Below are 55,299 nucleotides of genomic sequence, written 5' to 3' on the forward strand. Positions count from 1 at the left end.
GGCGGTTTGGGGGTATGCGGTGGGGTCGGGTTGGCGGTGGGGTCGGGGTTCGCCGTGGGGTCGGGGTCCGCGTCGGGTCAGTGGCCCATGCCGAGGCCGCCGTCGACGGGGACGACCGCCCCGCTGATGTAGGCCGCGTCGGGACCGGCGAGGAAGCGCACGACGCCCGCCACCTCGGCCGCGGTGGCGAACCGGCCCGCGGGGATGCCGGACAGGTAGGTCTTGCGCAGGTCGTCTGAGAGCTGATCGGTCATCTCGGTCTCGATGAAGCCCGGGGCGACGACGTTGGCGGTGATGCCGCGCCCCCCCAGCTCGCGGGTGATCGAGCGGGCCAGCCCGACAAGGCCGGCCTTGGACGCGGCGTAGTTGGTCTGTCCCGGTGAGCCGTACAGCCCCACCACGGAGGAGATGAGGATGATGCGGCCGGCACGGGCCCGGATCATCCCCTTGACCGCGCGTCGGGCGCAGCGGAAGGCGCCGGTGAGGTTGGTGTCGACGACGCTCTCGAAGTCCTCGTCGCTCATCCGCATGAGCAGCGTGTCCTTGGTGATGCCGGCGTTGGCCACCAGTACCTCCACCGGACGGCCCAGGATCTCCTCTGCGTCGGTGAAGGCCTGGTCGACGCTGTCGCTGTCGGTCACCTCGCAACGGACGCCGCGCAGCCCCTCCGGCGGCTCCCCGCCGCGGTGGGTGATCACCACGTCATCGCCCGCAGCGACGAAGCTGCGGGCGATGGCCAGCCCGATCCCCCGGTTGCCCCCGGTGACGAGCACCGCCTTGGGTCGGTCCGCCTCGGGTCGGTCCGCGTCGGACCCCGGCTCGGAGTGCGCACTCAGGAGGGAGGTGTCGTTCACGAGGGCCAACCTAGTCGTATCGTGGGTTGGTGCCCACCATCTCCCGTCCCGGACCGGCGCGTCGTTCCGCGCAAGCGGTGACGACCGCGCGTCCCTCCGTCGAGGAGGACCGGCACAAGCGGATGCGCAACTACCTGGTCGCGATGGGGTTGCGCACGGTGTCCTTCCCGATCGCCATCTGGGCCTTCGTCACCGACCACCTGGTCATCGGGTGGATCTTCGTGACGGCCGCCGTGCTCATCCCGTCGGTCGCTGTCGCGGTGGCCAACGCGGTCGACCGCCGGGGCACGTCGACACAACCCCCGCCCCCGTCACCCGTGCGTGGGCTGGCCCCTGCGGACCCCACCGACGCGACCACCACGTCCGGCCCGTCCCCGCTGATCGTCGGGACGGTCGTGACCAGCCGGGACACGCCATACCCAACACCGGACAGCACGCCGCACCCGGACGAGCCGGGCCGGGCTGCCTCGTGACGTCGTCGCCACCGCAGCGCCTGGTCTGCAGCGCCAAGGCGTGCCGCGCCCGCGCGACCGACGCGGTCGTCTGGCGCAACCCCGCGCTGCACGCCGCGAGCCGGCGCAAGGTCTGGCTGGCCTGCCAGGAGCACCGTGAGCACCTGCGCGACTTCGTGCAGCTGCGCGGCTTCCTCCTCGAGGTGGTTCCGGTCGACCAGCTCACCGAGGCGGACGGCTGAGGTGCTCGGCGTCCTGCGGCGACCCCGGTGGATCGCCTACCTGCTCCTCGCTGTCCTCTTCGGGGTCGCGACGGCCAACCTGGGGCTGTGGCAGTACCACCGGCACGAGGAGAAGGTCGAACGTCGGGACCTCGTCGAGGCCAACTACGACCGGGCTGCCGTGCCGCTGTCCGAGGTGCTCGACGGCGCGACCGACGAGCTTGAACCGGATGAGGAGTGGCGGCGGGTCTCGGCCACGGGCACCTACGACGCGGAGGCGCAGCACCTGGTGCGCAACCGGCCGCACCAGTCCGTCTACGGCTACGAGGTGCTGATCCCGCTCGTCCTGGACGACGGGTCCGTTCTCGCCGTGAACCGAGGGTGGGTGCGCAACGCCGAGACGGCCGCCACCCTCCCGGACGTGCCGGGTCCCCCGGTCGGCCCGGTGACGGTGACCGGCTGGCTGCGGCCGTCCGAGCCAGACCTCGGCCGGGACCTGCCCGACGGGCAGCTGGCCTCCATCGACCTGCCGGAGCTCGCCGAGGCGACCGGTCACAACCTCGTGGACGCCTACCTGGTGATGGAGACCGAGGCCCCCCCGGCCGAGCGCCCGGCAGTCCTGGACCGTCCGGACACGTCGCTCGGGTCTCACTTCGCCTACGCCCTCCAGTGGTGGCTGACCGTCCCCGTCGGCTTGATCCTCGTCCTGGTCATGGCGCGCCAGCTCGCTCGCGAGGAGTCGGGAGCAACGCGTGGTTCGACGACGAGGGCTTCAGCGTCTCGCCCCTCCCGCCCCAAGAAGGTCCGGATCTGGGACGAGGAGGACGAGTGACCTGGAGCGCGCGGGGCCATGGGACTAGAACGGCGGGGGGTCGTCGCGTCGCATGCGGGTCGCCCACGGTTGATCGTCTCCTCCCGACGCTGACCCGGACTCGGCTTGCGCCGAGGAGCCGGTGTCAGCTTGCTCCGAGGACCCGGGGTCGGCTTGCTCTGGGCCCCGCGCGGTGCCACCGTCGTGCCGCTCCCCTGAGGCTCGGTGCCGGGGTGGTGGGGCAGTCGGCATGCCGAGGAGTTCTTCGGGGGTCGGCTGGTCGCGAGGGCCTCCGTTGCGGACCGTGCCGTCCTTTCCGCGGTGGGTGATCCACGCCCATCCTGCGAGGTCGATCACGCAGTCCTCGGCCTCGGGAAGGTCGTCCTCGGACCGGGCCGACTCCCCCGGACGGCGGTGCACGATCGCGGCGTAGAGCACCTGGTCGGCGAGGTCTCGACGGTGGGCGAGGTCGCAGCGGTCCCGCTCCTCCTCTGACTGCTCGACCAGCACCCCGCCCTCCTCGGTCCCTTCTGCGTCGCCGCTGGCGGCGGCGTCCTGGTGGGTCCGGCGGGCGCAGACGTCGTTCAGCGCGTCGAGGTACTGACGGTAGTCGTGGCAGCGGGTGCCGACGACCTGCCCGAGCAGGGTCGTCCACGTGACGTCACGACGCGGTGTCATCACCGTGCGCCACAGCTTCTTGCTCTTCAACCAGTGCTCGCGCTTGTTCTCGCCGTTCAGGTTCACCTCCGAGGTATGGCCGCCGTCCTGCCACTCGACCTCGTGGTCCAGCTCGCACGCGCCCATCGGGGTGCGGGAGCCGGGTCCCCTGCTGTAGACGTCCGCCGCCCAGATCTGCCGCCGCATCTGCACGTCTGGACGGTAGGCCTTGATCGTCCGCTCGACGCAACGCCCGTCGGCCGGGCTCACGAGGAGTCGGTGGAACACCGTCCCGGGCTGCAGCGCCAGCTCGCGCACGTGCTCCCGTGACAGGAACGCCGGGTGCCACCCCAGCAGCTCTGCCACCGGACCGCACCTGCGCGGCGACGACCCCGGGCCGGCACCGTCGGTGGCGCCCCCACCACCGCCAGTCGAAGCCTGTCCAGGGACGACTCCCCGCCTGCAGGAGGGGCACACTGCCTCGCCCAGGAGCGCGTCCCAGGGCACCACGACCTGCAGCGCGACTGCGGGGGTGGCGTTCATGACGGCCGCCAGCGACTGGATGTCCTCGGGTGTGATCAGCTCGGCGACGTCCACGTCCGGCAGGTCGACCCGTCCGTGGAGCAGCAGCGCCGCGCAGATGTCGGCCCTCAGCTGGGCCAGCGTCCGATCGTCCCCACCCTTGCGTGCCTTGCGCGCCGCGGCGTCGATCCGCTGGTAGATGGCCACCGCCGTGGTCAGCGGTCCTGAGAAGGTGATAGCGGCGGTGCCGACGTCCTCCACGCGCATCGAGGTCCCCCGGCCCGCGTAGGCCGCCTGCCGACGTCGACGCGCCGACTCCACGTCCGTCCCCTCCGCACGAGCGACCTCCCGCTCCAGCGCAGCTGCGTAGTCCTTCTGCTGCCACGACCTTTCCGACAGGTCACCCTCCGGGGTCAGCCGCTCAGGGGCGACACACCGCGGGTCGGTCCCGAACAGCGCCTGCGCCATCTGGCCCGCCAGCTGAGTGTCCAACCGGCCCGCCTTCTGCCAGAAGGCGCGCACCAGCGCCCACGACGCCTCCCCCCGACGCAGCGCCCCCAGCACGGGCTCTCGCACGGCGGCGGGCGCACAGGCCACACCCACCAGGTCACGCGCCTCCCCGACCCGCACCCCCCAGGACCAGCTGCAGCTCCCCAGCCACGCACGACTTCGCCTCGCGCCGCCACAGCGACCGGGCCGTCACCGACAGAGCCTCTGCGTCGACCACGCCCCGCTCGTCCAGGAGCCGCCGACCGGTCATCAGCATCAGCTCCTGCACCGCGACCACCAGGTCCGCGTCCAGACGGCAGCGGGTGCTCGCCATCGCCCGCACGCCGTGCAGGACCAGACATGGAACCGGCACATCCGGCAGGCTTCCGCGATGACGCGCGGCCGCCACGAGCGCCGCGCTCAGCTGCTCCCGCTCCCTCTCCTCGAACCCCAGGTCCGCGAGCACACTCTCGAGGTGCGGCACCGGCGTGTCTCGCACCGGCCCCAACCCCTGCCACCACGGCTCGTAGTCCTCCCAGTGCTGTTCTCCGTCCGGCGGCGGCTCCCACGGCTGCGCATCCGCCGTCCTCTGCTCCGTCCACACCAGGCTCATCCGGTCCACCTCCCCGCCGGTCAACTGTTCGCGACAGGTCTACCTTAGAACACATGTACGACATACCCGAACGTCTGTCCACAAGCACCGCAGAGAAACCTCAGTGCACCGCGGATGGGCGCAAGATAGGGGCATGGACCTCGGACTGGCCGGACGCGCCTACGTGCTCAGCGGAGCCTCACGCGGGCTCGGCTTCGCCACGGCGGAGCATCTCGTGCGCGACGGGGCCGACGTGGTGATCGCCTCCCGCACGCGCGACTCCGTCGACGCGGCAGCCGAGCAGCTCGACAGCACCGGGCCGGGCAGCGCCGTCGGGCTCACCGCCGACCTGGCAGACCCGCAGAGCGCGCACGCGCTCGTCGACGCCGCCCACGAGCACTACGGACGGCTCGACGGGGTGGTCATCAGCGTCGGCGGTCCGCCCGGAGGCACTGCCTCAGGCGCGACCGACGACCACTGGCGCTCAGCGTTCGAGAGCGTCTTCCTGGGATCCTTGCGCCTGGCCCGGACCGCGCTGGAGGAGGCCCGCGCACCGCTCGCGGTCACCTTCGTGCTGTCCACGTCGGTGCGCGCACCGCTCGCCGGCCTGGCCATCTCCAACGGGCTCCGGCCGGGACTGGCCATGGTCGCCAAGACGCTCGCCGACGAGCACGGCCCGCACGGTCACCGGGTCAACGTCGTGCTCCCGGGGCGCTTCGAGACGGCCAGGGTCCGCGAGCTCGAGGCGGGGGTCGACGACCCGAGCGCCCTGCGAGAGCGCATCATCGCCGGGATCCCGCTTCGCCGCTACGGGCAACCCGAGGAGTTCGGGGCCGTCGCGGCCTTCCTCACCTCGCCGATGGCGTCGTACATGACCGGCTCGGTCGTCACCGTGGACGGGGGGTCGACCCGAGCGCTGTAGAGCGCCGCGTCACTCCCTGCGCCGCGTCGCACCCTGTCTCATCAGACGCGCCCTGCCTGGCGGGCGGCCTCGAGCACACCGACCAGGGTCTCGGTGTCCCACGGACCGGTGTGCCGGCGCTCAGCGACGAAGAAGGTCGGCGTGCCTCGTGCGCCGCTGGCCTCTGCGCTGGCCACGTCGTCGCGGACCCGCTGGTGCACGTCCGGATCGTCGAGGTCGCGCATGAACTCGTCGACGTCGAGCCCGAGGTCCTGGGCGTAGCCGACGAGCTCCTCCTCTGCCAGCGCGTCCTGGTGCTGGAAGAGAAGGTCGTGCATCTCCCAGAAACTGTCCTGCCGGTCTGCCGCCAGTGCGGCCCGGGCGGCGAGCTCGGCACTCGGGTGGACGTCCGCCAGCGGGAGGTGACGAAAGACGTAGCGCAGCTCGTCCCCGAACCGTTGACGCAGCTCGCGGGCCACCCCGGTCGTCTGGGCGCAGAAAGGGCACTCGAAGTCGCCGTACTCCACCAGCGTCAGCGGCGCGTCGACGGGTCCCAGCACGTGGTCGACGGCCGGGTCGACCGCACGGTCGAGGAACCGTGGCAGGTCGGCGTCACCCTCGCCCCGGAGGACCGCCGCCGCCCGGAACACCGCCCATCCGACGACGGTGGCGATGACCGCTGCCAGCAGCACGCCCACCGTGGCCTGCTCACGCAGGCGCTCGTCCTCGAAGGCCAGACCGGCCACGAGCAGGGACACGGTGAAGCCGATGCCCGACAGCGCCGCGCCTCCGACCACGTGCCCCATCCCGACCCCGGCGGGGAGACGGCCCGCCCCGAGGCGTACGGCCGCCGCTGCCGTCACGCTGACGCCGAGGGTCTTGCCGACCACGAGCCCGACCACGACGGCCCAGGTGAGCCGGGACGTCAGGGCATCCTGCAGCACCCCGTCCCTCAGGTCCACGCCGGCGTTGGCGAGGGCGAAGACGGGCACGACGAGGAAGGCGGACCACGGGTGCAGCGTCGACCGGAGCCGGTCGTTCACGGAGATCGCGCGGTCCAGACCCGCCCGCGCCTGCCGCCCCACCGCGACCATCGGTGACTGCCGGAAGGCCCGGAACCGCTCGGCAGCCCCCTCCACGACCTCCCGACGCGGCGCGGTGGCGCCGACCAGCAGGCCGCCCAGCATGCCGGCGATCGACGCGTGCAGCCCGGCCTCCACGGTGACCAGCCAGAGCGCGGTGCCGAGGACGGCATAGGGCGCGATCCGCCACACCCCCAGCCTGGACAGGGCCCCCAGGCCCACCCCGAGGAGGACCATGAGCAGCAGCGGCCCCGTTCGGACGTTCCCGGAGTAGACGAGCCCGATGACGCTGACGGCGACGATGTCGTCGATGACCATCAGGGTCAGCAGGAGCACGCGGAGCTGGGTGGAGAACGCCGGACCCACCACCGCGAGCGCCCCCAGCAGGAAGGCGGTGTCGGTACCGATCACCATCGCCCACCCGCGAGCTGACTCGCCCCCGGGCACCACCAGGAGGTAGAGCAGGACCGGCACCACCATGCCGCCCACGCCGGCGAGGAGCGGGATGGTGGCCCGGCGCCGGTCGGTCAGCTCTCCGACGGAGAACTCGCGCCGCACCTCCAGACCGATGACGAAGAAGAACAGCGCCATCAGTCCGTCGTTGACCCAGTGCTGGAGGTCCATGACGAGGTCGACGTCGCCGACGACCACCCCGGCCCGGGTGTCCCACAGCGCCTCGTAGGCCCCGGACCACGGGGAGTTGGCCCAGACCAGGGCGACCAGGGTCGCCAGGAGGAGGAGGGTGGCGCCGCCGGCCTCGGTGGACAGGAAGCTCCGCAGGGGGTCGGACAGCTGACCGAGCAGGGCTCGGCGCGGCGCCGGTGTGTGGTCCGGGCGGCCGCCGGACGGACCGCCGCGACGCACCCACGTCCTCATCGGCTGAACTGGGTGTCGTGCAGCGTCTTGTACAGCCCTCCCGCAGCGAGCAGCTCCCCGTGGGTGCCCCGCTGCACCACGCTTCCCCGGTCCATGACGAGGATCAGGTCGGCGTTGCGCACCGTCGAGAGCCGGTGGGCGATGACGATGGACGTCCGCCCGGACAACGCCTCGTCGAGCGCCCGCTGCACCGCCTTCTCCGACTCGCTGTCCAGGTGAGCGGTCGCCTCGTCCAGCACGACGACCGACGGGGACTTCAGCAGCAGCCGGGCGATCGCCAGCCGCTGCTTCTCACCACCGGACAACCGGTGACCGCGGTCCCCCACCACGGTGTCGAGCCGGTCGGGCAGCCGTTCGACGAGAGCCTCGATCCGGGCCGCGCGCAGGACCGCCCACATCTCCTCCTCGGTCGCCGACGGCCGGGCATAGAGCAGGTTGGCGCGGATCGAGTCGTTGAACATGTGCGCCTCCTGCGTCACCACCCCGACGGTGGCGCGCAGCGAGGACATCGACGCCTCCCGCAGGTCGACGCCACCGACGCGGACGACCCCGCCGGTCGGGTCGTACAACCGGGAGACGAGCGAGGTGAGGGTCGTCTTCCCCGCCCCCGAGGGGCCCACGAGGGCCACCATCGACCCCGCGGGTATGTCGACGTCGAGAGCGTGCAGGACGAGGTGCCCGTCCATCGTCTCGGCCTCCGGACGCTGCTCGAGGGAGGCGATCGAGACCTCGTCGGCCGCGGGGTAGGCGAACGACACGTCCTGCAGGCTCACCCCCACCGGTCCGGACGGGATGTCGCGGGGCTCCTCCGCCTCCCGCACCAGCGGCCGCAGGTCCAGCACCTCGAAGATCCGCTCGAAGGACACCAGCGCCGTCATGATGTCGACCCGCACGTTGGACAGCGCCGTCAGCGGGGCGTAGAGCCGGGACAGCAGTGCGGCCATGGCCACCAGCGTCCCCACCGACAGCTCGCCGGCGACCGCCATCAGGCCACCCATGCCGTAGACGAGCGCGGTCGCGAGCGAGGCGACCAGGCCGAGCCCGGCCATGAACACGACCCGGTTGGCCGCGATGCTCACGCCCGCGTCCCGCACCCCGCGAGCGCGATCGGCATACTCCCGGTTCTCCTGGTCCGGGCGCCCGAAGAGCCGCACGAGCAGCGCACCGGCCACGTTGAACCGCTCGGTCATCCGGGTGTGCATGTCGGCGTTGAGGGACATCTGCGTGCGGGTCAGCGCCGACAGGCGGGCGCCCATGAAGCGGGCGGGGACGAGGAAGACCGGCAGGAGCATGAGGGCGAGCAGGGTGATCTCCCAGCTCATCGACAGGAGCGCGGCCAGGATCAGCACCATCTGGACGAAGTTGCTCACCAGCCCCGACAGGATCGAGGTGAAGGCCATCTGCGCCCCGATGACGTCGCTGTTGAGCCGGCTGACCAGAGCCCCCGTCTGCGACCTCGTGAAGAACGCGATCGGCTGCCGCAGCACGTGCCCGAAGACCTCGGTCCGCAGGTTGAGGATCAGGCCCTCCCCGATCCGCGAGCCGAACCAGCGGGTGAACACCGTCACCACCGACTCGACCACCGCGATCGCGGCGACGACCAGCCCGAGGCGGATGACGACCTCGCGCACCTGCGGCACGACGCCGTCGTCGATGATCCGCTGCAGCAGGAGCGGTACTGCCGTGACCAGGACACCGCTGACGATCGTCAGGACCAGGTAGACCACGATGTCGGGCACGAACGGCTGGCCGTAGCCGGCCACCCGACGGGCCGTGCCGGCACGCAGCTTGTGGTCCTTGACCGAGGCGTCCTTGGAGAAGCTGCGCACCGAGGCTCCCCGCATGCCGCCGACCATCGTCATCTGCGCTCCTCCTTGGGCCGACGCCTCACGCCAGCTCGATCAGGTCCTCGTAGTCGCGGCCCCACAGGTCCTCGACCCCGTCGGGGAGCAGCAACACCCGTTCCGGCTCGAGGGCCCGGACAGCGCCATCGTCGTGGCTGACGAGGACGACCGCACCCTCGTAGGAGCGCAGCGCGGCCAGGACTTCTTCCCGGGAGGCCGGGTCGAGGTTGTTGGTCGGCTCGTCGAGCAGGAGCACGTTGGCCGCCGAGACGACGAGGATCGCCAGCGCCAGCCGGGTCTTCTCCCCGCCGGAGAGGACCCCCGCCGGCTTGTCGACGTCGTCGCCGGAGAAGAGGAACGACCCCAGCACCTTGCGGGTCTCGGTCTCGCCGAGGTCGGGTGCGGCGGTCTTCATGTTCTGCAGGACGCTGCGCCCCGTGTCGAGCGTCTCGTGCTCCTGCGCGTAGTAGCCCAGCTTGAGCCCGTGCCCGGCGATCACGTCCCCGGTGTCCGGCTCGTCGATCCCGGCGAGCAGGCGCAGCAGCGTGGTCTTGCCCGCGCCGTTGAGCCCGAGCACGACGACCCTGGAGCCGCGGTCGATGGCCAGGTCGACGTCGGTGAAGATCTCCAACGAGCCGTAGGAGCGCGACAGGCCCTCGGCGGTCAGGGGTGTCTTCCCGCAGCTCGCGGGGCTCGGGAAGCGCAGCTTGGCGACCTTGTCGGACTGCCGTTCCCCCTCGAGACCGGCGAGCATCCTCTCGGCGCGGCGCGCCATGTTCTGCGCCGCGACCGCCTTGGTGGCCTTGGCCCGCATCTTGTCCGCCTGCGCCAGCAGGACCGCAGCCTTCTTCTCGGTGTTGGCGCGCTCGCGGTGGCGTCGCCGCTCGTCGGCCTCACGCTGGGTGAGGTAGGCCTTCCACCCCATGTTGTAGACGTCCATGACCTGGCGGTTCGCGTCCAGGTAGAACACCTTGTTGACCACGGTCTCGATGAGTGCCACGTCGTGGGAGATGACCATCAGCCCACCGCTGTAGCTCTTGAGGTGCTCGCGCAGCCAGACGACCGAGTCGGCGTCCAGGTGGTTGGTCGGCTCGTCGAGGAGCAGGGTCTGGGCGTCGGAGAAGAGGATCCGCGCGAGCTCGATCCGGCGGCGCTGGCCACCGGAGAGGGTGTGGAGAGGCTGTCCGAGCACGCGGTCGGGCAGCCCGAGCGAGCTCGCGATCGAGGCGGCCTCCGCCTCTGCGGCATACCCGCCCCTGGTGGTGAACTCCCCCTCCAGGCGGGTGTAGCGGCGCATCGCCTTCTCGCGCGCCTCGCCGTCGGCGGAGCCCATCCCCTCCTCGGCGGCGCGGAGCCCGCGGATCACCTCGTCGAGGCCGCGCGCGGAGAGGATCCGGTCGCGGCCGAGGACGTCGAGGTCCCCCGTCCGCGGGTCCTGCGGCAGGTAGCCGATCGCGCCGGTGCGGGTGATGGTGCCGGCCGCCGTCTCCCCGCCACCGGCAAGGATCTTGGTCAGGGTGGTCTTGCCGGCGCCGTTGCGCCCGACGAGCCCGACCCGGTCGCCCGGCCCCACGCGGAAGGTGACGTCCTCCATGAGGAGGCGGGGGCCCACGCGGATCTCGACGCCGGAGGCAGTGATCATGCGGGAGCTCCTCCGGGTGTATGGGGTGCGCCCGGCCCGGCGTGGTGCAGCGGGGTGGGCAGAGTGACTAGTCTACGCGCTAGGTGTGTGGTCGACCGACCGCCGCCGGGACCTGCGGAGGCGGAGACAGCATGACGTTTCGGGAGAACGCCAACATCGGCTCTGGGCGGGCGAGCCGGGGCGGGCGCGGCGGCGGGGGTGGCGGACTCGCCGTCGGCGGGGGCATCGGCACGCTGCTGCTGGCGCTGGTCGTGATGATGTTCGGCGGCAACCCGGGCGATCTCCTCGGTGGGGACGGCGGGTCGACGCAGTCGACCGCGCAGAACGTCGATCTGGCCGAGTGCCAGACCGGCGCCGACGCCAACGAGAACGTCGACTGCCGGATGAAGGCCACCATGCTCTCCCTGGAGGACTACTGGACCGGGGTCGCCCCGGACGCGGAGCTCACCCAGGCCATCCTCTTCAGCGGTGCGGTCGACACCGGCTGCGGGCAGGCCACCAGCCAGGTCGGGCCGTTCTACTGCCCCGTGGACGGCACGATCTACCTCGACACCGCCTTCTTCCAGCAGCTGGAGGGCCAGCTCGGCGCCGACGGCGGCAACTTCTCGCAGATGTACGTGCTCGCTCACGAGTACGGCCACCACATCCAGAACTACACCGGAGCGCTCCGCGCCTCGCAGCAGGACGCGCAGGGCCCCGAGTCGGGCGCCGTGCGCGTGGAGCTCCAGGCCGACTGCTTCGCCGGAGCCTGGGCGGGCAACGCCACCCGGACCGAGGACCCCGACGGCAACACGCTGCTCGAGCCGCTGAGCCGCGAGGACATCGAGTCCGCACTGTCGGCCGCCTCCGCCGTGGGTGACGACTCGATCCAGGAGCGCATGCAGGGCCAGGTGACCCCCCACACGTGGACGCACGGGTCGTCCGAGCAGCGCATGGGCTGGTTCATGCGCGGCTACGAGTCCGGCGACCCGAACCAGTGCGACGTCCTCAACGCGGGCAGCGTCGACGACTACTGAGCACCCGCGCCCTCGGCGTTGTGGACCTCGACGCGGACGGCCCGGGCACGCTGGGCCGCCGCGTCGAGCACAGCCCGCCTCGGGTCGGCCAGGTCGGGCAGCTCACGGGAGGGTAGGCCGTGCAGCCGGGTCAGCGGCCCCGTCGCGAGCGCGGCGAGCACCTCTGCCGCCAGGGTGCGGTCACCGCCTGTGACCACTCCCCCGACCGTGCCCGCCGTGGTCTCCCCCTCGCCCAGCACCCGCGCCGCGTGGCCCACCACCGCCCCGACGAGGGCGTCGGCCTGGTGGCCGCGCCGCCGGGCGTAACGCTGCTGGGACCAGCCGCCGGCGGCCGTGCGCGACTGCACGTGGCGGGTCCCCACCTTGTGCGCGACCAGCTCGCCCGACGGGGAGACCACGGCCACGGCATACCCACCCCGCCGCACCAGCAGGAGGAGCAGCGCGGGTGGGAGCGCCCAGACGTCGAAGGGCTCGGCCGCGTCGCTCCAGCCGGTGAGCCTCGCCCAGGACCCGTCGGCGGCGTCCAGCTGCCACGCGACGGGGGTCGCCGAGGGGACGCGCACGCGGGAGAGCCGCCCGTGCGAGGCCGCGAACCGCTCGACCCAGCCGGGCAGGCGCTCGGGAGCGACCTCCACCCGGCCGGCGGTGCTCATCTCAGACGTTGAAGCCGAGGGCGCGCAGCTGCTCGCGACCCTCGTCGGTGATCTTGTCCGGTCCCCACGGCGGCATCCAGACCCAGTTGATGCGGTGGCTGGCGACCAGACCCTCCAGGGACTGGTGCACCTGGTCCTCGATGACGTCGGTCAACGGGCAGGCGGCGCTGGTCAGCGTCATGTCGATGACGGTGTGGGCCTGCGGGTCCACGGTCACGCCGTAGACGAGACCGAGGTCGACGACGTTGATCCCGAGCTCGGGGTCGACGACGTCGCGCAGCGCCTCCTCCACGTCCGCGACGTTGGGCGGGGTGGTGATCTCGCTCATGGGGTTCTCCTCGAGGTGGGGGGTGTCAGGATCTGGTGGTGCGGCCCACGGTGCTGGCGGCAGAGATGTCGACGCCGGCGCGGGCCAGCGCGTCGAGGTAGGCCGACCAGGACAGCAGCGCGCACTTGACGCGGGCCGGGTAGCGGGACACGCCGGCGAAGGCGACGGCGTCGCCGATCTGCTCGGGGTCGCCCGGGTCGGTGCCCCGGCTGGTCAGCATCGCGTGCAGGTGCTGGTAGGTCTCCAGGGTCTCCGCGACGGTGTGACCGACGGACTCGTCGGCCAGGACCGAGGCCGAGGCGATCGAGATCGAGCAGCCGAGGGAGTCGTAGGACACGTCCTGCACGACCGGGCCGCGCCCGTCCTGACCGTCGACCACGTGCACGCGCAGGCTGATCTCGTCCCCGCAGGTGGGGTTGACGTGGTTGACCTCGACGTCGTAGGGCTCGCGCAGCCCCGCGTGCAGCGGACGCTTGGCGTGGTCCAGGATGAGCTCGCCGTAGAGGTCCATCAGACCGCCACCCCGAAGACCTGCGGCACCCGGTCGAGCGACTCGGCGAAGGCGTCGATCTCCGCTGCCGTGGTGTACACGCCGAAGCTGGCGCGGGTCGAGGCCGGCACCCGCAGGCGCCGGTGCAGCGGCCACGCGCAGTGGTGGCCGGTGCGCACCGCCACCCCGGAGTCGTCGAGGATCTGTCCGACGTCGTGAGGGTGCACCCCGTCCACGGTGAAGGCCACCGAGCCGACCCGGTCGGCCGGGTCCGCGGGTCCGAGGACCCGCACCCATGGTCGCTGCGCCAGCACCTCGAGGGTATGCCGCATGAGGGCCTGGTCGTGGGCCTGCACCCGGTCCAGGCCGAGGTCGCTCAGATAGTCGAGGGCGACCGCCAACCCGACGGCCTGGGCGGCCATCGGCACGCCGGCCTCGAACTTCTGCGGCGGAGGCGCCCAGGTCGAGCCCTCCATCCGCACGACCTCGATCATCGAGCCACCCGTGAGGAAGGGCGGCATCGCCTCGAGCAGGCCGCGGCGTGCCCAGAGGACGCCGATGCCGGAGGGGCCCAGCGTCTTGTGCCCGGTGAGGACCAGCGCGTCCACCCCGGAGTCGGGCGCGGTGAGGTCGCTGATGTCCAGGTGCGGCGCGGACTGGCAGGCGTCCACGACGACGAGCGCGCCCACGGCCTGCGCGGCCGCGGTCACCGGGGCAAGGTCCACGTGGGTGGCGACGACGTTGGACACGTGCGTGAGGGCGACCACCTTCGTCCGCGGCCCGACGACCTCCGCGGGGTCCTGGAGGTAGCCGTCGTCGGTGATGCCGATCCAGCGCAGCGTGGCGCCGGTGCGGCGGCACAGCTCCTGCCACGGCACCAGGTTGGCGTGGTGCTCCATCTCGGTCACCACGACCTCATCACCGGGGCCCAGCCGCAGCCGGTCGGCCCACGCGGGATCGGTGCCGTCGAGCGCGCCCGGTGCGGCGGCGTTGGAGAACGCGTAGGCGAGAAGGTTCAGGCCCTCGGTGCCGTTCTTGGTGAAGACCACCTCGCCCCTGTCGGCGCCGAGGAAGCGGGCGACAGACGCCCGCGCCCCCTCGAACGCTTCGGTGGCCTCCTCGGCCAGCTGGTGCGCGCCCCGGTGGACCGCGGCGTTGTGCTGCTCGTAGAAGTCACGCTCCGCGTCCAGCACCATCCTCGGCTTCTGCGAGGTCGCGCCGCTGTCGAGGTAGACGAGAGGTCGTCCGTCGCGCACGGTACGGGCGAGCAGCGGGAAGTCCGCCCGGATCCGGGCGAGCTCCTCGGTGCTGAACGGTCGACCCGTCGTCATGGGTGGAGCCTCAGACCGAGGCGGGCAGGAAGCGGTCGTAGCCCTCGTTCTCGAGCCGGTCGGCCAGGTCGCGGCCACCGGACTCGGCCACCCGCCCGTTGACGAACACGTGCACGTAGTCGGGCTCGATGTAGCGCAGGATGCGGGTGTAGTGGGTGATGAGCATGACGCCCAGCCCGGTGGCCCCCTTGACACGGTTGACGCCCTCGGAGACGACCTTGAGCGCGTCCACGTCGAGCCCGGAGTCCGTCTCGTCGAGGATGGCGATCTTGGGCTGGAGCAGCTCCATCTGGAGGATCTCGTGGCGCTTCTTCTCGCCGCCGGAGAACCCCTCGTTGACGTTGCGCTCGGCGAAGGAGGGGTCCATGCGCAGCAGCTCCATCGCGCCCTTCATGTCCTTGACCCAGTGGCGCAGCTTGGGCGCCTCGCCGTCGATCGCCGTCTTGGCGGTACGCAGGAAGTTGGACACGGTGACGCCGGGCACCTCGACGGGGTACTGCATGGCCAGGAACAGGCCGGCCTGGGCGCGCTCGTCGACGCCCATCGCCAGCACGTCCTCGCCGTCGAGCAGCACCTGGCCACTGGTGACTGTGTACTTCGGGTGGCCGGCGACGGCATACGCCAGGGTCGACTTGCCAGAGCCGTTGGGACCCATGATGGCGTGGGTCTCACCCGAGCTGATGGTCAGGTCGACGCCGCGCAGGATCTCCTTGGCGTCGTCGTCGGCGGCGACGCTGACGTGCAGGTCGCGGATCTCGAGGGTGGTCATGGTGCTCCTTGCGGGAAGATGCGGGGGGTATGGGGTGCGCGTGGGCTCAGCCGGCGAGCGTGACCCAGACCTGGTCGCCGTCCAGCGTCACGGTGTGCACCGCGATCGGCTGGGTGGCGGGCAGGCTCTTGGGCTGTCCGGTCGTCATGTCGAACTGCGAGCCGTGCAGCCAGCACTCGATGAGCTCGCCCTCGACGTCGCCCTCGGCCAGGGAGACGTTGGCGTGCGTGCAGGTGTCGTCGAAGGCGTGGACGTGACCGGCCGAGTCGCGCGCGATCGTGACCCGGCGGCCGTCGATCTCGGCCACCACGGCGCCGACGTCCGGCAGGTCGTCGAGGCTGCAGACGTGGACGGCCTCGTGGACCCGGGCGGTCTCGCTCATGACGACGCCACCGCGGTGGTGAGCGCCAGCTCCTCGTCGATCGCGGCCATGACGGTGTCCACGACCTCCGCGACGCCGATCTTGGCGACGATGTCGGCGAAGAAGCCGCGGACGACGAGGCGTCGTGCCTCGTCCTCGCTGACGCCGCGGGACATGAGGTAGAAGAGCTGCTCGTCGTCGAAGCGACCGGTGGAGCTCGCGTGCCCGGCCCCGGCGATCTCGCCGGTCTCGATCTCCAGGTTGGGGACCGAGTCGGCCCGGGCACCGTCGGTCAGGACCAGGTTGCGGTTGAGCTCGTAGGTCTCGATCCCCTCGGCCTCCTTGCGGATCAGCACGTCGCCGACCCACACGGTGCGGGCGCCGTCGCCCTGGAGCGCGCCCTTGTAGGTGACCAGCGAGGTGCAGCGGGGGGTGTTGTGGTCCACGAAGCTGCGGTGCTCGAGGTGCTGACCGGCGTCGGCGAAGTAGACGCCCAGGAGCGTCGCGCCGCCGCCGGGTCCGGCGTAGCGGACGTTGGAGTTCATCCGCACCACGGCACCACCCAGGGTGACCGCGATGTGCTTGTAGGTGGCGTCGCGACCCACGACGGCCTCGTGCTGCGCGAGGTGCAGGCCGTCGGAGTCCCAGCGCTGCAGGGTGACGACGGTGAGGTCGGCGCCGTCCCCGACGACGACCTCGAGGTTGCCGGTGTGGTCCGCCGCGCCGGTGTGGTCGAGGATGACCATGGCCTTGCTGTGGCGCTGCGCCTCGACGACGTAGTGGGCGTTGCTGCGCCGTCCACGGCCGTTGCCGTGCACGCGCACCCGCAGGGGCGCGTCGTACTCCGCCTCGGCCGGGATGCGCAGGTGCAGCGCCTCGGGGGTGTGGGCGCTGGCCACGGCCGCGCCGCGGTCCTCGGGGACCAGGACGGTCCCGCGGGGGGCCTCGCCCGGGGCGAGCGCACCCAGGTGGACGCCGTGCGGCACCTCCACCGTGAAGGACGCGGCGTGGTCGCCGTCGGTGTCGGTCGGGGTGTCGGACAGCACCGTGCCCAGTCGGTCGACCGGGGTGAAGCGCCACTCCTCCTCGCGGCCCGAGGGCATCGGGAGGTCGGCGACCGCGAACGAGCGCCGGCGCGCGGCCCTGGACTGGTCGGGGACCCGCTCGACCCCGACCCGCGACTGCGGGTCGACGTGGGAGACGGGGTTCTCGGCGTTCTTCTCCAAGAGCAGCGACATCAGCCGACGGCTCCTTCCATCTGCAGCTCGATGAGGCGGTTCAGCTCGAGGGCGTACTCCATGGGCAGCTCGCGGGCGATGGGCTCGACGAACCCGCGCACGATCATCGCCATGGCCTCGGTCTCGGACATGCCTCGGGACATGAGGTAGAACATCTGGTCCTCGGACACCTTGGACACGGTCGCCTCGTGGCCCATCTGCACGTCGTCCTCGCGGACGTCGACGTAGGGGTAGGTGTCGGAACGGGAGATCTGGTCGACCAGGAGCGCGTCGCAGACCACCGAGGAACGGCTGTGGTGCGCGCCCTCGTTGATCTGGACCAGCCCCCGGTAGGAGGAGCGGCCACCACCACGGGCCACCGACTTGCTGACGATGGTGGAGGAGGTGTGCGGGGCGGCGTGGACCATCTTGGACCCGGCGTCCTGGTGCTGGCCCTCGCCGGCGAAGGCGATCGAGAGGGTCTCGCCCTTCGAGTGCTCGCCGAGGAGGTAGACGGCCGGGTACTTCATCGTCACCTTGGAGCCGATGTTGCCGTCGATCCACTCCATCGTCGCCCCCTCGTCGCAGGTCGCGCGCTTGGTGACGAGGTTGTAGACGTTGTTCGACCAGTTCTGGATCGTCGTGTAGCGCACGCGGGCGTTCTTCTTCACGATGATCTCGACGACGGCGCTGTGCAGGCTGTCCGTCTTGTAGATCGGGGCGGTGCAGCCCTCGACGTAGTGGACGTAGGAGTCCTCGTCGGCGATGATCAGCGTCCGCTCGAACTGGCCCATGTTCTCGGTGTTGATCCGGAAGTAGGCCTGGAGGGGGATGTCGACCTTGACACCCTTGGGCACGTAGATGAACGAGCCGCCGGACCACACGGAGGTGTTGAGCGCGGCGAACTTGTTGTCGCCCACCGGGATGACCGAGCCGAAGTACTCGCGGAAGAGCTCCTCGTGCTCACGCAGACCGGAGTCGGTGTCGACGAAGATGACGCCCTGCTGCTCCAGGTCCTCGCGGATCTGGTGGTAGACGACCTCGGACTCGTACTGGGCGGCGACGCCGGAGACCAGGCGCTGCTTCTCCGCCTCCGGGATGCCGAGCCGGTCGTAGGTGTTCTTGATGTCCTCGGGCAGGTCCTCCCAGCTGGTGGCCTGCTTCTCGGTCGACTTCACGAAGTACTTGATCGTGTCGAAGTCGATGCCGGACAGGTCGGCGCCCCACTGGGGCATCGGCTTCTTGCCGAACAGCTTCAGGCCCTTCAGGCGCAGGTCGAGCATCCAGGACGGCTCGTCCTTGCGCCCGGAGATGTCGCGGACGACGTCCTCGTTGAGGCCGCGGCGAGCCGTGGCACCGGCCACGTCGCTGTCGGCCCAGCCGTACTCATAGCGCCCCAGGTCCTTGAGGCCTGGGTTGCGCTCCTCGATGTTGGTGCTCATCGCTGTGCCCTCTCGTCGTCGGCATGGTCGGTCGTGCGGGGGATGACGAAGGGGCGGGCGCGAGCCCGCTCCTCGTCGCTGGGGGGTCCGGAACCGAGGACCCCGGTCGGGACGAACGTGGTGCAGACGTGCTCTCCGTGGGCCAGGGTGGCGAGCCGCTGCACGTGGACGCCGAGGATGCGCGAGATCGCGTCGGTCTCGGCGTCGCAGAACTGGGTGAACTCGGTGGCCACCGAGCGCACCGGGCAGTGGCCCTGGCACAGCTGGATGCCGGCCAGACCGGTGCCGCGCGCCACGGGGCGCGTGCTCGCGGCATACCCCTCCTCGGACAGCGCGGCCGCGAGCGCCGTGGCCCGGGCGTCCACGTCCTCGCGGTCGGCGTCCGTCAGCCGGGCCTCGACGGAGGTGCGCAGGCGTTCCTCCAGGACCGCGACCTGCTGGTCGGCGAAGTGCTCCACCGCCTGGTCGCCGGCCTCGTGGGCGAGGAAGTGCAGAGCCGCCGTGGCGACGCCGTCGTAGGCGGTGCTGAACTGCTCCTGGCCGTGGGCGGTCATCACGTAGGCGCGGGCGGGGCGTCCCCGCCCCCGCTTGCCCCCGGTGCCGCCTGCACGGGTGGCGATGGTGCCGTCCGCCTCGAGCGCGTCGAGATGGCGGCGCACGGCCGCCGGGGTCAGGCCGAGCTCGGCGGCCAGCGTGCTGGCGCTCACCGGGCCCTTCTCCCCCACGGCGCGACGCACCCGGTCCCGCGTGCGGGACTCCCAGTGCACCTCGGACAAATTCACCATCCCATTGTGACGTATTTCCGGACGGGAGTCCAAGACAGGGTGACCTCACCGCGGGGAACGGCTCCCGGGACGCACTAGAGTGACCGGTCGTGAGCACGCGCGCCGACCGCCTCGTCATGAGCGGGGTCACCCGCCGGTTCGGCGCCGCCGAGGCCCTGACCGGCCTGACCTGGGGCGCGCGCGCCGGGGAGATCACCTGCGTGCTGGGTCCCAACGGAGCAGGCAAGACCACCGCCGTCGAGATCGCCGCGGGGCTGCAGCGCCCGGACGCGGGCACGGTGCGGGTGCTCGGCACCGACCCGTGGCAGGCGGACGCGGCGCACCGCGCCCGGGTCGGCGTGATGCTGCAGGACGGTGGGCTGCCGCAGTCGGTGCGACCCGTCGAGCTGCTGCGCCACCTCGCCCGCTTCTGGGCCGCCCCGGCCGACGTGGACGCCCTGGTCCGTCGGCTCGGCATCGACGCCTTCGCCCGCACGACGGTCCGGCGCCTGTCCGGTGGCCAGCGCCAGCGGGTGGCGCTGGCTGCGGCGCTCGTCGGACGGCCCGACGTGGTGTTCCTCGACGAGCCCACCGCAGGTCTCGACCCGCACGCGCGGCGCGAGGTGCACGCGATCGTCGCCGAGACCGCCCACGCGGGCACGGCCACCGTCGTCACGACGCACTCCTTCGACGAGGCGGAACGGCTGGCCGACCGGGTGGTGGTGATCGTCGGCGGGCGGGCCGTGGCCGACGGCACGCTCCAGCAGGTCGCCGGGCCGGAGGGGCTGGAGCACACCTACTTCTCGCTGACCGACGAGGACGCACGATGACGCGGACCACGACGAACGGGACCAGGACCGGACCTGCCCCTGCCGGGACCAGGGTGCTGGCCCAGGCCCGCTTCGAGGCCGCCGGCCTGCTGCGCCACGGTGAGCAGCTCGTCGTCTCGATGGTGCTGCCCCTGATGGCCCTGGTCGGCCTGGCGCTCGTCCCCTACCCGGACCTGACCCTCGGCCCGTGGGCGGGAGCCGAGCGCATCGACGTGCTCGTGCCCGGTGTCCTCGCCCTCGCGGTGCTCTCGACCGCCTTCACCGGGCAGGCGATCCTGCTCGCCTTCGAACGCCGTTGGGGGGTCCTGCGCCTGCTGGGCACCACACCCCTGGGGCGGGGCGGCCTGCTCGCCGCCAAGGCGCTGTCGGTCCTCGTCGTGCTCGCGGTGCAGCTGACCGTCGTCGGGGCGGTCGGGCTCGTGCTGGGCTGGCGTCCCGCCGTCGGAGGGCTGGCCCCGGCCCTGCTCGGCGTCGTGCTCGGGGCGGCCGTCTTCGCGCTGCTCGCGGCCTGCGTCGGTGGCATCCTCCGCGCCGAGGCCACGCTGGCGGTGGCCAACCTCGTCTGGGTGCTCCTGGTCGCCGGCGGCGGGGTGCTGCTGCCCGCCCACGCCTTCCCGGGACTGGCCGGGACGCTCGTGGGGCTGCTCCCCTCAGCTGCCCTCGGGGACCTGCTGAGGACGGCGCTGGTCGACGGTGGGCTCGACCTGGCCGCGGTCCTGGTGCTCGGGGTGTGGGGCGGGCTCGCCGGGCTCGTCGCCCGGCGGTTCCTCAGCTGGTCGGACTGAGCCGCGCGCTCACGGCATACCCGCGGTCCACCACGGTCGCGGCGACGGCCACGAGGACGGCGGCTCCCACGAGGTGCGCCGCCACGGCCACGACCGGGAGCCCGTTGAAGAACTGGTAGTAGCCGATGAGCCCCTGGACGACCAGGACCACCGCGAGCCCGAGGACCGGGCGGCGCAGCGTCCCCGGCCACCCGTCCCGGGCTCCCACCACGACGGCGAGCGCGGTGGTGGCGAGCAGCAGGTAGGCGGGCGCGGTGTGCGCGCGCGTGACCCAGTAGGCGTCGAAGGCGTGCCGAGCCACCTCGCCCGAGTCTCCGGCGTGCGGGCCGGTGCCCGTCACGAGCGTGCCGACGTAGACGACCAGGAAGGTCAGCGCCCCGACGAGCAGCAGCAGGACGCGGAGGCGGCGACCGGCGGCCCCGAGAACCTGGCCGGGGGCCTCGGCGGCCGCTGCAGCGGGCAGCGAGGCCCTGCGGGCCCGGGCCAGGAAGGACGCCGCGAGCGCGATCATGACCGCGGAGAGCACGAAGTGGACGCCGACGACCCAGGGGTTGAGGCCGGTGCGCACGGTGACGCCACCCACGACGGCCTGCACGACGATGCCCAGGCCGAGGACGAGCGTGAGCCAGAACAGGTCGCGGTGCCGCCGGCGGAGCCGCCAGACCGACAGGAAGGCCAGCACCGCCACCGCGGCGAGCAGGAAGGTCAGCAGCCGGTTGCCGAACTCGATCGCCCCGTGCAGGCCCATCGCGGGCGTCGAGGTCCAGGACGCGTCGGTGCACCGCGGCCAGGTGGGGCAGCCCAGGCCGGACCCGGTCAGCCGCACGAGCCCGCCGGTGAGCACCAGGAGGGAGTTGGCCAGGAGAGAGAGCCAGGCGGTCGTGCGCACCCAGGCTCCGGGCACGGTCGGCATGAGACGCCCACGCAGCCCGGGGCCGGTACGCCCGGCGGCCCGGGTCGTCGTCGACGTCGTCATCGCACCAGCGGCAGGTGCAGGAGCGGGTCGACCGCGACCCCGAGGAAGAGCAGGGTCAGGTAGCTGATCGAGTAGTGGAACAGACGCATCGCACCCAGCGCCGGACCGCTCACCCCCCGGCGGGCCCGCCCGTGCAGCCGGTGCGCCTCGACGACGAACAGCACCCCGGCCACGACGGCGACGACCGTGTACACCCACCCCATCGGGGCCACGGGGACCAGCGCCAGCGAGGTGGCGACCGTCACCCACGCATAGATGACGATCTGGCGGCCCACCGCCACGTCCTCGGCGACGACCGGCAGCATCGGCACCCCTGCTGCGGCGTAGTCGTCACGGAAGCGCATCGACAGCGGCCAGTAGTGCGGCGGCGTCCAGAAGAAGACGACCAGGAAGAGGATGACCGCCGACCAGGACAGCGAGTCGGTGACGGCCGACCAGCCGATGAGCACCGGCATGCACCCGGCGACCCCGCCCCAGACGATGTTCTGGCTGGTGCGGCGCTTGAGGATGAGGGTGTAGAAGACGACGTAGAGGGCGATCGCGCCGAGCCCGAGCCAGGCGGAGAACCAGTTGACGAGCAGCCCCAGCCACAGGACCGACGCCACCCCGAGGACCACCCCGAAGATCACGGCGTTGCGCGGGGAGATGACGCCCGTGACGAGCGGACGGTTGGACGTGCGGTGCATCTGGGCGTCGATGTCGCGGTCGAGGAAGCAGTTGAGCACGTTCGCCGAGGCGGCCGCGAGGGTGCCGCCCACGAGGGTGGCGGCGATCAGCCACACCGGAGGGATGCCCCGCTCGGCCAGGAACATGACGGGGAAGGTGGTCACGAGGAGCAGCTCGATGATCCGCGGCTTGGTCAGCGCGACGTAGTCCCGGAGCACCTGACGCCGGCCGCGTGCCGCCCCCTGCAGCGGCACCGCTCCCCCGTCACGGACGTCGGCGGGGCCGTCGGGCGCGTGGCGCGGGTCGAGCGTGGTCACGGTGTCCTTCGCGAGGGGGCTGTCGTCGGTTCGGCGCGGACGCCGGCGTCCCTCGATGGTACTCCGTGACGGGGGCGCGACCGGCACGGCGACGGCCGCCGGGCAGGTCCGTCCGGTCCGGGGGCAAGAGGTGGCAACGGGCGCGCCCACGGACCCGAGGCACTAGGGTCGGGGTATGCCGTCGGGCCCGCGGGCACCGGCGCCCACACCCCCCGACACGCACCCGTAGGAGATCTTCGTGAGCGACACCTCCCCCTCCCCCACCGCCTCCCGGGACGGGAGCCTGACCCGGCCGGTCGCCGACGTGGTGGGGTGGACCGACATGGACGTCCGCGCCGTCGACACGGTCCGCGTGCTCGCCGCCGACGCGGTGCAGAAGGTGGGCAACGGCCACCCCGGCACCGCGATGAGCCTGGCGCCGCTGGCCTATCTGCTCTACCAGAACGTCATGACCCACGACCCCTCCGACCCGCACTGGCTGGGCCGTGACCGGTTCGTGCTGTCCGCCGGCCACTCCAGCCTGACGCAGTACATCCAGCTCTACCTCTCCGGCTACGGCCTGGAGCTCGACGACCTCAAGGCGCTGCGCACCTGGGGCAGCGCCACCCCCGGCCATCCCGAGGTGCACCACACCACCGGTGTCGAGATCACGACCGGCCCCCTCGGCTCCGGGTTCGCCTCCGCCGTCGGGATGGCGATGGCCCAGCGCCGGCAGCGTGGCCTGCTGGACCCGCACGCGCCCGAGGGCGGGTCCCCCTTCGACCACCACGTGTGGGTGATCGCCTCCGACGGCGACATGATGGAGGGCGTCTCCTCCGAGGCCAGCTCGCTGGCGGGGCACCAGGAGCTGTCGAACCTCACGGTCGTCTACGACCAGAACTTCATCTCGATCGAGGACGACACCGACATCTCCTTCAGCGAGGACGTCGGGAAGCGCTACGAGTCCTACGGCTGGCACGTGGAGACCGTCGACTGGCGCGGCGAGCAGGGTTACACCGAGGACGTCGACGCCCTCTTCGCGGCGCTCGAGGCCTCGAAGGCGCGCACCGACCGCCCGACCCTGGTGATCCTGCGCACGATCATCGCCTGGCCCGCCCCCGACGCCCGCGACACCGGCGCCTCGCACGGCTCTGCCCTGGGTGGGGAGGAGGTCGCGGCGACGAAGCGGCTGCTCGGGTTCGACCCCGACGAGACCTTCCCGGTGACGGACGAGGTGCTCCAGCACGCCCGCGCCGTCGTCGGCCGGGGCCAGCAGGCGCACGCCGCGTGGCAGGAGCGCTTCGACGCGTGGGTCGCCTCGAACCCCGACGGCGCCAGGCTGCTCGAGCGGCTGCGGGCCCACGAGCTGCCCGCGGGCCTCGACGACGCGATCCCGACGTTCGAGGCCGACCCCAAGGGCATGGCCACCCGCAAGGCGTCCGGTGAGGTGCTGTCCGCGCTCGCCGGCATCATGCCCGAGCTGTGGGGCGGCTCCGCCGACCTCGCCGGCTCCAACAACACCACGATGAAGGGCGAGCCGTCCTTCGTCCCGGACGCCAAGGCGACCGAGATGTTCCCCGGCCACCGCTACGGCCGCACGCTGCACTTCGGTGTCCGCGAGCACGCCATGGGGATGATCCTCAACGGGATCGCGCTCGAGGGCCTGACGCGGCCCTACGGCGGCACCTTCCTCGTCTTCTCGGACTACATGCGCCCGGCGGTCCGGCTGGCCTCCATCCAGCAGCTCCCCGTCGTCTACGTCTGGACCCACGACAGCATCGGCCTGGGCGAGGACGGACCCACCCACCAGCCGGTCGAACACCTGGCCGCCCTGCGGGCGATCCCCGGGCTGGACGTGATCCGCCCCGCGGACGCCAACGAGACGGCCGTCGCCTGGCGCACCGTCCTGGCGAGCGTCGACCACCCGGCTGCCCTGGCCCTGACCCGGCAGAACGTCCCCACCTTCGACCGCTCGGTCATGGGGGCGGCCGAGGGCACCGCCCGCGGCGGCTACGTTCTCGCCGAGGCCGAGGGTGGCCAGCCGCACGTGATCCTGCTCGGCACCGGCTCCGAGGTGCAGCTGGCGGTCGAGGCCCGCGACACCCTGCAGGCCGAGGGCGTCCCGACCCGGGTCGTCTCGATGCCGTGCCGGGAGTGGTTCGGGGCCCAGGACCGCGCCTACCGCGACGAGGTGCTCCCGCCGCAGGTCCGGGCGCGCGTCTCCGTCGAGGCCGGCATCGCCCAGGGGTGGCGCGAGCTCGTCGGCGACGCCGGCCGGATCATCAGCCTGGAGCACTTCGGTGCGTCCGCCGCCTACGAGACCCTCTACGCCGAGTTCGGCCTCACGGCGCAGGCCGTCGCCGACGCGGCCCGCGAGTCCCTGGCCGCTGCCGCCTCCGGAGCGGACGCACCAGGCACCTCCACCCCGCACGAGCCGACCGACGAAGAGAGCACCCTCGGCGACGCCGGCGAGGGTGGGACCCGTTCCACCGACGAGACCCAGAAGTGAGCGAGACGACCATGAGCAACCGCACCGAGAACGACCAGACCGACGGCAAGCCCACCCCCTCCCCCGACCAGGGAGCCACCGCGGACGCGCAGCAGACCCGCACCACCCTGCACGAGCTGTCCGATGCCGGCGTCTCGGTCTGGCTGGACGACCTCAACCGGCCGATGATCGCCGACGGCGACCTCACCGCCTACATCGACCGCGGGGTCCTCGGCGTGACGACCAACCCGACCATCTTCGCGGCGGCACTGGCCGGGGGCGAGGCCTACACCGAGCAGGTCTCGGGCCTGGCGGGATCGGACGTCGACGAGGTCGTCCACGCGCTGACGACCGAGGACGTCCGCAACGCCTGCGACGTGTTCCTGCCGATCTACGCGCGCACGGGCGGGCAGGACGGCCGGGTCTCCATCGAGGTCGACCCGCGCCTGGCCAAGGACACCGCTGCGACCGTGGAGATGGCCCGACGACTGTGGACCGAGATCGACCGGCCCAACCTGCTCGTCAAGATTCCCGCGACCGTGGAGGGTTTGCCCGCGATCAGTCAGGCGCTCGCCGAGGGCATCAGCGTCAACGTCACCCTCATCTTCAGCCTCGACCGCTACCGCGGCGTGATGAACGCCTACCTCACCGGCCTGGAGCAGGCGCGCGAGCGGGGGGGAGACCTGTCCAGCCTCCGCTCGGTCGCCTCCTTCTTCGTCTCCCGTGTGGACAGCGAGATCGACAAGCGGCTCGAGACGATCGGCACCGAGGAGGCGCTCGCGCTGCGCGGCAAGGCCGGGCTGGCCAACGCACGGCTCGCCTACCAGGCGTTCGAGGAGGTCTTCTCCACCCCGCGCTGGCAGAACCTCGCCGACGACGGGGCTCACGTGCAGCGTCCGCTGTGGGCGTCCACCGGGGTCAAGAACCCCGACTACCCCGACACCCTCTACGTCACCGAGCTGGTGGCGCACGACACCGTCAACACGATGCCGGCGGCCACGCTCGAGGCCGCCGTCGACCACGGCCAGATCGGTGGCGACACCATCACGGGCGGGTATGCCGAGGCCCAGCAGGTGCTCGACTCGCTCGAGCGGGTCGGCGTCACCTACACCGAGGTGGTCGAGCTGCTGGAGACCGAGGGAGTGGAGAAGTTCGAGACGTCGTGGCTGGAGCTGCTCGCCACCGTGCAGGGCGAGCTCGACAAGGCCTCCGGGGACGGGTCGTGAGCACGCTCGTCGTCGAGGCTCTCGGCGCTGCGGCCGACGCCGTCTCCCACCACCTGCCGACGCTGGTCGAGGACCGCGTGGCCTCGCGCCTGTTCGCGCAGGACGCCACCCTGTGGGGCCCCGAGGCGCAGGCCGAGGCGTCCAAGCGGCTGTCCTGGGTCGGCCTGCCCCGCTCGTCCCGACCATTGGTCGGGGAGGTCGCCGCCCTGCGTGAGCAGCTGCGCGAGCGCGGCGTCAGCCGGATCGTGCTCTGCGGCATGGGCGGCTCGTCGCTGGCGCCGGAGGTCATCTGCGCCACCGCCGGTGTGCCCCTCGTCGTCCTCGACAGCTCAGACCCCGACATGGTGCGCGCCGCCCTGGCCGAGGACCTCGAGGTCACCGCGGTCGTGGTGTCGTCGAAGTCCGGCTCGACGCTGGAGACCGACTCCCAGAGGCGCGCCTTCGTCCAGGCCTTCACCGACGCGGGCCTGGAGCCGACGGAGCGGGTCGTCATCGTCACGGACCCCGGCAGCCCCCTGGACCAGCAGTCGCGCGCCGAGGGTTACCGGGTCGTCAACGCCGATCCGGACGTGGGCGGCCGATACTCGGCGCTCACCGCCTTCGGCCTGGTTCCCTCCGGGCTGGCGGGTGTCGACGTCGGCGCGCTGCTCGACGAGGCCGAGGAGGTCGTCGACCTGCTCACCGACGACGACCTGGGCAACCCGGGGCTGCGTCTGGGCGCGGCCCTGGGTGGCACCGAGCCGCTGCGCGACAAGCTGCTGTTCACCGACGCCGGCTCCGGCATCGTGGGCCTGGGCGACTGGGCCGAGCAGCTCATCGCCGAGTCCACGGGCAAGGAGGGCACCGGGGTGCTGCCGGTCGTCACCCCGGACGGGCGGTCCCCCGTCGCCGGCCTGCGGAGCACCGACGACTGCACGGTGGTGGCGCTGACGGCCGAGACCGAGGACGACCCCGCCTCCGACGACGAGGCACCGGTGGTGACCACCGAGCCGGTGACCGGATCGCAGGTCAACGTGGCAGGCCCGCTCGGTGCCCAGCTGCTCCTGTGGGAGGTGGCCACCTCGGTGGCCGGCCGACTGCTGGGGATCAACCCCTTCGACCAGCCGGACGTCGAGAGCGCCAAGGACGCTGCGCGTGAGCTGATGGCGCAGGGTGCTGCTGCCGGTGCCGGGGCGACGCTGGCGGACGGGGCGGTCGAGGTCCGCACCGGTGGGTCGTGGCTCCCGTCCGGGACGTCCACCCTCGCCGACGCCGTCGCCGCGCTGCTCGACCAGCTCGACCCGAACCGCGGCTATCTTTCGGTCATGGTCTACCTGGACCGCCTCGAGCACGCCGACCTGGCCACTGTGCAGGCCGACCTGGTGGACCGCACCGGGCGCCCGGTGACCTTCGGGTGGGGCCCGCGGTTCCTGCACTCCACCGGTCAGTACCACAAGGGCGGTCCCGCGCAGGGCGTCTACCTTCAGGTCACCGGTGCACCGCGGGAGGATCTGACGGTGCCCGGCAAGGACTTCACCTTCGGCGAGTTCATCGCGGCGCAGGCCGCCGGCGACGCCGCCGTCCTCGCCGACCACGGTCGACCGGTGCTCCGCCTGCACCTCACCGACCAGGTCGGGGGGCTGGCGCAGCTCCGCAGGGCCCTCACCCCCTGATGCCGACCCGTCCGGTCCCCGTCACCGCCGACCACAACCCGCTGCGCCATCCCGACGACAAGCGCCTGCCGCGCATCGCCGGTCCGTGCAGCATGGTGATGTTCGGCGTGACGGGCGACCTCGCCCGCAAGAAGCTGATGCCGGCCATCTACGACCTCGCCAACCGCGGTCTGCTGCCACCGGGCTTCTCGCTCGTCGGCTTCGCGCGCCGGGAGTGGGCGCACCAGGACTTCGCCAAGGTCGTCCACGACTCCGTCCGCGCCCACGCCCGCACGGAGTTCCGCGAGGACGTGTGGCGCACGCTGGCCGAGGGCTTCCGGTTCGTGCCGGGCGCCTTCGACGACCCTGCCGCCTTCGAGCTCCTGGCCCGCACCGTGCGCGAGCTGGACGAGCAGCGGGGCACCGGCGGCAACCACGCGTTCTACCTCTCCATCCCCCCGGCCTGGTTCGCCCCCGTCTGCAACGCGCTGCAGGCCTCCGGCCTCTCCGACCCCCGGCCCGGCACCTGGCGGCGGGTGGTCATCGAGAAGCCGTTCGGCCACGACCTCGCCAGCGCCCAGGAGCTGAACGCGATCGTCGAGGGCGTCTTCCCGCCCGACTCGGTGTTCCGGATCGACCACTACCTGGGCAAGGAGACGGTGCAGAACATGCTGGCCCTGCGCTTCGCCAACCAGATGTTCGAGCCGGTCTGGAACAGCCACTACGTCGACCACGTACAGATCACGATGGCCGAGGACATCGGGATCGGCGGTCGCGCGGGCTACTACGACGAGGTGGGCGCCGCCCGCGACGTCATCCAGAACCACCTCCTGCAGCTGCTGGCCCTGACCGCGATGGAGCCCCCGGTGGCGTTCACGGCCAAGGCGGTGCGCTCGGAGAAGGAGAAGGTGCTGGCGTCCGTGCAGCTGCCCGAGGACCTGGACGAGGGGACGTCCCGCGGACGCTACGGCGCCGGCTGGCAGGGTACCGAGAAGGTCGCCGGATATCTGGACGAGGAGGGGGTCGGCCCCTCCTCCACGACGGAGACGTATGCCGCGGTGAAGCTCTGGGTGCACACCCGCCGCTGGGCGGGCGTCCCCTTCTACCTGCGCACCGGCAAACGCCTGGGCAAGCGGGTCACCGAGATCGCGGTGGTGCTCAAGCGGGCCCCGCACCTGCCGTTCACCGACACCGCCACGGAGGAGCTGGGGCAGAACGCGATCGTCATCCGGATCCAGCCCGACGAGGGCGTGACGATGCGGTTCGGGTCGAAGGTGCCGGGCAGCCAGATGGAGGTCCGGGACGTCTCGATGGACTTCGGCTACGGTGCCTCCTTCACCGAGTCCAGCCCCGAGGCCTACGAGCGCCTGATCCTTGACGTGCTGCTGGGGGAGCCGCCGCTGTTCCCCCGGCACGAGGAGGTCGAGCTGTCCTGGCAGATCCTGGACCCGATCATCGAGCACTGGGACCGCAGCGGCTCCCCGCCGCAGGACTACCCTGCCGGGACGTGGGGACCGGTCGAGGCCGACGCCCTGATGCAGCGTGACGGCCGACACTGGAGGTTGCCGTGATCCTCGACCTGCCCAGCACCTCCTCGGGGACAGTCTCCAAGGAGCTGGTCCGGCTGCGCAACGCCGTGGGGGCGATGGCGATGGGCCGCGTCCTCACCCTCCTCGTGTCCGTCGACGAGGGACGCGCGGACGCCGCGATCAAGGCGGCCAACGACGCGACCCGGCAGCACCCCGCGCGCATCCTCGTCCTGGTCTCGAGCAACAGCCGGGGCGCCGAGCGCCTCGACGCGCAGATCCGCGTCGGCGGCGACGCCGGGGCGAGCGAGATCGTGGTGCTGCGGCTCTACGGCGAGCTGACGCGTCAGGAGGCAGCGGTGGTGACGCCGCTGCTGCTGCCCGACTCCCCGATCGTGGTGTGGTGGCCGGCGGAGGCGCCGGCGGACGTGGCGGACTCCCCCCTGGGCCGGATGGCCCACCGCCGGATCACCGACGCCGCGGCCGGGGCAAGACCCACCACCCAGCTGCGTCGTCGTGCCTCCTCCTACCAGGCGGGCGACACCGATCTCGCCTGGACGCGGATCACCCGCTGGCGCGCCCTGCTGGCGGCCGCGCTGGAGGACGCCCCCTTCGAGCCGGTGGACTGGGTCACCGTGTCGGCCGAGGCGCAGGACCCAGGGGCCGACCTGCTGGCCGGGTGGCTCGCCGCGAGCCTGAACACCCCGGTCACCCGGGTCCGCAGCGCGGCGGGCACCGGACTGGTCAGCGTGCGTCTCGAGCGCGCTTCGGGACCCGTCGACCTCGTGCGGACTGAGGACCGTGGTGACACGGCCACCCTGAGCCGGGTGGGCAGTCCGCCACGCCTCGTCGCGCTGCACACGCCGTCGCTCGCCGGTGCGCTCGGGGAGGAGCTGCGCCGCCTCGACGCCGACGAGATCTACGCGTCCTCCCTCTGCGACGGCCTGACCCGCGTGCGCCGCGGTGGGACGCGCTCGGCAGCGGCCCGGGCCGGGGACGTCCCCGCAGGTCCGGCGGAGATCGACCCCGCTGCACGCGAGGCCGTCGCCTCGGACGCGCTGCCGGAGACGCCGACGGACCGAGCCTCCTCGGAGGAGGTCCGTGAGGAGGTCGAGGTCCGGCTGAGCCTGGCCCAGCACGACCAGGTCAGGGTGCACGCGGACCGGGACTCCCTCGCCAGGGCGGTCGTCGACGCGCTCGTCGAGCGGGTGGAGGGTGCGGTCGGCGCACGGGGCGTGGCTCACGTGGTGCTGACCGGCGGTTCGGCAGGGACGGCCACGGCCACCGAGCTCGTGGCGCGCTCCCGGGCAGGTGAGCTGGACGCACGGGTGTGGCGGCAGGTGCACCTGTGGTGGGGTGACGAACGCTTCGTCCCCGCCCACGACTCGGACCGCAACGACGCCCAGGCGGACGCCGCCGGCCTCACGGACCTTCCGGTCCTGAAGAAGCACGTGCACCGGGTGCCCAGCGGCTCCGCCCCCGCACGCCTGGGCGAGGCGGCGGCACGCTACGCCGCGGAACTGGCCACCTGGGCAGAGGCACCGCACGGCGTGCCGGAGTTCGACGTCGTGATGCTCGGCATGGGGCCGGACGCGCACGTGGCCTCCCTGTTCCCGGGCCGTCCCGAGCTGGCGCTGCGCGAGCCCACGACGGCAGCCGTGCCCGACTCCCCCAAGCCACCGCCGCTCCGGGTGACGCTGACCCTGCCGTCGATCAACGCCGCGCGGGCGGTCTGGCTGGTCGTCTCCGGCAAGGACAAGGCCGAGGCGGTCGCCGCCGCCCTCGAGGCGACGGAGGACCCGTCGCTGCCGGCGTCGTGCGTCCACGGCCAGCACGAGACGCTGTGGTGGGTGGACGCCGCTGCGGCCGCCCGGATCGGCGACTGAGCACGCAGGTGGGCGGTCAGGTGCTGCCGCCGCCCACCCCGCGGTCCCGCATGCTCTGCAGGGCCTCGTCCAGCAGGGCGGCGCCGTCCTGCTCGCTCCGCCTCTCCTTGACGTAGGCCAGGTGGGTCTTGTAGGGCTCCGTCCGCGGCGCCTGCGGGGGCGCCTCGCGGTCGACGCCGGCGGGCAGTCCGCAGCGGGGGCAGTCCCAGGTGTCGGGAAGCTCGACCTCCTCGTCCTGGGCGAAGCTCGGACGGGTCTCATGATCGTTCGCGCACCAGTAGCTCACCACGACGCGCGGCGCGGTCTGGCCGCGTTCGCTCTCACCCATCGGTCCGGAACCGACCCTGCTGCCGCGGATCGCGTTGGTGCCTACCATGCGGTGCCTCCTCGCTGATGCCCCCACCGGGCGCTCGTGCCGGGTTCGACGCGCAGCGGCTCGGGGTGGCCAGACTAGCCTGAGACGTCCCCGCGCCACCAGGGAGGTGGCGCGGGGACGTCGAGGTCGGAGCAGGCGGTGCGGCCGGTCAGCCGAAGCGGATCAGCAGGCCGATGCCGACGATGGTGGCCGTCCAGATCAGGGCGAGCGCGACGGTGATGCGGTTCAGGTTGCGCTCGGCCACCGAGGAGCCGCCGAGGCTGCTGCTCATGCCCCCGCCGAACATGTCGGACATGCCTCCGCCGCGCCCCTTGTGCATGAGGATGAGCAGCACGAGGAAACCACTGGTGATCACCAGCAGCGCATTGAGAAACCAGCGCACGTACTCCACGCGGGACACACCTCGTCATCGGATCGTCGGTCGGGACTTCGCAGGTCGCCCCAGGACCTGGTCCCGGGGCGACAGACAGCGTAACTCAGCAGGGGTCCCACGGCCGAAGCGACCGCAGGTCGCCCGTCAGCCGTTCGCGCCGTGGTGCTGCTGGTAGCGGCAGATGGCGGCGAAGTCGTCCACGGACAGCGAGGCCCCACCGACGAGAGCGCCGTCGACGTCCTCCTGGGACATGATCTCGGCCACGTTGGACGGTTTCACGGAGCCGCCGTAGAGCACCCGCAGACCCGCGGCGACCTGGTCGCCGACCAGCTCGCCGACGGTGGACCGCACCTGCGCGCAGACCTCCTGCGCGTCGGCCGGCGTGGCGACCTCGCCGGTGCCGATGGCCCACACCGGCTCGTAGGCCACGACGATCCGACCGACCTGGTCGGCGTCCAGACCCTCGAGGGCCGCGCGGAGCTGGGCGACCACGTGGGCCACGTGCTCACCGGCCTGCCGCACCTCCAACGGCTCGCCGACGCACAGGATCGGGGTCAGCCCGTGCCGCAGCGCGGCGCGGACCTTGGCACCGACCAGCTCGTCCGACTCCGCGTGGTGCTCGCGGCGCTCGCTGTGCCCGACCACGGCATACCCGCACCCCAGCTTGGCCAGGAAGGCGCCCGAGATCTCGCCGGTGTAGGCGCCCTCGTCGTGCTGGGAGAGGTCCTGGCCGCCGTAGCCGAGCTCGAGCTTGTCGCCCTGCACGAGCGTCTGCACCGACCGCAGGTCGGTGAACGGGGGCAGGACGACGACCTCGACGGTCGCGTAGTCGTGCTTGGCGTCGCGCAGCGTCCAGTCCAGCTTCTGCACGAGGTGGGTGGCCTGGAGGTGGTCCAGGTTCATCTTCCAGTTGCCCGCCATCAGCGGCGTCCGGTTGCTGGTCGTCGTCGCCATCAGTCCTCCAGCACTGTCAGTCCGGGCAGTTCCTTGCCCTCGAGGTACTCCAGGCTGGCCCCACCACCGGTGGAGATGTGCCCGAAGTCGGAGTCAGCGTGCCCGAAGTCGCGCACGGCCGCGGCGCTGTCGCCGCCGCCGACGACCGTCATCGCACCGTCGCGCGTGCGCTCCACCAGGACCTGCGCGACGGCGCGCGTGCCGGACGCGAAGGGCGCCATCTCGAAAGCGCCCATCGGGCCGTTCCAGAAGATGGTCCGGGCATCGTTGAGCTTCTGCGCGAAGAGCGCCTCGGACTCGGGCCCGATGTCCAGGCCCATCCGGTCGGCGGGGATGGCGTGGGCCGACACGACCTCGTGAGCAGCGTCGGCGGAGAAGGAGTCCGCCACGACGATGTCGGTCGGCAGCACGATCTCCACGCCTTGCTCGGCGGCCGACTCCAGGTAGCCTCTGACGGTCTCGACCTGGTCCTCCTCGAGGATGCTGGTCCCGACCTCGTGGCCCTGTGCCTTGAGGAAGGTGAAGACCATGCCGCCACCGATCAGCAGCCGGTCGGCGACGGTGATGAGGGACTCGATGACCCCCAGCTTGTCGCTCACCTTGGCACCGCCGAGGATGACCGCGTACGGACGCTGCGGGTCCTCCCGGAGCTGACGCATGATCTCGACCTCGGAGCGGACCAGCCCCCCCGCCGCGTGCGGCAGGAGGCGCGCCACGTCGTAGACCGAGGCCTGAGCGCGGTGCACGACACCGAAGCCGTCGGAGACGAACGCGTCGGCGAGCGCGGCGAGCTGTCCGGCGAACTCCGCCCGACCCTCGTCGGTCTTCGCGGTCTCCCCGGCGTTGAAGCGCAGGTTCTCCAGGACGACGACGTCACCGTCCGACATCGCCTCGACGGCCGCCTGGGCCAGCGGGCCGACGGTCTCCTCGACGAAGGTCACCGGACGCCCGAGAAGCTCCCCGAGCCGCTGGGCCACCGGGCGCAGGGAGTACCTCGCCTCCGGGGTGCCCTTGGGCCGTCCCAGGTGGGCGCAGACGACGACCCTCCCACCCGCCTCCGCGAGCTCGGTGATGGTGGGGACGGAGGCGCGGACACGCCCGTCGTCGGTGATCGTCGCGCCGTCCAGCGGCACGTTGAGGTCGCTGCGGACCAGCACGGTCCGACCGGCGAGGCCCCCGAGCTGCTCGGTCAGCTCTGCGATCGAGCGCATGCCGCTCAGAGCTGCTCACCGACCATGACGCTGAGGTCCACGAGCCGGTTGGAGTAGCCCCACTCGTTGTCGTACCAGCCGACGACCTTGACCATGTCGCCGATGACCTTGGTGAGGCCGGAGTCGAAGATGCAGGAGGCGGGGTCGGTCTCGATGTCCTTGGAGACGATGGGGTCCTCGGTGTAGACGAGGATGCCCCTGAGCTCACCCTCGGCGGCCTTCTTGACCGCCGCGTTGATCTCCTCGACGGTGACCTCACGGCTGGCCTGGAAGGTCAGGTCGGTGGCCGAGCCGGTGGGGGTGGGCACGCGCAGGGCGTAGCCGTCGAACTTGCCCTTGAGCTCGGGCAGGACGAGCGCCACGGCCTGGGCCGCCCCCGTCTTGGTCGGCACGATGTTGAGCGCGGCGGCGCGGGCCCGACGCAGGTCGCTGTGGGGTCCGTCCTGGAGGTTCTGGTCCGCGGTGTAGGCGTGGATGGTCGTCATCAGGCCCTTGACGATGCCGAACTCGTCGTTGAGGACCTTGGCCATCGGCGCGAGGCAGTTGGTCGTGCAGGAGGCGTTGGAGATGATGTGGTGCGACGTGGGGTCGTAGTCCTTGTCGTTGACGCCCATCACCAGCGTGATGTCCTCGTTCTTGGCGGGCGCCGAGATGATGACCTTCTTGGCGCCGGCGTCGATGTGGGCCTGTGCCTTGCGGGCGTCGGTGAAGATGCCGGTCGACTCGATGACGATGTCCGCACCCAGGTCCCCCCACGGCAGCGCCGACGGGTCCCTCTCGGCGAACGCCTTCACGGCCTTGCCGTTGACGGTGATCTCGGTCTCGGACGAGGTGACCTCACCGTCCAGACGACCGAGGATGGAGTCGTACTTCAGCAGGTGGGCCAGCGTCGCGTTGTCCGTGAGGTCGTTGACCCCGACGATCTCGATGTCGGCTCCGGAGGCCAGCACGGCCCGCATGAAGTTGCGGCCGATGCGCCCGAAACCGTTGATGCCTACACGAACGGTCATGAGAACAACCTTCCCTCGTGGGTGGTCGCGGCGAACCCGTTGCCCGCCGCGGCGGAAGACGTCGTCGTCTGGTGCCCAACCTATCGGGCCGGGGCGGGCCGTGACCAACGAGGGTGGGGGTGCTCAGTCCTCGAACATGTCCGAGGTGAGGCCCGCCTCCGTGCCCTCGACACCGAGCTCTTCGGCCCGCTTGTCGGCCATCGCCAGCAGCCTGCGGATCCGTCCTGCCACGGCGTCCTTGGTCATCGGGGGCTCGGCCAGCTGGCCGAGCTCCTCGAGGCTGGCCTGCTTGTGCTGCAGCCGCAGCTCCCCCGCGACCCGCAGGTGGTCGGGGATCTCGTCGCCGAGGATCTCCAGCGCGCGCTCGACCCTGGCCCCGGCCGCCACCGCCGCGCGGGCGGACCGTCGGAGGTTGGCGTCGTCGAAGTTGGCCAGCCTGTTGGCGGTCGCGCGCACCTCGCGCCGCATGCGCCGCTCCTCCCACGCCAGCACGGCGTCGTGCGCCCCGAGACGGGTGAGCATCGCGCCGATGGCGTCACCGTCACGGAGCACGACCCGGTCCACCCCGCGGACCTCGCGCGCCTTCGCCTGGATCCCGAGCCGTCGGGCCGCGCCGACCAGTGCGAGCGCCGCCTCCGGACCCGGGCACGTGATCTCCAGCGAGGTGGAGCGGCCCGGTTCGGTGATGGAGCCGTGGGCCAGGAAGGCGCCTCGCCAGGCCGCCTCGGCGTCGCAGACGGCCGCCCCCACGACGCGCGGCGGCAGACCGCGGACGGGCCGACCGCGGTGGTCGATGAGTCCTGTCTGGCGCGCCAGCGCCTCCCCGTCGGAGGTGGCACGCACGACATACCGGGTGTGCTTGCGCAGACCACCGGGACTCATGACCACGAGCTCGCTGCTGCTCCCGTAGACCTCCGACATGTAGGCGCGCAGCCGGCGGGCGCTCTGGGCGGTGTCGAGCTCGGCCTCGATGACGATGCGTCCACCGACGATGTGGAGCCCGCCGGCGAAGCGGAGCACCGTCGACACCTCTGCCTTGCGGCAGCAGGTGCGGGTCACCGGCAGGCGCCCCAGCTCGTCCTTGACCTTGGCGGTCATCGCCACAGCCGTCAACCTCCTGGCCCGCGCGGGCACTGTCTGTCGAGGTCGGTCAGACCCCGTGTCCGGCAGGGTACCCCGCTCACGGCCCGCCCCGGTCATCACCGACCGCCCGTCATGATGTCCCGGTAGACGGCGGCCAGGCGCAGCGTGTCGTGGACCCCGGGCTTGCGCATCTTGCCCACGGGCGTGACGACGAGGTCGGCTCCGACCCGGTCCACCGCCACCCGCAGCGCGGCCTCCTCGGCACCGCTGCCCACCACCTTGGGGTCGGCGATGACGTGGTCGAAGGTGAGTCCCGGGGCGTGCTTGGCAACCGCCTCCACGTGCTCGGCGACCGTGTAGCCGGTGGCCTCGTCGTCGGTGAGGCTGACGTTGAGGGTGAGGATCCGCTCGGCCGGGGTGTCGCGCAGCGACTGGAGGAGCTCGGGCACCAGCAGGTGCGGCATCACCGAGGTGAACCACGATCCGGGTCCGAGGACGACGTAGTCGGCGAGCGTGATCGACTCCACCGCCTCGGGGCAGGCCGGCGCGTCCTGGGGCAGCAGCCGGATGGTCTCCACGCGGCCCGGATGCACCGCGACCTGAGACTGACCACGCACGGTGACCCGCAGCTCGTCGGGCAGGACCATCGTGGCCTCGATGTCGAGAGGGCGCAGGCACATGGGAAGCACCCGTCCGCGGGTGTTGAGCAACCGGCCCACGAGGTCCAGGCCCCGCACCTGGTCGTCGGGCAGCAGGTCCCAGAGCGCGGTGATGAGCAGGTTGCCCAGGGCGTGCCCGGCCATCTCCCCGTCGCCGCCGAAACGGTGCTGGAGGACGGCCGTCCACTGGTGCCCCCAGGTGGTGTCCTCGCACAGGGCCGCCAGGGCCATCCGCAGGTCACCGGGGGGCAGGATGTCGAACTCCTGCCGCAGCCGCCCGCTCGACCCCCCGTCGTCGGCGACGGTGACGACGGCGGTGATCGCCTCGGTGGTGTGCCGCAGCGCCTGCAGCGACGCGGACAGGCCGTGCCCGCCGCCCAGGGCGACGACGCGGGGGCCGGTCACTCGCGCCCCAGGTCGCGGTGGAAGGTGGTGAGCTGCACCCCCGACGACTCAAGGTGGGCCAGCCGGCGCGAGAGCTCCTCGGCGGTGGCCACCGAGCGGTGCTTGCCGCCGGTGCACCCGACGGCGACCGTCACGTAGCGTCGGCCCTCCGACAGGTAGCCCTCGATCGACGTCTCGAGCATCTGCACGGCGTGGTCGAGGAAGCGGCCGGCGAGGTCCTGCCCGAGCACGAACTCGCGCACCGCCGCGTCCTTGCCGGTGTAGGGGCGCAGCTCGGGGTTCCAGTAGGGGTTGGGCAGGAAGCGGAGGTCGAGCACGGTGTCCGCGTCCAGGGGGATGCCGTACTTGAACCCGAAGGAGAGCACCGCGAGGCGCAGGCTGGCCTCCTGGTCGACGCGGATCAGCGAGTCGACCTTGGCGCTCAGCTGGTGCACGTTGTAGTTGCTCGTGTCCACGACGACGTCGGCGTTGGAGCGCAGGTCGCCGAGCATGCGGCGCTCACGGCGGATGCCGTCGAGCAGCAGGCCCTCGCCCTGCAGCGGGTGGGGACGGCGCACGGCGTCGAACCGGCGCACCAGGGCCTCGTCCGAGGCGTCGACGAAGACCACGCGCGGTCGCCATCCGCGATCGGTCAGGTCGCTGAGCGCGACGGAGAGCTCGGTGGTGAAGTCGCGGCTGCGCACGTCGACGACCGCGGCGACCCTCTGGCGCTGCGGGTCGTCGGCGGTGACGTCCATCAGGGCGGGGATCATCGAGGGCGGGAGGTTGTCGACGACGTACCAGCCCCGGTCCTCGAGCACGTCACCGGCGGTCGTGCGCCCCGCGCCCGACATCCCGGTGAGGATCACGACGTCTGGCGGTGCGCCGCCGCCCGGGTCCGGCTGGGCTGGTCGGCTGTGGTCCTGTGGGCTCACGTCGGCCTCCACCTCGTCGTCGGGCGTGCGCGGCGCGGTCACTGGTCCAGGACCTCGCCTGTGCTCAGGTTAACGGCCAGTCCCGGCTCGGCGCCCCGGAGCCTGTCGACGACGGCACGAGCCACCGCCGGTCCCACCCCCGGAACCTGCTGGAGCTCCTCGGCCGAGGCGCGGCGCAGCGCCTTGACCGACCCGAAGCGCGCCAGCAGCGCCTGCTGGCGCGAGGGACCCAGACCGGGTATGCCGTCCAGCGCACTCGTGGTCATCGACCGTGAGCGCCGCTGCCGGTGGAAGGTGTTGGCGAACCGGTGCGCCTCGTCCCGGACCCGCTGGAGCAGGTAGAGACCCTCGCTCGTCCGGGGCAGGACCACGGGATGGTCGTCCCCCGGGACCCAGACCTCCTCCAACCGCTTGGCCAGGCCGATGACCGTGACGTCGGCGACCCCCACCTGGGTCAGCGCGGCCTGGGCGGCGTTGACCTGGGGCAGTCCCCCGTCGACGACGACGAGGTTGGGCGGGTAGCGGAACTTCGTGCTCTCGCCGTCAGACCCGCTCCCGTCGGTGGGCGGGGCGGCGACCAGGTGCCGGAACCGGCGGGTGAGGACCTCCTGCATCGCGGCGGTGTCGTCGCCGGTGCCCTCGCGGACGATGAACCGGCGGTACTCGGACTTGCGGGCGAGCCCGTCCTCGAAGACGACCATCGACCCCACGACGTCCGTGCCCTGCACGTGGCTGATGTCGAAGGACTCGATGCGCAGGGGCGCGTCCTCCAGCTCGAGCGCGTCCTGGAGCTCCTGGAGCGCCTGGGAGCGCAGCGTGAGGTCGCCGGAGCGGGCCACCTTGTGCCTGGTCAGCGCCTGGTCCGCGTTGCGCGCCACCGTCTGCATCAGCGTCCGTTTGTCACCCCGCTGCGGAACCCTGACCTGCACCCTCGACCCCCGCAGCGTGGTGAGCCACTCCTGCAGGTCGTCGTGGTCGTCGGGCAGGACGGGCACGAGCACCTCGCGGGGCACGTCCTCCCCACGCTCGCCGCCGTACACCTGCAGCAGCAGGTGCTCGACGATCGAGCCGAGGTCCTCCGCGCCCTTCTCGCTGACCCACCCCCGCTGGCCTCGGATGCGCCCGCCCCGGACGTGGAAGACCTGCACGGCGACCTCGAGCTCGTCGTCGGCCAGCCCGTAGACGTCCGCGTCGGTGGCGTCGGGCAGCACGACCGCGGAGCGCTCCAGGGCACGGCGCAGCGCGCCGACGTCGTCACGCAGTCGGGCTGCCGTCTCGAAGTCCAGCTCCGCGGCTGCGGTGCGCATCCGCTGGTCGATGCGGCGCATGAACCTCGCGGCGTCACCGGTCATGAAGTCGCAGAAGTCCTCGGCGATCTCCCGGTGCTCCTCGGCGCTGACGCGCCCGACGCAGGGCGCCGAGCACTTGTCGATGTAGCCGAGCAGGCAAGGACGCCCCGCCTGCTCGGCGCGCCGGAAGACGCCCTTGGAGCAGGTGCGGACGGGGAACACGCGCAGCAGCGTGTCGAGGGTCTCCCTGATCGCCCAGGCGTGCGTGTAGGGACCGAAGTAGCGCGTGCCCGGACGCTTGGACCCGCGCATCACCTGTGCACGGGGGTACTCCTCGCCCATGGTGACGGCCAGGTAGGGGTAGGACTTGTCGTCGCGGTACTTGACGTTGAAGCGGGGGTCGAACTCCTTGATCCAGGAGTACTCCAGCTGCAGCGCCTCGACCTCGTTGCGCACGACCGTCCACTCGACGCTCGCTCCGGTCGTGACCATCTGCCGCGTGCGGGGGTGGAGGGCCGAGAGGTCCTGGAAGTAGGACGAGAGGCGTGGTCGCAGGGACCGGGCCTTGCCCACGTAGATGACGCGGCCGTGCTGGTCGCGGAACCGATAGACGCCCGGCTCCGTGGGGATCTCGCCCGGGCGTGGTCGGTAGCGTGCGGGATCAGCCACTGATCACGATCTGGTCGTCCTCGAGTCGCGCCGTCCGGGCGGTCAGCCCGGTCGTGGCCGGACCACTGAGGACGGCACCGGTCGCGGCGTCGAAGGTGCTGGCGTGACAGGGGCACAGAAGGTCGACGCCCTCCCGCTCGGACACCGCGCAGCCGTTGTGCGGGCAGGTGGCGTCGAAGGCCGCCACCTCGTCCGGCGCCGGCCGGGACACCACGAACCCGCCGTCGGAGTAGTAGCGGGACTCCCCCACCGGCACGTCGGCGACCGGCACGCGCACCGACCCGTCGTCGGCCGGGGTAGGGGTGGGCCCAGACCCGTCGCCGCAGGCCGAGAGCAGGGGGGCGGCGAGCGCCCCGACCCCGACCGTGCGCAGGACATCCCGACGGCTCGTGCAGCAGCCGGACCGGTCGGTACTCGTGGACCGCTCAGACATCGTGGTGCCTCGTGCTCCTTGCGTCGTGGCGGTGGGCCGGGTGGCTCACGCGCTGGCGCTCGTGCGCCGGTTCGTGGCGAGCAGCGGGGCCAGGAACCGACCGGTGTGGCTGGTCGGGTGGACCGCGACGGCCTCGGGCGTGCCCTCCACCACGACCGTACCGCCGCCGTTCCCGCCCTCGGGACCCATGTCGACGATCCAGTCCGCCGACTTGATCACGTCCAGGTTGTGCTCGATCACCAGCACCGTGTTGCCCTTGTCGACGAGCCCTTGGAGCACGCCGAGCAGCCGGTTGATGTCCTCGAAGTGCAGACCGGTCGTGGGCTCGTCGAGGACGTAGATGGTGCGTCCGGTCGAGCGTTTCTGCAGCTCCGCGGACAGCTTGACGCGCTGCGCCTCGCCACCGGACAGCGTGGTCGCGGGCTGGCCGAGACGGACGTAGCCCAGCCCGACCTGCACGAGGGTGGTCAGGTGCCGGCTGATCACCGGCACCGCGGCGAAGAACTCCGCCGCCTCCTCGATCGGCATGTCGAGGACGTCGGCGACCGTCTTCCCCTTGAAGTGGACCTCGAGCGTCTCCCGGTTGTAGCGCCGGCCGTGGCAAACCTCGCAGGGGACGTAGACGTCCGGGAGGAAGTTCATCTCGATCTTCAGGGTGCCGTCGCCCGAGCAGGCCTCGCAGCGACCGCCCTTGACGTTGAAGGAGAAGCGCCCCGGCAGGTAGCCACGGACCTTGGCCTCGGTCGTCTGGGCGAACAGCTTGCGGATCTGGTCGAACAGCCCTGTGTAGGTCGCCGGGTTGCTCCTCGGGGTGCGACCGATGGGACTCTGGTCCACGTGGACGACCTTGTCGAGCTGGTCCAGCCCCTCCACGCGCCGGTGCCGCCCGGGCACGTGCCGCGCACCGTTGAGCTGGTTGGCCAGCACGTGGTAGAGGATGTCGTTGACCAGCGTCGACTTGCCCGACCCCGACACGCCGGTCACGGCGACCAGGTTGCCGAGCGGGAACGAGACGTCGATGTTGTGCAGGTTGTGCTCGCGCGCCCCGCGCACGGTGATCAGCCGTCCGTCCTGGGGCCGGCGCTGCGTCGGCGTCTCGATGGCGCGGCGTCCCGAGAGGAACTGGCCCGTCAACGAGGTGGGGTGCGTGAGCAGGTCGGCGACCGAGCCGCTGTGCACGACGTGCCCCCCGTGCTCGCCCGCCCCCGGCCCGATGTCGACCACCCAGTCCGCGGTGGCGATCGTGTCCTCGTCGTGCTCGACCACGATGAGGGTGTTGCCCAGGTCGCGGAGCCGCGTCAGGGTCTCGATCAGGCGGTGGTTGTCCCGCTGGTGCAGACCGATGCTGGGCTCGTCGAGGACGTAGAGGACGCCGACCAGGCCCGAGCCGATCTGGGTCGCCAACCGGATCCGCTGCGCCTCTCCCCCCGACAGCGTGCCGGCCGGCCGGTCCAGGGAGAGGTAGTCGAGGCCGACGTCGAGCAGGAAGCCCAGCCTCGCCGCGATCTCGCGGTTGACCTGCGCCGCGATCGCGGCCTCGCGCGGGGTGTAGTCGACGTCGGCGAGGAACGCCGCGCACTCGTGGATGGGCAGCGCACACACCTCGGCGATGCTGCGCCCGCCGACGTGCACCGCGAGGATCTCGGGCTTGAGCCGGGCACCCTTGCACACGGGGCAGGGCACCTGCCGCATGAACGCCTCGTAACGGTCGCGGCTGCTCTCGGACTCGGTCTCGGCGTGCTTGCGCTTGACGTAGGGCACCACCCCCTCGAATCCCGTGGAGTAGCTGCGCTCCCGACCGAACCGGTTGCGGTAGCGCACGTGCACCTTGTGCTGGTAGCCGTGCAGGATGGCGTCCCGTGCCCGCCCGGGCAGCTGGCGCCACGGGACGTCCAGGGTGAACTTCAGGTCGTCCGCGAGCCCGCCCAGCACCCGCTGGTAGTAGTCGTTGAGGCCGGCCGTCGTCGACCACGGGATGATCGCGCCCTCGAGGATGGAGGTGTCCTCGCCGCGGATGACCAGCTCCGGGTCGACCTCCTGCTCCGACCCGATGCCGGTGCACGCCGGGCACGCGCCGAACGGGCTGTTGAAGGAGAAGCTGCGGGGCTCGAGCTCGTCGACGCTCAGCGGGTGCTCGTTGGGGCAGGCCATCCGCTCCGAGAACCGTCGCTCGCGCGCCAGCGGACGTCCGTTCGCGTCGACCGGGGCCTCGCGGCCTGCGGGAACCTCCTGGCCACGGGCGGGGACGTCGACGAACTCGGCGACGACCAGACCGTCGGCCAGGCGCAGTGCGGTCTCGACGGAGTCGGTCAGACGACGCAGGTGGGAGGCCTCCGGGCCGCCGTCGGCCGCGCGCTTGGCCGCCAGCCGGTCGATCACCACCTCGATGGTGTGCTTCTTCTGCTTCTCCAGGGTCGGGGGGGAGGCCAGCTGGACGACGGTGCCGTCCACCCGGGCCCGCGCGAAGCCCGAGGACTGCAGCTCGGCGAAGAGGTCGACGAACTCCCCCTTGCGGCCGCGCACCACGGGGGCCAGCAGCTGGAAGCGCACGCCGTCGGGCAGCTCCAGGAGCCGGTCGACGATCTGCTGGGCGGTCTGTCGCTCGACCGGCTCCCCGCAGACCGGGCAGTGCGGTCGGCCCACCCGGGCGAACAGCAGGCGGAGGTAGTCGTAGACCTCCGTGATCGTGCCCACCGTCGAGCGAGGGTTGCGGTTGGTGGACTTCTGGTCGATCGACACGGCCGGCGACAGGCCCTCGATGAAGTCGACGTCCGGCTTGTCGAGCTGGCCCAGGAACATCCGGGCGTAGGCGGACAGCGACTCGACGTAGCGCCGCTGCCCCTCGGCGAAGATGGTGTCGAAGGCCAGGCTCGACTTCCCCGACCCGGACAGGCCGGTGAAGACGACCAGCGCGTCCCGCGGGATGTCGACGGACACGTTCTTGAGGTTGTGCTCGCGGGCGCCCTGCACGCGGATCCGGTCGTGGCGCGGACGCGGGGACGAGGTGGGTGGGGTGACGGAGGAGGGCACGGGACAACTGTAGGTTGCTCCTCTGACACACCCGTTCCGAGTGACTTTTCATGCAGGCCTGTGCATATGTATGCTGCAGGTCCCCACAGCGTGTCGGGTCCCTGTTCCCCTGCCACGTCGGTCGGCGCCTCCTGGTGGCCCTGTCCAGATCGGTGACTCCATGTCCGAGACCACACCTGTCCGCAGCCCAGTCCCGGGCCGTCCGCCCCAGGGGCTCTACGACGGAGCGCACGAGCACGACAACTGCGGGGTCGCCTTCGTCGCGGCCCTCGACGGTGCCCCCCGGCACGCGATCGTCGCCCAGGCGCTCACCGCTCTGCACAACCTCGACCACCGCGGAGCCGTGGGCGCCGAGGAGAACACCGGCGACGGGGCCGGCATCCTCACGCAGGTCCCGGACGCCTTCCTCCGCGCCGTGCTTCCCTTCGCTCTCCCGGAGGCCGGGACCTACGCGGTCGGCATCATGTTCCTCCCCTCCGACGGGACGGCGGGCCAGGTGGCCGCCGAGATCGAGGAGATCGTGGTCGGCTCGGGACTGGCCGTGCTCGGGTGGCGCGAGGTGCCCGTGGTGGCCGACATGATCGGTCCCACGGCCCTGTCCGCGATGCCGGTGATGCGTCAGCTCGTCGTGGCGGGCACGGGGCCTGCGGCCGGGGAGTCCGGGCTCGCCCTGGAGCGTCGAGCATGGTTGTGCCGCAAGCGGATCGAGCGGCAGACGACGGCATACCCGGTCTCGTTGTCCTCGCGCACGATCACCTACAAGGGGATGCTGACCACAGACCAGCTGCCCGCCTACTTCCCCGACCTCGTCGACGAGCGGTTCGCCAGCGCGCTGGGCGTCGTGCACTCCCGCTTCTCCACCAACACCTTCCCCTCCTGGCCCCTGGCCCACCCCTACCGGATGATCGCCCACAACGGCGAGATCAACACGGTCAAGGGCAACCGCAACTGGATGAACGCGCGCCAGTCCGAGCTGGCCAGCGACGCCTTCCCCGGACCGCTGGCCGACGCGCTGCCGATCTGCACGCCGGACGCCAGCGACTCGGCCACCTTCGACGAGGTGCTGGAGCTGCTGCACCTCGGCGGGCGCTCGCTGCCGCACGCGGTGCTGATGATGATCCCGGAGGCGTGGGAGAACAACGACGACATGGACCCGGACGTGCGGGCCTTCTACGAGTTCCACTCGATGCTCATGGAGCCCTGGGACGGTCCGGCCAACCTGGTCTTCACCGACGGCACCCGCGTGGGTGCGGTGCTCGACCGCAACGGGCTGCGCCCCTCCCGGTACTGGGTGACCGACGACGGGCTCGTGGTGCTCGGGTCGGAGTCCGGGCTGCTCGCCCTGCCGCCGGAGAAGGTCGTGCGCAAGGGCCGTGTGGCGCCGGGCCGGATGTTCCTCGTCGACCTGGAGCGCGGCGAGATCCTCGACGACCACGACGTCAAGGCTGGCCTGGCAGCCCGGCAGCCCTACCGGCAGTGGCTCGACGCCCACCTGGTGCGGCTCAGCCAGCTGCCCGACCAGGTGCACGTGCGGCACACCCACGCCAGCGTGACGCGGCGCCAGCAGATCTTCGGCTACACGGAGGAGGAGCTGCGGATCATCCTGGCGCCGATGGCGCAGACCGGCGGCGAGCCCCTGGGCGCGATGGGCACCGACACCCCCATCGCGGTGCTCTCGGACCGTCCGCGACTGCTCTTCGACTACTTCGTCGAGGCCTTCGCGCAGGTGACGAACCCTCCCCTCGACGCCATCAGGGAGGAGATCGTCACCTCGCTGGGCTGCTCGACCGGCCCCGAGCCCAACCTGCTCGAGGAGTCACCGGAGCACGCGCGTCAGGTGGTGCTCGACTTCCCGGTCATCGACAACGACGAGCTGGCCAAGCTGCGCCGGCTCAACGTCGCCGGCGAGCACCCCGACCTCGGCACCGTGGTGGTCCGGGGGCTCTACCGGGTCGACGGCGGCGCGGCTGCGCTGGGCGCCCGCCTGGAGGAGATCTGCAGCGAGGTCGACGAGGCCGTCCAGGGTGGAGCGTTCTTCATCGTGCTGTCCGACCGGCACGCCGACCGCGAGCAGGCCCCCATCCCCTCGCTGCTGCTGACCAGTGCGGTGCACCACCACCTCGTGCGCAACAACACCCGTACCCGGGTGGGTCTGCTGGTCGAGGCCGGCGACGTGCGAGAGGTGCACCACGTCGCGACCCTGGTCGCCTACGGCGCGGCCGCGGTCAACCCCTATCTGGCGATGGAGAGCGTCGAGAACCTCTGCGCCGCGGGGCAGCAGCTCGACGGGCTCGACCCAGACGTGGCGATCCGCAACCTCATCAAGGGGCTCGGCAAGGGCGTCCTGAAGGTCATGTCCAAGATGGGCATCTCCACCATCGCCTCCTACCGCGGTGCCCAGACCTTCGAGGCCGTGGGCCTGTCGCGCGAGCTGGTCGACCGGTGGTTCACCGGGACCACCAGCCAGATCGACGGTGTCGGCCTCGCGGTCGTGGCCGCGGAGGTGCAGCAGCGGCACGCGACCGCCTACCCGCTCTCGGGCATCAGCCCCTACCACCGCCGGCTCGACATCGGCGGCGAGTACCAGTGGCGCCGCGAGGGGCCCCCGCACCTGTTCAGCCCCGAGGCCGTCTTCCGGCTCCAGCACGCGACGCGGCAGCAGCGCTACGACGTGTTCAAGCAGTACACCGACCTGGTCGACGACCAGTCCGAGCGTCTGATGACCTTGCGGGGACTGTTCGCCCTGCGCCCGGACCGCGAGCCCGTGGACATCGACGAGGTGGAGCCGGTCAGCGAGATCGTCCGCCGGTTCGCCACCGGCGCGATGAGCTACGGGTCGATCTCGCAGGAGGCCCACGAGACCCTCGCGATCGCGATGAACCGGCTGGGCGGGAAGTCCAACACCGGTGAGGGTGGGGAGGACGTGGAGCGCCTGCTGGACTCCGAGCGTCGGTCCTCGATCAAGCAGGTGGCCTCTGGACGGTTCGGTGTGACCAGCGCCTACCTCGTGCACGCCGACGACATCCAGATCAAGATGGCGCAGGGCGCCAAGCCCGGAGAGGGTGGGCAGCTGCCCCCCGGGAAGGTGTACCCGTGGATCGCCCAGACGCGGCACTCCACCCCGGGCGTCGGACTCATCTCTCCCCCGCCGCACCACGACATCTACTCGATCGAGGACCTCAAGCAGCTCATCCACGACCTCAAGAACGCCAACCCGCAGGCCCGGGTGCACGTCAAGCTGGTCAGCCAGGTGGGTGTGGGCACCGTCGCGGCCGGCGTCGCGAAAGCCAAGTCCGACGTGGTGCTCATCTCCGGGCACGACGGGGGGACCGGGGCGAGCCCGCTGACCTCGCTCAAGCACGCGGGAACGCCGTGGGAGCTCGGCCTCGCCGAGACCCAGCAGACGCTGCTCGTCAACGGGCTGCGGGACCGGATCGTCGTGCAGTGCGACGGCCAGCTCAAGACCGGGCGCGACGTGATCGTGGCAGCGCTGCTCGGAGCCGAGGAGTTCGGCTTCGCGACCGCACCGCTGGTGGTCTCGGGCTGCATCATGATGCGGGTCTGCCACCTCGACACCTGTCCGGTGGGCATCGCCACGCAGAACCCGGAGCTGCGGGAGCGCTACGCGGGCAGGGCCGAGTACGTCATCACCTTCTTCGAGTACATCGCCGAGCAGGTGCGCGAGCTGCTCGCCTCGCTCGGCTACCGCAGCCTCGACGAGGTCATCGGCCGCGCCGACCTGCTCGACACGGGCCCGGCCCTGGCACACTGGAAGGCCGGCGGCCTGGACCTGGGTCCGATCCTGCACCGTCCGGACCTGCCGCAGGGCACGTCGCTGCGCTGCACGACGGTCCAGGAGCACGGGCTGGAGGCCGCGCTGGACAACCAGCTCATCGAGGCGGCGGCGCCCGCCCTCCGGGACGGAACTCCTGTGCAGGCCTCCTTCCCGGTGACGAACGTCAACCGGACCGTGGGAACCATGCTCGGTCACCGTGTGACGGTCGCCGCAGGACCCGACGGTCTGCCGGAGGGCACCATCGACCTCACCTTCACGGGCTCGGCGGGCCAGTCGTTCGCAGCCTTCCTGCCGCGCGGCATCACCCTCCGGCTCGTCGGCGACGCCAACGACTTCGTGGGCAAGGGCCTCTCGGGTGGACGGGTGGTCGTGCGACCTGCCGACGAGTCCCCCTTCGTCGCGGCCGACCAGGTCGTGGCGGGCAACGTCATCTGCTACGGCGCGACGTCGGGCCAGGTCAACCTGCGCGGCCTCGTCGGCGAGCGCTTCTGCGTCCGCAACTCCGGCGCGACCGCCGTGGTCGAGGGCGTGGGTGACCACGCCCTGGAGTACATGACCGGCGGCCGGGCGCTCGTCCTCGGCCCGACCGGCCGCAACGTCGGCGCCGGCATGTCGGGCGGAACCGCGTTCGTGCTCGACCTCGAGACCAGACGGGTCAACCCCCTGGCCCTGGCCCAGAACGACCTCACGCTCGCCCCGCTGCGGGAGACCGAGCATCTCGAGGAGGTCCGCGAGCTGATCGCCGAGCACATGGAGCTCACGGGCAGCACCGTCGCCGAGGACCTCCTGCGGTCCGGTGACTGGGCGGACCGGATCACCGTCATCACCCCGCGCCAGTACGCCAGCGTGCTGCGCATCCGCCGCGAGGCCGAGGCCCGCGGCGAGGACCCGAACGGCACCCACGCCTGGCAGCGCATCCTGGAGGACTCGCATGGCTGACCCCAAAGGCTTCCTGACCTACCGCGAGCGGGAGAACCGGCCCACCCGGCCGGTCCCGGTGCGCATCCAGGACTGGAAGGAGGTGCACGGCGAGCAGGACACCAAGGTGCTGCAGCGTCAGGCGAGTCGCTGCATGGACTGCGGCATCCCGTTCTGCCACCAGGGCTGCCCCTTGGGCAACCTCATCCCGGAGTGGAACGACCACACTCGCCGAGGCAACTTCGCCGACGCCATCGAGCGGCTGCACGCGACCAACAACTTCCCTGAGTTCACGGGTCGGCTCTGCCCGGCGCCCTGCGAGACGGCGTGCGTGCTCGGTATCAACCAGCCCCCGGTGACGATCAAGCAGATCGAGGTCTCGATCATCGACCGGGCGTTCTCCAACGGCCGGGTCAAGCCCGAGGAGCCGGAGTGGCTCAGCGGCAGGACGGTGGCCGTCGTCGGCTCCGGGCCCGCCGGGCTCGCCGCCGCCCAGCAGCTGGGCCGGGCCGGGCACACCGTGGTGGTCTACGAGCGGGACGACGCGGTGGGTGGCCTCCTCCGCTACGGCATACCCGAGTTCAAGATGGAGAAGGCCGTGCTGGACCGCCGCCTGGTGCAGCTGCGGGGCGAGGGTATCCGGTTCCTGACCGGGGTGACCATCGGCGGGAACGGACCCGACGACCTCACCCTCTCGGAGCTGCGGGAGCGCTTCGACGCGGTGGTGCTCGCCACCGGCTCGACCGTGCCGCGGCTGCTGGGGGTCCCCGGCTCGGACCTCGCGGGGGTGCACCCGGCCATGGACTACCTCGTGCCCGCCAACAAGGAGGCGCTCGGCGCCCCGCGCGGCATCGACGCGTCCGGTCTGGACGTGGTCATCATCGGCGGTGGCGACACCGGGGCAGACTGCCTGGGGACGGCCCACCGTCAGGGGGCGAGCTCGGTCACCCAGCTCGAGATCCTGCCCACGCCCCCCTCCGAGCGCCCGGACCACCAGCCCTGGCCGACCTACCCCATGCTCTTCAAGACGACCGAGGCTCACGAGGAGGGTGGCGAGCGCGCCTACGGCGTCTCCACCGTCGAGGTGCTGGACGACGGGCGGGGGGGCGTGCGCGCCCTGAAGCTGGTCGAGACAACCTTCGCGGACGGTCGCTTCCAGCCGGTCGAGGGCACGGAGCGAGAGCTGCCGGCGCAGCTCGTGCTCCTGGCGATGGGCTTTGTCGGGCCCGACGAGCAGGCTGCGCCGAGCGAGGCGCTGACCCGCACGGCCCGCAACACGTACGCGCGGGACGACGACTTCGCGACCCCTCTCGAGGGTGTCTTCGCGGCCGGCGACTGCGGCCGCGGGCAGTCCCTCATCGTGTGGGCGATCGCCGAGGGGCGCGCGTGCGCCTCGGCCGTGGACCGGTTCCTCACCGGTGCCACGACGCTGCCCTTCCCCATCCGCGCCAGCGACCGCGCGCTCGCCACGTGAGGCTGCCCCCCTACACTGCCGGAGCATGAGCGAGGACACTCCCGCGCCGGGTCACGTCATCCCCGGCGGCGCCAGCTGGACCCTGCCCCTGGGCCGTGCCACGGTCCGCAAGTGCAGCGTGTCGGAGATGGACAACAACGTCTACCTGGTGACCTGCACGCGGACCGGCGAACGGCTGCTGGTCGACGCCGCGGACGACGTCGACCGACTGCTGTCGCTCGTGGCCGAGGACGACACCCCGGCGGCGCGCCCCGGCCGTCTGGGGCAGGTGCTGACCACGCACCGGCACTGGGACCACCACCGGGCCCTGCCCGCCCTCGTCGCACGGACCGGGGCGGTCACCCTGGCCGGGTCCGCGGACGCCGACCAGCTGCCCGTCGACGTGGAGGTGCGGCTTGCGCACGGGGACGCCGTCACCGTCGGCGACCTCGCGCTGGGCGTCGTGGCCCTGCGGGGCCACACCCCGGGGTCGGTGGCGCTGGAGCTGACCGTCGACGACCACCCCCCCGTGCTGTTCACGGGGGACAGCCTGTTCCCGGGCGGGCCGGGGAAGACCTGGTCGGCGGAGGACTTCGCACGCCTCGTCGACGACCTGGAGGAGCGGGTCTTCGCGGTCTACGGCGACGAGACACTCGTCCTGCCGGGGCACGGGGACAACACCCTGGTCGGGACCGAGCGGCCGAACCTGGACGCCTGGCGGGCCCGGGGGTGGTGACCGGCCCCGCCAGTCCGGCCGGGGTGCACCCGGTCGTGCTGGTGCTGGTCGCCGTCGTCTCCGTCCAGTTCGGCGGCGCGCTCGCGGCCACCCTGCTGCCCCTGGTCGGCGTCGTCGGGTCGGTCACCCTCCGGCTCGTCCTCGCGGCCCTCATCCTGGGTGCCCTGGTGCGTCCGCGGCTGCGGGGCCGCACCGCCGGCGACTGGGGTGTCGTCGGCCTCTTCGCGCTGGCCCTGACCGCGATGAACCTCGCCTTCTACGGCAGCCTGACCCGGCTGCCCATCGGGGTCGCCGTCACCATCGAGTTCCTCGGCCCGCTCGCGCTCGCCGCGGCCCTGTCTCGTCGCGCCCGGGACATCGGCGCCGTCCTCGCGGCGCTGCTCGGCGTCGTCCTGATCTCCGAGGCGGTCACCACCCCGTGGCGCGACCTCGACCTGGTGGGGATCGGGCTCGCCGGGGCCGCGGGCGCGTGCTGGGCGGCCTACATCGTGCTGAGCCGTCGCACCGGCGCCCGCTTCGCCGGACTCGACGGCATCGCGCTGTGCCTCATCATCGGCGCCGTCGTCACGCTGCCCCTCGGTGTCGCGACCGCCGGGTCCGCGCTCTGGTCGGGCGAGGCCCTGGCGCGAGGTCTGGGTATCGCCCTGCTGTCCTCGGCGATCCCCTACAGCCTCGAGCTGGTCGCGCTGCGGCAGCTGACGGCCGGGACCTTCGGGGTGCTGCTCAGCCTCGAGCCGGCCGCCGCGGCGCTGGCCGGGCTCCTCGTGCTGGGTCAGGTGCTGGATCCGCTGCAGGTTCTCGGCATGGGCCTGGTGATCGTGGCCAGCGTGCTGGTGCTTGGACGGTCCGGCGCTAGCTCCGCGGCGACTCGTCGTCGCCGGTGGACGAGCGGTGGGTCCGCTCCTCCCCAGAGTCCTCGTGGTGGTGCTGGGTCTCCCCGAACAGGCTGACGTCGTCGAGGTGCAGGTGGTCCTCGCCGCCGACCCCGCCCGCGGCCTCGGTCCGCCGGGTCTTGAGCAGGCTGAGGACCGCGGTGACCCCGAGGATGAGTACGATCGCGGTCAGCGACAGCCAGATCGGGACCTCGGGGACGTCGAAGGGCTCGCCGCCGTTGATGAACGACAGATCGTTCTCGTGCATGGCGTGCAGGATGAGCTTCACCCCGATGAACGCCAGCAGGACCGCCAGCCCCAGGCCGAGGTAGACGAGGCGCTTGAGAAGGTCGCCGAGCAGGAAGTAGAGCTGCCGCAGGCCCATCAGCGCGAACACGTTGGCCATCAGCACCAGGTAGGGCTCCTGGGTCAGGCCGAAGATCGCCGGGATCGAGTCGAGGGCGAAGAGCAGGTCCGTGGTGCCCAGGGCGATGATGACGATGGCCATCGGGGTGAGCACCCGCTTGCCGCCCTCGACGATCCGGAGCTTGGTGCCGCCGTCCCAGGACTGGGTGACGGGGAAGCGCCGTTCGATCATCTTGAGCAGGGCGTTCTCCTGGTACTCCTCGTCCTCGGTGTCGTCGTGACCGATGTTCTCCTTGGCCAGCTTGACCGCGGTGTAGATGAGGAAGGCGCCGAAGAAGTAGAACACCCACGACCAGCGCTCGATGGCGGCGGCACCGACGAGGATGAAGATGGCCCGCATCACCAGGGCCATCACGATGCCCACCATCAGGGCGTACTGCTGGTACTTCCGCGGCACGCCGAACTTGGCCATGATGATGAGGAAGATGAAGAGGTTGTCGATCGACAACGAGTACTCCGTGAGCCAGCCGGCGAAGAATTCACCGGCCAGCTGACCACCCGAGGTGATCAGCAGGCCGAGTCCGAAGAGGACGGCGAGCCCCACGTAGATCGAGAGGGCGACGCTCACCTCGCGCCGCGACGGTTCGTGCGGCCGACGGCCCAGCACCAGCAGGTCGAACGCGAAGATGATCGCGACGACGACGAGGGTGACGATCCACACCCACGGGGGGACGGTCATACGGGTGCCTTCCGGTCAGGCCAACAGACCGGAGGTCTCTCCCGCACCGGGCACCAGGGCCGGTACCGGCTCCCCGGGCCCGACGGCCACTGCCGTGCCGGCCGTACTGACGAGGTCGCCGCGTGAGGATACTCCCCTCCGATTGGACCTCGCCATTCTGTCACAGCCTCAGGATGTCGCTTCCCTCATCTGCCGGAGCTCCTTCTTGAGCTCGACGATCTCGTCGCGCAGGCGGGCCGCCAGCTCAAAGTGCAGGTCGGTGGCCGCCTGGTGCATCTGGTCCGTCAGCTCGTGGACGAGCTGGGCCAGCTCGGTGGCCGGCAGGTGGTCCGTGGCGCGGCGGTCGAGCACGCTGGTGCCCACGGCCGCCGCGGCACCCCGGCCCCGTCCCGTCCCCCGCGACTGCCGGCGACCGCTGCCCATCAGCACCTCGGTGTCGGCGTCCTCCCGCTCCAGCATGTCGGTGATGTCGGCGATCTTCTTGCGCAGCGGCGTGGGGTCGATCCCGTGCTCGGTGTTGTAGGCGAGCTGCTTGTCCCGTCGCCGGTTCGTCTCCTCGATCGCCTGCTCCATCGACGGGGTGACGCGGTCGGCATACATGTGGACCTGGCCCGAGACGTTGCGAGCCGCTCGCCCGATGGTCTGGATGAGCGAGCGGGCCGAGCGAAGAAAACCCTCCTTGTCGGCGTCGAGGATGCTGACCAGCGACACCTCCGGCAGGTCCAGCCCCTCCCGGAGCAGGTTGATCCCGACGAGCACGTCATACTCCCCCAGCCGCAGCTCGCGCAGCAGCTCCACCCGCCGCAGCGTGTCGACCTCGGAGTGCAGATAGCGGACCCGCACGCCCTTGTCCAGGAGGTAGTCGGTGAGATCCTCGGACATCTTCTTGGTCAGCGTGGTGACGAGCACCCGCTCGTCGCGCTGGGTGCGCAGCGAGATCTCGTGCAGCAGGTCGTCGATCTGCCCCTTGGTGGGCTTGAGCACGATCTGGGGGTCGACCAGCCCCGTCGGGCGGATGATCTGCTCGACGACGCCGTCCGCCTTGGCCATCTCGTAGTCGCCGGGGGTCGCCGAGAGGTAGACGGTCTGGCCGATCCGCTCGAGGAACTCCTCCCACTTCAGCGGCCGGTTGTCCATCGCGCTCGGGAGCCGGAAACCGTGGTCGACCAGCGTGCGCTTCCTCGACATGTCGCCCTCGTACATCGCGCCGATCTGCGGAACGGTGACGTGCGACTCGTCGATGACGAGCAGGAAGTCCTCGGGGAAGTAGTCGAGGAGGCAGTTGGGAGCCGACCCGGCCGCCCGCCCGTCGATGTGCCGCGAGTAGTTCTCGATGCCGGAGCAGGACCCGACCTGACGCATCATCTCGATGTCGTAGCTCGTGCGCATGCGCAGGCGCTGGGCCTCGAGGAGCTTGCCCTCGCGCTCGAAGAGCGCCAGCTGGTCGGCCAGCTCCGTCTCGATGGAGCCGATGGCGCGTTCCATCCGCTCGGGACCGGCGACGTAGTGCGAGGCCGGGAAGACGTACATCTCCTGCTCCTCACGGACGACCTCTCCGGTGAGCGGGTGGAGGGTGTAGATGCGGTCGATCTCGTCGCCGAAGAACTCGACCCTGAGGGCCAGCTCCTCGTACTGCGGGATGATCTCGACGGTGTCGCCGCGCACCCGGAAGGTCCCGCGCGTGAACGCCTGGTCGTTGCGGGAGTACTGCATGGTGACGAACCGCCGCAGGAGGTCGTCGCGCTCGATCTCCTGACCGACCTTCAGCCGCACCATGCGGTCGACGTACTCCTGCGGGGTGCCGAGGCCGTAGATGCACGACACCGACGCCACCACGACCACGTCGCGCCGGGTCAGCAGCGAGTTCGTGGCCGAGTGGCGCAGGCGCTCGACCTCGTCGTTGACCGAGGAGTCCTTCTCGATGTAGGTGTCCGTCTGCGGGACGTAGGCCTCGGGCTGGTAGTAGTCGTAGTAGGAGACGAAGTACTCCACCGCGTTGTTGGGCAGCAGCTCGCGGAACTCGTTGGCCAGCTGTGCGGCCAGCGTCTTGTTGGGGGCCATCACCAGCGTCGGCCGCTGCACCTGCTCGATCAGCCAGGCCGTCGTCGCGGACTTGCCGGTGCCCGTCGCGCCGAGGAGGACGAGGTCCTGCTCACCGCGTCCGATGCGCTGACTGAGATCGGCGATGGCTGCCGGCTGGTCCCCGCTCGGCTGGAAGTCGGAGACGACGCGGATGGGGTTGACCGTGCGCTGCAGGTCGGTGGTCGGTCTCATGTCACCACGCTAACGCCGACCACCGACAGTCTCATCCTCCACCGCGTCGGAGCCCTCCCGCAGCTCGAGCAGCAGCTCCCGGCGCAAGGGGGGGCAGTCCCAGGGAGGAGGGGTG

At 71.7% G+C, this 55,299-nt stretch carries 46 protein-coding genes; 16 read left to right on the forward strand and 30 right to left on the reverse strand.

All coding sequences use genetic code 11. The features are described 5' to 3' along the window. Nucleotides 1-77: 77 nt before the first annotated feature. The gene (fabG, locus tag ACI3ET_RS10995) at nucleotides 78-773 is read right to left on the reverse strand and encodes a 3-oxoacyl-ACP reductase FabG (RefSeq protein WP_405033131.1); all 696 of its coding nucleotides are present in this window, start codon (nucleotides 771-773) and stop codon (nucleotides 78-80) included. Nucleotides 774-883: 110 nt separating this feature from the next. Here fabG and ACI3ET_RS11000 point away from each other — a divergent pair, with 110 nt between their 5' ends. The 3 genes from ACI3ET_RS11000 to ACI3ET_RS11010 are packed head-to-tail and all read left to right on the forward strand — an operon-like array spanning nucleotide 884 to nucleotide 2,359. Then, the gene (locus tag ACI3ET_RS11000) at nucleotides 884-1,327 is read left to right on the forward strand and encodes a DUF3099 domain-containing protein (RefSeq protein ID WP_405033088.1); all 444 of its coding nucleotides are present in this window, start codon (nucleotides 884-886) and stop codon (nucleotides 1,325-1,327) included. Then, complete coding sequence (locus tag ACI3ET_RS11005) at nucleotides 1,324-1,548, forward strand: hypothetical protein (protein ID WP_405033089.1); 225 nt, start codon at nucleotides 1,324-1,326, stop codon at nucleotides 1,546-1,548. Before ACI3ET_RS11000 ends, ACI3ET_RS11005 begins: the two co-directional genes overlap by 4 nt. Before the next feature lies 1 nt (nucleotide 1,549). Further along, complete coding sequence (locus ACI3ET_RS11010) at nucleotides 1,550-2,359, forward strand: SURF1 family cytochrome oxidase biogenesis protein (RefSeq protein ID WP_405033090.1); 810 nt, start codon at nucleotides 1,550-1,552, stop codon at nucleotides 2,357-2,359. A 24-nt stretch (nucleotides 2,360-2,383) separates the two neighbouring features. On the opposite strand, the gene ACI3ET_RS11015 is transcribed toward ACI3ET_RS11010, so the two are convergent. Together ACI3ET_RS11015 and ACI3ET_RS11020 are read right to left on the reverse strand one after the other, a co-directional pair. Further along, nucleotides 2,384-4,093 carry a hypothetical protein gene (locus tag ACI3ET_RS11015; protein WP_405033091.1) on the reverse strand — a complete coding sequence of 570 codons (1,710 nt, stop codon included), beginning with the start codon at nucleotides 4,091-4,093 and terminating at the stop codon, nucleotides 2,384-2,386. A gap of 31 nt (nucleotides 4,094-4,124) precedes the next feature. After that, nucleotides 4,125-4,619 (reverse strand): hypothetical protein, encoded by a 495-nt coding sequence (locus tag ACI3ET_RS11020; protein WP_405033092.1) that lies wholly within the window; start codon nucleotides 4,617-4,619, stop codon nucleotides 4,125-4,127. A gap of 133 nt (nucleotides 4,620-4,752) precedes the next feature. Here ACI3ET_RS11020 and ACI3ET_RS11025 point away from each other — a divergent pair, with 133 nt between their 5' ends. Continuing rightward, the gene (locus tag ACI3ET_RS11025; RefSeq protein ID WP_405033093.1) at nucleotides 4,753-5,520 is read left to right on the forward strand and encodes an SDR family oxidoreductase; all 768 of its coding nucleotides are present in this window, start codon (nucleotides 4,753-4,755) and stop codon (nucleotides 5,518-5,520) included. A 41-nt stretch (nucleotides 5,521-5,561) separates the two neighbouring features. Here ACI3ET_RS11025 and nhaA read toward each other — a convergent pair whose 3' ends face one another. The 3 genes from nhaA to ACI3ET_RS11040 are packed head-to-tail and all read right to left on the reverse strand — an operon-like array spanning nucleotide 5,562 to nucleotide 10,943. Beyond that, nucleotides 5,562-7,457, reverse strand: a complete 1,896-nt coding sequence (gene nhaA, locus ACI3ET_RS11030) for a Na+/H+ antiporter NhaA (protein WP_405033094.1) — start codon at nucleotides 7,455-7,457, stop codon at nucleotides 5,562-5,564. Continuing rightward, nucleotides 7,454-9,319 (reverse strand): ABC transporter ATP-binding protein, encoded by a 1,866-nt coding sequence (locus ACI3ET_RS11035; protein WP_405033095.1) that lies wholly within the window; start codon nucleotides 9,317-9,319, stop codon nucleotides 7,454-7,456. The genes nhaA and ACI3ET_RS11035 overlap by 4 nt, the downstream gene beginning before the upstream one ends. Nucleotides 9,320-9,344: 25 nt before the next feature. Next, nucleotides 9,345-10,943: an ABC-F family ATP-binding cassette domain-containing protein gene (locus tag ACI3ET_RS11040; protein ID WP_405033096.1), complete on the reverse strand. Its 1,599-nt coding sequence runs from the start codon at nucleotides 10,941-10,943 to the stop codon at nucleotides 9,345-9,347. Between the two features lie 131 nt (nucleotides 10,944-11,074). On the opposite strand from ACI3ET_RS11040, the gene ypfJ reads away from it, so the two are divergent. Further along, a complete protein-coding gene (gene ypfJ, locus ACI3ET_RS11045; RefSeq protein ID WP_405033097.1) occupies nucleotides 11,075-11,959 on the forward strand; it encodes a KPN_02809 family neutral zinc metallopeptidase in 885 nt (294 codons plus the stop codon). Here ypfJ and ACI3ET_RS11050 read toward each other — a convergent pair. The 9 genes from ACI3ET_RS11050 to ACI3ET_RS11090 are packed head-to-tail and all read right to left on the reverse strand — an operon-like array spanning nucleotide 11,953 to nucleotide 19,332. Then, the gene (locus ACI3ET_RS11050; RefSeq protein WP_405033098.1) at nucleotides 11,953-12,612 is read right to left on the reverse strand and encodes an acVLRF1 family peptidyl-tRNA hydrolase; all 660 of its coding nucleotides are present in this window, start codon (nucleotides 12,610-12,612) and stop codon (nucleotides 11,953-11,955) included. The genes ypfJ and ACI3ET_RS11050 overlap by 7 nt on opposite strands. A gap of 1 nt (nucleotide 12,613) precedes the next feature. Continuing rightward, complete coding sequence (locus tag ACI3ET_RS11055; protein WP_405033099.1) at nucleotides 12,614-12,940, reverse strand: metal-sulfur cluster assembly factor; 327 nt, start codon at nucleotides 12,938-12,940, stop codon at nucleotides 12,614-12,616. A 25-nt stretch (nucleotides 12,941-12,965) separates the two neighbouring features. Continuing rightward, nucleotides 12,966-13,451: a Fe-S cluster assembly sulfur transfer protein SufU gene (sufU, locus tag ACI3ET_RS11060; RefSeq protein WP_405033100.1), complete on the reverse strand. Its 486-nt coding sequence runs from the start codon at nucleotides 13,449-13,451 to the stop codon at nucleotides 12,966-12,968. Next, a complete protein-coding gene (locus tag ACI3ET_RS11065; protein WP_405033101.1) occupies nucleotides 13,451-14,761 on the reverse strand; it encodes an aminotransferase class V-fold PLP-dependent enzyme in 1,311 nt (436 codons plus the stop codon). The genes sufU and ACI3ET_RS11065 overlap by 1 nt, the downstream gene beginning before the upstream one ends. A 10-nt stretch (nucleotides 14,762-14,771) precedes the next feature. After that, a complete protein-coding gene (sufC, locus tag ACI3ET_RS11070; RefSeq protein ID WP_405033102.1) occupies nucleotides 14,772-15,530 on the reverse strand; it encodes a Fe-S cluster assembly ATPase SufC in 759 nt (252 codons plus the stop codon). A gap of 46 nt (nucleotides 15,531-15,576) precedes the next feature. Then, complete coding sequence (locus tag ACI3ET_RS11075) at nucleotides 15,577-15,912, reverse strand: non-heme iron oxygenase ferredoxin subunit (protein WP_405033103.1); 336 nt, start codon at nucleotides 15,910-15,912, stop codon at nucleotides 15,577-15,579. Then, entirely contained in the window at nucleotides 15,909-17,129 is a 1,221-nt protein-coding gene (sufD, locus tag ACI3ET_RS11080) for a Fe-S cluster assembly protein SufD (protein WP_405033104.1), read from the reverse strand. The genes ACI3ET_RS11075 and sufD overlap by 4 nt, the downstream gene beginning before the upstream one ends. Continuing rightward, nucleotides 17,129-18,550: a Fe-S cluster assembly protein SufB gene (gene sufB / locus ACI3ET_RS11085; RefSeq protein ID WP_405033105.1), complete on the reverse strand. Its 1,422-nt coding sequence runs from the start codon at nucleotides 18,548-18,550 to the stop codon at nucleotides 17,129-17,131. Before sufB ends, sufD begins: the two co-directional genes overlap by 1 nt. Continuing rightward, on the reverse strand, nucleotides 18,547-19,332 hold the full coding sequence (locus tag ACI3ET_RS11090) for a helix-turn-helix transcriptional regulator (protein WP_405033106.1): 786 nt from the start codon (nucleotides 19,330-19,332) through the stop codon (nucleotides 18,547-18,549). Before ACI3ET_RS11090 ends, sufB begins: the two co-directional genes overlap by 4 nt. Before the next feature lie 119 nt (nucleotides 19,333-19,451). Between ACI3ET_RS11090 and ACI3ET_RS11095 the strand changes: the two genes are divergently transcribed. Together ACI3ET_RS11095 and ACI3ET_RS11100 are read left to right on the forward strand one after the other, a co-directional pair. Then, nucleotides 19,452-20,144, forward strand: a complete 693-nt coding sequence (locus tag ACI3ET_RS11095) for an ABC transporter ATP-binding protein (protein ID WP_405033132.1) — start codon at nucleotides 19,452-19,454, stop codon at nucleotides 20,142-20,144. Then, complete coding sequence (locus ACI3ET_RS11100; protein ID WP_405033107.1) at nucleotides 20,141-20,929, forward strand: ABC transporter permease; 789 nt, start codon at nucleotides 20,141-20,143, stop codon at nucleotides 20,927-20,929. The genes ACI3ET_RS11095 and ACI3ET_RS11100 overlap by 4 nt, the downstream gene beginning before the upstream one ends. On the opposite strand, the gene ACI3ET_RS11105 is transcribed toward ACI3ET_RS11100, so the two are convergent. Both ACI3ET_RS11105 and ACI3ET_RS11110 read right to left on the reverse strand, forming a co-directional pair. Continuing rightward, nucleotides 20,913-21,905: a COX15/CtaA family protein gene (locus ACI3ET_RS11105; protein ID WP_405033108.1), complete on the reverse strand. Its 993-nt coding sequence runs from the start codon at nucleotides 21,903-21,905 to the stop codon at nucleotides 20,913-20,915. The two genes, ACI3ET_RS11100 and ACI3ET_RS11105, sit on opposite strands and share 17 nt — an antisense overlap. After that, nucleotides 21,902-22,888, reverse strand: coding sequence for a heme o synthase (locus ACI3ET_RS11110; RefSeq protein WP_405033109.1), 987 nt, complete (start codon nucleotides 22,886-22,888; stop codon nucleotides 21,902-21,904). The genes ACI3ET_RS11105 and ACI3ET_RS11110 overlap by 4 nt, the downstream gene beginning before the upstream one ends. A 322-nt stretch (nucleotides 22,889-23,210) precedes the next feature. Between ACI3ET_RS11110 and tkt the strand changes: the two genes are divergently transcribed. From tkt to pgl, 5 genes are read left to right on the forward strand one after another with little or no spacing between them, the layout of a single operon-like run. Further along, a complete protein-coding gene (tkt, locus tag ACI3ET_RS11115) occupies nucleotides 23,211-25,376 on the forward strand; it encodes a transketolase (RefSeq protein WP_405033133.1) in 2,166 nt (721 codons plus the stop codon). Between the two features lie 11 nt (nucleotides 25,377-25,387). Beyond that, on the forward strand, nucleotides 25,388-26,581 hold the full coding sequence (gene tal, locus ACI3ET_RS11120; protein WP_405033110.1) for a transaldolase: 1,194 nt from the start codon (nucleotides 25,388-25,390) through the stop codon (nucleotides 26,579-26,581). Further along, complete coding sequence (locus tag ACI3ET_RS11125; RefSeq protein ID WP_405033111.1) at nucleotides 26,578-28,233, forward strand: glucose-6-phosphate isomerase; 1,656 nt, start codon at nucleotides 26,578-26,580, stop codon at nucleotides 28,231-28,233. Before tal ends, ACI3ET_RS11125 begins: the two co-directional genes overlap by 4 nt. Then, nucleotides 28,233-29,783, forward strand: coding sequence for a glucose-6-phosphate dehydrogenase (zwf, locus tag ACI3ET_RS11130; RefSeq protein ID WP_405033112.1), 1,551 nt, complete (start codon nucleotides 28,233-28,235; stop codon nucleotides 29,781-29,783). Before ACI3ET_RS11125 ends, zwf begins: the two co-directional genes overlap by 1 nt. Beyond that, on the forward strand, nucleotides 29,780-31,624 hold the full coding sequence (gene pgl / locus ACI3ET_RS11135) for a 6-phosphogluconolactonase (protein ID WP_405033113.1): 1,845 nt from the start codon (nucleotides 29,780-29,782) through the stop codon (nucleotides 31,622-31,624). The genes zwf and pgl overlap by 4 nt, the downstream gene beginning before the upstream one ends. A 16-nt stretch (nucleotides 31,625-31,640) precedes the next feature. Here pgl and ACI3ET_RS11140 read toward each other — a convergent pair whose 3' ends face one another. The 11 genes from ACI3ET_RS11140 to uvrA all read right to left on the reverse strand — a co-directional run bounded on the left by ACI3ET_RS11140 (nucleotide 31,641) and on the right by uvrA (nucleotide 44,030). Then, nucleotides 31,641-32,000 (reverse strand): RNA polymerase-binding protein RbpA, encoded by a 360-nt coding sequence (locus ACI3ET_RS11140; RefSeq protein ID WP_405033114.1) that lies wholly within the window; start codon nucleotides 31,998-32,000, stop codon nucleotides 31,641-31,643. 148 nt (nucleotides 32,001-32,148) lie between these two features. After that, nucleotides 32,149-32,391 carry a preprotein translocase subunit SecG gene (gene secG / locus ACI3ET_RS11145; RefSeq protein WP_405033115.1) on the reverse strand — a complete coding sequence of 81 codons (243 nt, stop codon included), beginning with the start codon at nucleotides 32,389-32,391 and terminating at the stop codon, nucleotides 32,149-32,151. Between the two features lie 126 nt (nucleotides 32,392-32,517). Continuing rightward, nucleotides 32,518-33,327 (reverse strand): triose-phosphate isomerase, encoded by an 810-nt coding sequence (gene tpiA, locus ACI3ET_RS11150; RefSeq protein ID WP_405033116.1) that lies wholly within the window; start codon nucleotides 33,325-33,327, stop codon nucleotides 32,518-32,520. Further along, nucleotides 33,327-34,538, reverse strand: a complete 1,212-nt coding sequence (locus tag ACI3ET_RS11155; RefSeq protein ID WP_405033117.1) for a phosphoglycerate kinase — start codon at nucleotides 34,536-34,538, stop codon at nucleotides 33,327-33,329. Before ACI3ET_RS11155 ends, tpiA begins: the two co-directional genes overlap by 1 nt. Nucleotides 34,539-34,543: 5 nt before the next feature. After that, nucleotides 34,544-35,548 carry a type I glyceraldehyde-3-phosphate dehydrogenase gene (gap, locus tag ACI3ET_RS11160; protein WP_405033118.1) on the reverse strand — a complete coding sequence of 335 codons (1,005 nt, stop codon included), beginning with the start codon at nucleotides 35,546-35,548 and terminating at the stop codon, nucleotides 34,544-34,546. A gap of 123 nt (nucleotides 35,549-35,671) precedes the next feature. Beyond that, a complete protein-coding gene (gene whiA, locus ACI3ET_RS11165; protein WP_405033119.1) occupies nucleotides 35,672-36,652 on the reverse strand; it encodes a DNA-binding protein WhiA in 981 nt (326 codons plus the stop codon). 95 nt (nucleotides 36,653-36,747) lie between these two features. Further along, a complete protein-coding gene (locus ACI3ET_RS11170; RefSeq protein WP_405033120.1) occupies nucleotides 36,748-37,695 on the reverse strand; it encodes a gluconeogenesis factor YvcK family protein in 948 nt (315 codons plus the stop codon). Then, nucleotides 37,692-38,528 carry an RNase adapter RapZ gene (rapZ, locus tag ACI3ET_RS11175; RefSeq protein WP_405033134.1) on the reverse strand — a complete coding sequence of 279 codons (837 nt, stop codon included), beginning with the start codon at nucleotides 38,526-38,528 and terminating at the stop codon, nucleotides 37,692-37,694. The genes ACI3ET_RS11170 and rapZ overlap by 4 nt, the downstream gene beginning before the upstream one ends. A gap of 119 nt (nucleotides 38,529-38,647) precedes the next feature. Further along, nucleotides 38,648-40,567: an excinuclease ABC subunit UvrC gene (gene uvrC / locus ACI3ET_RS11180; RefSeq protein ID WP_405033121.1), complete on the reverse strand. Its 1,920-nt coding sequence runs from the start codon at nucleotides 40,565-40,567 to the stop codon at nucleotides 38,648-38,650. After that, nucleotides 40,560-41,000 (reverse strand): Rieske (2Fe-2S) protein, encoded by a 441-nt coding sequence (locus ACI3ET_RS11185; protein ID WP_405033122.1) that lies wholly within the window; start codon nucleotides 40,998-41,000, stop codon nucleotides 40,560-40,562. Before ACI3ET_RS11185 ends, uvrC begins: the two co-directional genes overlap by 8 nt. A gap of 45 nt (nucleotides 41,001-41,045) precedes the next feature. Beyond that, nucleotides 41,046-44,030: an excinuclease ABC subunit UvrA gene (gene uvrA / locus ACI3ET_RS11190; protein ID WP_405033123.1), complete on the reverse strand. Its 2,985-nt coding sequence runs from the start codon at nucleotides 44,028-44,030 to the stop codon at nucleotides 41,046-41,048. 160 nt (nucleotides 44,031-44,190) lie between these two features. On the opposite strand from uvrA, the gene gltB reads away from it, so the two are divergent. Genes gltB through ACI3ET_RS11210 form a run of 4 tightly spaced genes read left to right on the forward strand, consistent with a single transcriptional unit; the run spans nucleotide 44,191 to nucleotide 51,883 of the window. After that, on the forward strand, nucleotides 44,191-48,765 hold the full coding sequence (gene gltB / locus ACI3ET_RS11195) for a glutamate synthase large subunit (protein ID WP_405033124.1): 4,575 nt from the start codon (nucleotides 44,191-44,193) through the stop codon (nucleotides 48,763-48,765). After that, on the forward strand, nucleotides 48,758-50,218 hold the full coding sequence (locus ACI3ET_RS11200; RefSeq protein WP_405033125.1) for a glutamate synthase subunit beta: 1,461 nt from the start codon (nucleotides 48,758-48,760) through the stop codon (nucleotides 50,216-50,218). The genes gltB and ACI3ET_RS11200 overlap by 8 nt, the downstream gene beginning before the upstream one ends. Before the next feature lie 25 nt (nucleotides 50,219-50,243). Beyond that, a complete protein-coding gene (locus tag ACI3ET_RS11205; protein WP_405033126.1) occupies nucleotides 50,244-50,933 on the forward strand; it encodes an MBL fold metallo-hydrolase in 690 nt (229 codons plus the stop codon). After that, nucleotides 50,927-51,883, forward strand: coding sequence for an EamA family transporter (locus ACI3ET_RS11210; protein ID WP_405033127.1), 957 nt, complete (start codon nucleotides 50,927-50,929; stop codon nucleotides 51,881-51,883). Before ACI3ET_RS11205 ends, ACI3ET_RS11210 begins: the two co-directional genes overlap by 7 nt. Here ACI3ET_RS11210 and ACI3ET_RS11215 read toward each other — a convergent pair. Together ACI3ET_RS11215 and uvrB are read right to left on the reverse strand one after the other, a co-directional pair. Then, nucleotides 51,786-52,910 (reverse strand): TerC family protein, encoded by a 1,125-nt coding sequence (locus ACI3ET_RS11215; RefSeq protein WP_405033128.1) that lies wholly within the window; start codon nucleotides 52,908-52,910, stop codon nucleotides 51,786-51,788. The two genes, ACI3ET_RS11210 and ACI3ET_RS11215, sit on opposite strands and share 98 nt — an antisense overlap. A 168-nt stretch (nucleotides 52,911-53,078) precedes the next feature. Next, nucleotides 53,079-55,184 carry an excinuclease ABC subunit UvrB gene (uvrB, locus tag ACI3ET_RS11220; RefSeq protein WP_405033129.1) on the reverse strand — a complete coding sequence of 702 codons (2,106 nt, stop codon included), beginning with the start codon at nucleotides 55,182-55,184 and terminating at the stop codon, nucleotides 53,079-53,081. Between the last annotated feature and the right edge of the window lie 115 nt (nucleotides 55,185-55,299).

The organism is Ornithinimicrobium jinqii (assembly GCF_045032595.1).
Taxonomy (GTDB): domain Bacteria; phylum Actinomycetota; class Actinomycetes; order Actinomycetales; family Dermatophilaceae; genus Ornithinicoccus.

Bases quoted from the DNA above. Each gene is read 5' to 3' on its own strand.
- ACI3ET_RS11035 (WP_405033095.1), bottom strand. From the start codon at position 9,319: ATGACGATGGTCGGCGGCATGCGGGGAGCCTCGGTGCGCAGCTTCTCC.
- ypfJ (WP_405033097.1), top strand. From the start codon at position 11,075: ATGACGTTTCGGGAGAACGCCAACATCGGCTCTGGGCGGGCGAGCCGG.
- ACI3ET_RS11200 (WP_405033125.1), top strand. From the start codon at position 48,758: ATGGCTGACCCCAAAGGCTTCCTGACCTACCGCGAGCGGGAGAACCGG.
- ACI3ET_RS11075 (WP_405033103.1), bottom strand. From the start codon at position 15,912: ATGAGCGAGACCGCCCGGGTCCACGAGGCCGTCCACGTCTGCAGCCTC.
- tpiA (WP_405033116.1), bottom strand. From the start codon at position 33,327: ATGGCGACGACGACCAGCAACCGGACGCCGCTGATGGCGGGCAACTGG.
- gap (WP_405033118.1), bottom strand. From the start codon at position 35,548: ATGACCGTTCGTGTAGGCATCAACGGTTTCGGGCGCATCGGCCGCAAC.
- ACI3ET_RS11105 (WP_405033108.1), bottom strand. From the start codon at position 21,905: ATGACGACGTCGACGACGACCCGGGCCGCCGGGCGTACCGGCCCCGGG.
- rapZ (WP_405033134.1), bottom strand. From the start codon at position 38,528: ATGTCGGGCGCGGGGCGCACGACCGCCGGTGACGTGCTCGAGGACCGG.
- ACI3ET_RS11050 (WP_405033098.1), bottom strand. From the start codon at position 12,612: ATGAGCACCGCCGGCCGGGTGGAGGTCGCTCCCGAGCGCCTGCCCGGC.
- sufB (WP_405033105.1), bottom strand. From the start codon at position 18,550: ATGAGCACCAACATCGAGGAGCGCAACCCAGGCCTCAAGGACCTGGGG.
- ACI3ET_RS11140 (WP_405033114.1), bottom strand. From the start codon at position 32,000: ATGGTAGGCACCAACGCGATCCGCGGCAGCAGGGTCGGTTCCGGACCG.
- sufU (WP_405033100.1), bottom strand. From the start codon at position 13,451: ATGGACCTCTACGGCGAGCTCATCCTGGACCACGCCAAGCGTCCGCTG.
- ACI3ET_RS11055 (WP_405033099.1), bottom strand. From the start codon at position 12,940: ATGAGCGAGATCACCACCCCGCCCAACGTCGCGGACGTGGAGGAGGCG.
- sufC (WP_405033102.1), bottom strand. From the start codon at position 15,530: ATGACCACCCTCGAGATCCGCGACCTGCACGTCAGCGTCGCCGCCGAC.
- tal (WP_405033110.1), top strand. From the start codon at position 25,388: ATGAGCAACCGCACCGAGAACGACCAGACCGACGGCAAGCCCACCCCC.
- uvrB (WP_405033129.1), bottom strand. From the start codon at position 55,184: ATGAGACCGACCACCGACCTGCAGCGCACGGTCAACCCCATCCGCGTC.
- ACI3ET_RS11155 (WP_405033117.1), bottom strand. From the start codon at position 34,538: ATGCGCTCGATCGCAGAGCTGACCGAGCAGCTCGGGGGCCTCGCCGGT.
- ACI3ET_RS11215 (WP_405033128.1), bottom strand. From the start codon at position 52,910: ATGACCGTCCCCCCGTGGGTGTGGATCGTCACCCTCGTCGTCGTCGCG.
- ACI3ET_RS11020 (WP_405033092.1), bottom strand. From the start codon at position 4,619: ATGAGCCTGGTGTGGACGGAGCAGAGGACGGCGGATGCGCAGCCGTGG.
- ACI3ET_RS11040 (WP_405033096.1), bottom strand. From the start codon at position 10,943: ATGATCACTGCCTCCGGCGTCGAGATCCGCGTGGGCCCCCGCCTCCTC.
- sufD (WP_405033104.1), bottom strand. From the start codon at position 17,129: ATGTCGCTGCTCTTGGAGAAGAACGCCGAGAACCCCGTCTCCCACGTC.
- ACI3ET_RS11095 (WP_405033132.1), top strand. From the start codon at position 19,452: ATGAGCGGGGTCACCCGCCGGTTCGGCGCCGCCGAGGCCCTGACCGGC.
- ACI3ET_RS11025 (WP_405033093.1), top strand. From the start codon at position 4,753: ATGGACCTCGGACTGGCCGGACGCGCCTACGTGCTCAGCGGAGCCTCA.
- ACI3ET_RS11065 (WP_405033101.1), bottom strand. From the start codon at position 14,761: ATGACGACGGGTCGACCGTTCAGCACCGAGGAGCTCGCCCGGATCCGG.
- zwf (WP_405033112.1), top strand. From the start codon at position 28,233: ATGCCGACCCGTCCGGTCCCCGTCACCGCCGACCACAACCCGCTGCGC.
- ACI3ET_RS11205 (WP_405033126.1), top strand. From the start codon at position 50,244: ATGAGCGAGGACACTCCCGCGCCGGGTCACGTCATCCCCGGCGGCGCC.
- tkt (WP_405033133.1), top strand. From the start codon at position 23,211: ATGGACGTCCGCGCCGTCGACACGGTCCGCGTGCTCGCCGCCGACGCG.
- nhaA (WP_405033094.1), bottom strand. From the start codon at position 7,457: ATGAGGACGTGGGTGCGTCGCGGCGGTCCGTCCGGCGGCCGCCCGGAC.
- ACI3ET_RS11100 (WP_405033107.1), top strand. From the start codon at position 20,141: ATGACGCGGACCACGACGAACGGGACCAGGACCGGACCTGCCCCTGCC.
- gltB (WP_405033124.1), top strand. From the start codon at position 44,191: ATGTCCGAGACCACACCTGTCCGCAGCCCAGTCCCGGGCCGTCCGCCC.
- ACI3ET_RS11185 (WP_405033122.1), bottom strand. From the start codon at position 41,000: ATGTCTGAGCGGTCCACGAGTACCGACCGGTCCGGCTGCTGCACGAGC.